57 protein-coding genes (1 of these 57 only partly in view) are annotated in these 54,843 nt (G+C 73.1%); 38 read left to right on the forward strand and 19 right to left on the reverse strand.

The window, feature by feature from the left end; translation table 11 throughout:
- On the reverse strand, positions 1-94 hold the start of the coding sequence (locus QWJ41_RS05390) for an ion channel (RefSeq protein ID WP_302706246.1). The gene continues 608 nt to the left of window position 1, outside the view; only the first 94 of its 702 coding nucleotides appear in the window; it begins with the start codon at positions 92-94; its stop codon lies off the left edge, out of view.
- A gap of 56 nt (positions 95-150) precedes the next feature.
- Here QWJ41_RS05390 and QWJ41_RS05395 point away from each other — a divergent pair, with 56 nt between their 5' ends.
- From QWJ41_RS05395 to QWJ41_RS05435, 9 genes are read left to right on the forward strand one after another with little or no spacing between them, the layout of a single operon-like run.
- The gene (locus tag QWJ41_RS05395; protein WP_302706248.1) at positions 151-1,440 is read left to right on the forward strand and encodes an MFS transporter; all 1,290 of its coding nucleotides are present in this window, start codon (positions 151-153) and stop codon (positions 1,438-1,440) included.
- Positions 1,437-1,751 (forward strand): hypothetical protein, encoded by a 315-nt coding sequence (locus QWJ41_RS05400; RefSeq protein WP_302706249.1) that lies wholly within the window; start codon positions 1,437-1,439, stop codon positions 1,749-1,751. The genes QWJ41_RS05395 and QWJ41_RS05400 overlap by 4 nt, the downstream gene beginning before the upstream one ends.
- A gap of 53 nt (positions 1,752-1,804) precedes the next feature.
- Positions 1,805-2,509, forward strand: coding sequence for a response regulator transcription factor (locus tag QWJ41_RS05405; RefSeq protein WP_302706250.1), 705 nt, complete (start codon positions 1,805-1,807; stop codon positions 2,507-2,509).
- Positions 2,506-3,543: a PIG-L deacetylase family protein gene (locus QWJ41_RS05410; protein ID WP_302706252.1), complete on the forward strand. Its 1,038-nt coding sequence runs from the start codon at positions 2,506-2,508 to the stop codon at positions 3,541-3,543. Before QWJ41_RS05405 ends, QWJ41_RS05410 begins: the two co-directional genes overlap by 4 nt.
- A gap of 40 nt (positions 3,544-3,583) precedes the next feature.
- Positions 3,584-4,582 carry an NAD(P)/FAD-dependent oxidoreductase gene (locus tag QWJ41_RS05415; RefSeq protein WP_302706254.1) on the forward strand — a complete coding sequence of 333 codons (999 nt, stop codon included), beginning with the start codon at positions 3,584-3,586 and terminating at the stop codon, positions 4,580-4,582.
- Positions 4,583-4,585: 3 nt separating this feature from the next.
- A complete protein-coding gene (locus tag QWJ41_RS05420; protein WP_302706256.1) occupies positions 4,586-4,780 on the forward strand; it encodes a ferredoxin in 195 nt (64 codons plus the stop codon).
- Entirely contained in the window at positions 4,781-5,677 is an 897-nt protein-coding gene (locus tag QWJ41_RS05425; RefSeq protein WP_302706257.1) for a 3-oxoacyl-ACP reductase, read from the forward strand. It begins immediately after the preceding gene.
- On the forward strand, positions 5,674-6,465 hold the full coding sequence (locus tag QWJ41_RS05430; protein WP_302706258.1) for an SDR family NAD(P)-dependent oxidoreductase: 792 nt from the start codon (positions 5,674-5,676) through the stop codon (positions 6,463-6,465). The genes QWJ41_RS05425 and QWJ41_RS05430 overlap by 4 nt, the downstream gene beginning before the upstream one ends.
- 7 nt (positions 6,466-6,472) lie before the next feature.
- Positions 6,473-6,970 carry a pyridoxamine 5'-phosphate oxidase family protein gene (locus QWJ41_RS05435; protein ID WP_302706259.1) on the forward strand — a complete coding sequence of 166 codons (498 nt, stop codon included), beginning with the start codon at positions 6,473-6,475 and terminating at the stop codon, positions 6,968-6,970.
- On the opposite strand, the gene QWJ41_RS05440 is transcribed toward QWJ41_RS05435, so the two are convergent.
- Complete coding sequence (locus QWJ41_RS05440) at positions 6,967-7,581, reverse strand: TetR family transcriptional regulator (RefSeq protein WP_302706260.1); 615 nt, start codon at positions 7,579-7,581, stop codon at positions 6,967-6,969. The genes QWJ41_RS05435 and QWJ41_RS05440 overlap by 4 nt on opposite strands.
- Before the next feature lie 166 nt (positions 7,582-7,747).
- Here QWJ41_RS05440 and QWJ41_RS05445 point away from each other — a divergent pair, with 166 nt between their 5' ends.
- The 3 genes from QWJ41_RS05445 to QWJ41_RS05455 are packed head-to-tail and all read left to right on the forward strand — an operon-like array spanning position 7,748 to position 10,905.
- Positions 7,748-9,046: a glycosyltransferase family 4 protein gene (locus QWJ41_RS05445; RefSeq protein WP_302706261.1), complete on the forward strand. Its 1,299-nt coding sequence runs from the start codon at positions 7,748-7,750 to the stop codon at positions 9,044-9,046.
- On the forward strand, positions 9,033-9,764 hold the full coding sequence (locus tag QWJ41_RS05450) for a class I SAM-dependent methyltransferase (RefSeq protein WP_302706263.1): 732 nt from the start codon (positions 9,033-9,035) through the stop codon (positions 9,762-9,764). Before QWJ41_RS05445 ends, QWJ41_RS05450 begins: the two co-directional genes overlap by 14 nt.
- Positions 9,754-10,905 (forward strand): prenyltransferase/squalene oxidase repeat-containing protein, encoded by a 1,152-nt coding sequence (locus tag QWJ41_RS05455; protein WP_302706265.1) that lies wholly within the window; start codon positions 9,754-9,756, stop codon positions 10,903-10,905. Before QWJ41_RS05450 ends, QWJ41_RS05455 begins: the two co-directional genes overlap by 11 nt.
- Here the strand turns inward: QWJ41_RS05455 and QWJ41_RS05460 are convergent.
- Entirely contained in the window at positions 10,876-11,529 is a 654-nt protein-coding gene (locus tag QWJ41_RS05460; protein WP_302706267.1) for a class I SAM-dependent methyltransferase, read from the reverse strand. The two genes, QWJ41_RS05455 and QWJ41_RS05460, sit on opposite strands and share 30 nt — an antisense overlap.
- A gap of 50 nt (positions 11,530-11,579) precedes the next feature.
- On the opposite strand from QWJ41_RS05460, the gene QWJ41_RS05465 reads away from it, so the two are divergent.
- On the forward strand, positions 11,580-13,664 hold the full coding sequence (locus QWJ41_RS05465) for an acyl-CoA dehydrogenase family protein (RefSeq protein WP_302706268.1): 2,085 nt from the start codon (positions 11,580-11,582) through the stop codon (positions 13,662-13,664).
- A gap of 52 nt (positions 13,665-13,716) precedes the next feature.
- Positions 13,717-14,088 carry a response regulator transcription factor gene (locus QWJ41_RS05470; protein WP_302706269.1) on the forward strand — a complete coding sequence of 124 codons (372 nt, stop codon included), beginning with the start codon at positions 13,717-13,719 and terminating at the stop codon, positions 14,086-14,088.
- Between the two features lie 9 nt (positions 14,089-14,097).
- Here the strand turns inward: QWJ41_RS05470 and QWJ41_RS05475 are convergent, their stop codons facing one another.
- A complete protein-coding gene (locus tag QWJ41_RS05475; protein WP_302706271.1) occupies positions 14,098-16,155 on the reverse strand; it encodes a sensor histidine kinase in 2,058 nt (685 codons plus the stop codon).
- Positions 16,156-16,232: 77 nt separating this feature from the next.
- Positions 16,233-16,691 carry a response regulator gene (locus QWJ41_RS05480; protein ID WP_302706272.1) on the reverse strand — a complete coding sequence of 153 codons (459 nt, stop codon included), beginning with the start codon at positions 16,689-16,691 and terminating at the stop codon, positions 16,233-16,235.
- 101 nt (positions 16,692-16,792) lie between these two features.
- On the opposite strand from QWJ41_RS05480, the gene QWJ41_RS05485 reads away from it, so the two are divergent.
- A complete protein-coding gene (locus QWJ41_RS05485) occupies positions 16,793-17,749 on the forward strand; it encodes a response regulator transcription factor (protein ID WP_302706274.1) in 957 nt (318 codons plus the stop codon).
- Here the strand turns inward: QWJ41_RS05485 and QWJ41_RS05490 are convergent.
- On the reverse strand, positions 17,746-18,984 hold the full coding sequence (locus QWJ41_RS05490; protein WP_302706275.1) for an alpha/beta hydrolase: 1,239 nt from the start codon (positions 18,982-18,984) through the stop codon (positions 17,746-17,748). The genes QWJ41_RS05485 and QWJ41_RS05490 overlap by 4 nt on opposite strands.
- A gap of 100 nt (positions 18,985-19,084) precedes the next feature.
- Between QWJ41_RS05490 and QWJ41_RS05495 the strand changes: the two genes are divergently transcribed.
- A complete protein-coding gene (locus tag QWJ41_RS05495) occupies positions 19,085-20,485 on the forward strand; it encodes a WS/DGAT/MGAT family O-acyltransferase (protein WP_302706277.1) in 1,401 nt (466 codons plus the stop codon).
- Here QWJ41_RS05495 and QWJ41_RS05500 read toward each other — a convergent pair.
- The gene (locus QWJ41_RS05500) at positions 20,466-21,323 is read right to left on the reverse strand and encodes an alpha/beta fold hydrolase (protein WP_302706279.1); all 858 of its coding nucleotides are present in this window, start codon (positions 21,321-21,323) and stop codon (positions 20,466-20,468) included. The two genes, QWJ41_RS05495 and QWJ41_RS05500, sit on opposite strands and share 20 nt — an antisense overlap.
- 114 nt (positions 21,324-21,437) lie before the next feature.
- Between QWJ41_RS05500 and QWJ41_RS05505 the strand changes: the two genes are divergently transcribed.
- The 7 genes from QWJ41_RS05505 (at position 21,438) to QWJ41_RS05535 (ending at position 27,605) form a co-directional block, all read left to right on the forward strand.
- Entirely contained in the window at positions 21,438-23,627 is a 2,190-nt protein-coding gene (locus QWJ41_RS05505) for an acyl-CoA dehydrogenase family protein (protein WP_302706281.1), read from the forward strand.
- Positions 23,624-24,169: an FAS1-like dehydratase domain-containing protein gene (locus QWJ41_RS05510; protein ID WP_302706283.1), complete on the forward strand. Its 546-nt coding sequence runs from the start codon at positions 23,624-23,626 to the stop codon at positions 24,167-24,169. Before QWJ41_RS05505 ends, QWJ41_RS05510 begins: the two co-directional genes overlap by 4 nt.
- A complete protein-coding gene (locus QWJ41_RS05515; protein WP_302706284.1) occupies positions 24,166-24,573 on the forward strand; it encodes a Zn-ribbon domain-containing OB-fold protein in 408 nt (135 codons plus the stop codon). Before QWJ41_RS05510 ends, QWJ41_RS05515 begins: the two co-directional genes overlap by 4 nt.
- Positions 24,570-24,989, forward strand: coding sequence for a MaoC/PaaZ C-terminal domain-containing protein (locus tag QWJ41_RS05520; protein WP_302706286.1), 420 nt, complete (start codon positions 24,570-24,572; stop codon positions 24,987-24,989). Before QWJ41_RS05515 ends, QWJ41_RS05520 begins: the two co-directional genes overlap by 4 nt.
- Positions 24,986-26,161, forward strand: a complete 1,176-nt coding sequence (locus QWJ41_RS05525; RefSeq protein WP_302706288.1) for a lipid-transfer protein — start codon at positions 24,986-24,988, stop codon at positions 26,159-26,161. Before QWJ41_RS05520 ends, QWJ41_RS05525 begins: the two co-directional genes overlap by 4 nt.
- A gap of 9 nt (positions 26,162-26,170) precedes the next feature.
- Entirely contained in the window at positions 26,171-26,647 is a 477-nt protein-coding gene (locus QWJ41_RS05530; protein ID WP_302706290.1) for an MOSC domain-containing protein, read from the forward strand.
- 79 nt (positions 26,648-26,726) lie between these two features.
- Positions 26,727-27,605, forward strand: coding sequence for a phosphotransferase family protein (locus QWJ41_RS05535; protein WP_302706291.1), 879 nt, complete (start codon positions 26,727-26,729; stop codon positions 27,603-27,605).
- Here QWJ41_RS05535 and QWJ41_RS05540 read toward each other — a convergent pair.
- Together QWJ41_RS05540 and QWJ41_RS05545 are read right to left on the reverse strand one after the other, a co-directional pair.
- A complete protein-coding gene (locus QWJ41_RS05540; protein WP_302706292.1) occupies positions 27,595-28,326 on the reverse strand; it encodes a dienelactone hydrolase family protein in 732 nt (243 codons plus the stop codon). The genes QWJ41_RS05535 and QWJ41_RS05540 overlap by 11 nt on opposite strands.
- A gap of 9 nt (positions 28,327-28,335) precedes the next feature.
- The gene (locus tag QWJ41_RS05545; protein ID WP_302706293.1) at positions 28,336-29,166 is read right to left on the reverse strand and encodes an MBL fold metallo-hydrolase; all 831 of its coding nucleotides are present in this window, start codon (positions 29,164-29,166) and stop codon (positions 28,336-28,338) included.
- Positions 29,167-29,300: 134 nt separating this feature from the next.
- On the opposite strand from QWJ41_RS05545, the gene QWJ41_RS05550 reads away from it, so the two are divergent.
- Entirely contained in the window at positions 29,301-29,717 is a 417-nt protein-coding gene (locus tag QWJ41_RS05550; protein WP_302706295.1) for a hypothetical protein, read from the forward strand.
- A gap of 47 nt (positions 29,718-29,764) precedes the next feature.
- The gene (locus tag QWJ41_RS05555; protein WP_302706297.1) at positions 29,765-31,273 is read left to right on the forward strand and encodes a cryptochrome/photolyase family protein; all 1,509 of its coding nucleotides are present in this window, start codon (positions 29,765-29,767) and stop codon (positions 31,271-31,273) included.
- Here the strand turns inward: QWJ41_RS05555 and QWJ41_RS05560 are convergent.
- Positions 31,266-31,580, reverse strand: a complete 315-nt coding sequence (locus QWJ41_RS05560) for a DMT family transporter (RefSeq protein ID WP_302706299.1) — start codon at positions 31,578-31,580, stop codon at positions 31,266-31,268. The two genes, QWJ41_RS05555 and QWJ41_RS05560, sit on opposite strands and share 8 nt — an antisense overlap.
- A 46-nt stretch (positions 31,581-31,626) precedes the next feature.
- Here QWJ41_RS05560 and QWJ41_RS05565 point away from each other — a divergent pair, with 46 nt between their 5' ends.
- The 3 genes from QWJ41_RS05565 to QWJ41_RS05575 are packed head-to-tail and all read left to right on the forward strand — an operon-like array spanning position 31,627 to position 33,836.
- Positions 31,627-32,142: a 2'-5' RNA ligase family protein gene (locus QWJ41_RS05565; protein WP_302706301.1), complete on the forward strand. Its 516-nt coding sequence runs from the start codon at positions 31,627-31,629 to the stop codon at positions 32,140-32,142.
- Between the two features lie 45 nt (positions 32,143-32,187).
- Complete coding sequence (locus tag QWJ41_RS05570) at positions 32,188-33,408, forward strand: DUF480 domain-containing protein (protein ID WP_302706303.1); 1,221 nt, start codon at positions 32,188-32,190, stop codon at positions 33,406-33,408.
- Complete coding sequence (locus QWJ41_RS05575) at positions 33,408-33,836, forward strand: glutaredoxin domain-containing protein (RefSeq protein ID WP_302706305.1); 429 nt, start codon at positions 33,408-33,410, stop codon at positions 33,834-33,836. Before QWJ41_RS05570 ends, QWJ41_RS05575 begins: the two co-directional genes overlap by 1 nt.
- Before the next feature lie 16 nt (positions 33,837-33,852).
- Here the strand turns inward: QWJ41_RS05575 and chsH3 are convergent, their stop codons facing one another.
- Both chsH3 and kstD read right to left on the reverse strand, forming a co-directional pair.
- Positions 33,853-34,731, reverse strand: a complete 879-nt coding sequence (chsH3, locus tag QWJ41_RS05580; protein WP_302706307.1) for an enoyl-CoA hydratase ChsH3 — start codon at positions 34,729-34,731, stop codon at positions 33,853-33,855.
- Positions 34,731-36,488 (reverse strand): 3-oxosteroid 1-dehydrogenase, encoded by a 1,758-nt coding sequence (gene kstD / locus QWJ41_RS05585; RefSeq protein ID WP_302706309.1) that lies wholly within the window; start codon positions 36,486-36,488, stop codon positions 34,731-34,733. The genes chsH3 and kstD overlap by 1 nt, the downstream gene beginning before the upstream one ends.
- Positions 36,489-36,514: 26 nt before the next feature.
- Here kstD and QWJ41_RS05590 point away from each other — a divergent pair, with 26 nt between their 5' ends.
- The 6 genes from QWJ41_RS05590 (at position 36,515) to QWJ41_RS05615 (ending at position 42,268) form a co-directional block, all read left to right on the forward strand.
- The gene (locus tag QWJ41_RS05590) at positions 36,515-37,468 is read left to right on the forward strand and encodes an acetaldehyde dehydrogenase (acetylating) (protein ID WP_439117307.1); all 954 of its coding nucleotides are present in this window, start codon (positions 36,515-36,517) and stop codon (positions 37,466-37,468) included.
- Entirely contained in the window at positions 37,465-38,547 is a 1,083-nt protein-coding gene (gene dmpG, locus QWJ41_RS05595; RefSeq protein ID WP_302706312.1) for a 4-hydroxy-2-oxovalerate aldolase, read from the forward strand. The genes QWJ41_RS05590 and dmpG overlap by 4 nt, the downstream gene beginning before the upstream one ends.
- A gap of 73 nt (positions 38,548-38,620) precedes the next feature.
- Entirely contained in the window at positions 38,621-39,787 is a 1,167-nt protein-coding gene (gene hsaA / locus QWJ41_RS05600) for a 3-hydroxy-9,10-secoandrosta-1,3,5(10)-triene-9,17-dione monooxygenase oxygenase subunit (RefSeq protein WP_302706314.1), read from the forward strand.
- A gap of 11 nt (positions 39,788-39,798) precedes the next feature.
- Positions 39,799-40,713, forward strand: coding sequence for a 4,5:9,10-diseco-3-hydroxy-5,9,17-trioxoandrosta-1(10),2-diene-4-oate hydrolase (gene hsaD / locus QWJ41_RS05605; RefSeq protein WP_302706363.1), 915 nt, complete (start codon positions 39,799-39,801; stop codon positions 40,711-40,713).
- Positions 40,710-41,609, forward strand: a complete 900-nt coding sequence (gene hsaC / locus QWJ41_RS05610) for an iron-dependent extradiol dioxygenase HsaC (RefSeq protein ID WP_302706315.1) — start codon at positions 40,710-40,712, stop codon at positions 41,607-41,609. Before hsaD ends, hsaC begins: the two co-directional genes overlap by 4 nt.
- Positions 41,610-41,626: 17 nt before the next feature.
- On the forward strand, positions 41,627-42,268 hold the full coding sequence (locus tag QWJ41_RS05615) for a flavin reductase family protein (protein WP_302706316.1): 642 nt from the start codon (positions 41,627-41,629) through the stop codon (positions 42,266-42,268).
- 19 nt (positions 42,269-42,287) lie between these two features.
- Here QWJ41_RS05615 and QWJ41_RS05620 read toward each other — a convergent pair whose 3' ends face one another.
- Entirely contained in the window at positions 42,288-43,661 is a 1,374-nt protein-coding gene (locus tag QWJ41_RS05620; protein ID WP_302706317.1) for a CehA/McbA family metallohydrolase, read from the reverse strand.
- Between the two features lie 65 nt (positions 43,662-43,726).
- On the opposite strand from QWJ41_RS05620, the gene QWJ41_RS05625 reads away from it, so the two are divergent.
- Positions 43,727-44,377: a hypothetical protein gene (locus QWJ41_RS05625; protein WP_302706319.1), complete on the forward strand. Its 651-nt coding sequence runs from the start codon at positions 43,727-43,729 to the stop codon at positions 44,375-44,377.
- 107 nt (positions 44,378-44,484) lie between these two features.
- Here the strand turns inward: QWJ41_RS05625 and QWJ41_RS05630 are convergent, their stop codons facing one another.
- Complete coding sequence (locus tag QWJ41_RS05630) at positions 44,485-45,423, reverse strand: type IV toxin-antitoxin system AbiEi family antitoxin domain-containing protein (protein WP_302706321.1); 939 nt, start codon at positions 45,421-45,423, stop codon at positions 44,485-44,487.
- A gap of 174 nt (positions 45,424-45,597) precedes the next feature.
- Complete coding sequence (locus QWJ41_RS05635) at positions 45,598-46,761, reverse strand: steroid 3-ketoacyl-CoA thiolase (protein ID WP_302706323.1); 1,164 nt, start codon at positions 46,759-46,761, stop codon at positions 45,598-45,600.
- A 130-nt stretch (positions 46,762-46,891) separates the two neighbouring features.
- On the opposite strand from QWJ41_RS05635, the gene QWJ41_RS05640 reads away from it, so the two are divergent.
- Both QWJ41_RS05640 and QWJ41_RS05645 read left to right on the forward strand, forming a co-directional pair.
- On the forward strand, positions 46,892-48,127 hold the full coding sequence (locus QWJ41_RS05640) for a cytochrome P450 (RefSeq protein ID WP_302706325.1): 1,236 nt from the start codon (positions 46,892-46,894) through the stop codon (positions 48,125-48,127).
- Positions 48,124-49,365, forward strand: a complete 1,242-nt coding sequence (locus QWJ41_RS05645; protein WP_302706327.1) for a cytochrome P450 — start codon at positions 48,124-48,126, stop codon at positions 49,363-49,365. Before QWJ41_RS05640 ends, QWJ41_RS05645 begins: the two co-directional genes overlap by 4 nt.
- A 30-nt stretch (positions 49,366-49,395) precedes the next feature.
- Here the strand turns inward: QWJ41_RS05645 and map are convergent, their stop codons facing one another.
- Genes map through QWJ41_RS05665 form a run of 4 tightly spaced genes read right to left on the reverse strand, consistent with a single transcriptional unit; the run spans position 49,396 to position 53,431 of the window.
- Positions 49,396-50,202 carry a type I methionyl aminopeptidase gene (map, locus tag QWJ41_RS05650; protein WP_302706328.1) on the reverse strand — a complete coding sequence of 269 codons (807 nt, stop codon included), beginning with the start codon at positions 50,200-50,202 and terminating at the stop codon, positions 49,396-49,398.
- An 18-nt stretch (positions 50,203-50,220) separates the two neighbouring features.
- Entirely contained in the window at positions 50,221-51,384 is a 1,164-nt protein-coding gene (locus tag QWJ41_RS05655; protein ID WP_302706330.1) for a thiolase family protein, read from the reverse strand.
- The gene (locus tag QWJ41_RS05660; protein ID WP_302706331.1) at positions 51,381-52,457 is read right to left on the reverse strand and encodes a thiolase family protein; all 1,077 of its coding nucleotides are present in this window, start codon (positions 52,455-52,457) and stop codon (positions 51,381-51,383) included. Before QWJ41_RS05660 ends, QWJ41_RS05655 begins: the two co-directional genes overlap by 4 nt.
- Before the next feature lie 17 nt (positions 52,458-52,474).
- Positions 52,475-53,431, reverse strand: coding sequence for a Zn-ribbon domain-containing OB-fold protein (locus QWJ41_RS05665; protein ID WP_302706332.1), 957 nt, complete (start codon positions 53,429-53,431; stop codon positions 52,475-52,477).
- Positions 53,432-53,490: 59 nt separating this feature from the next.
- On the opposite strand from QWJ41_RS05665, the gene QWJ41_RS05670 reads away from it, so the two are divergent.
- Positions 53,491-54,534: an LLM class F420-dependent oxidoreductase gene (locus QWJ41_RS05670; RefSeq protein ID WP_302706333.1), complete on the forward strand. Its 1,044-nt coding sequence runs from the start codon at positions 53,491-53,493 to the stop codon at positions 54,532-54,534.
- Positions 54,535-54,843 lie beyond the last annotated feature (309 nt).

The following is a 54,843-nucleotide window of genomic DNA, read 5'->3' on the forward strand; positions in this document are numbered from 1 at the left end:
TCACCGCGAGCACCTGGGTGGCCAGGAGCACCGCGGAGGGTTGTGGCCCGAGGAATCCGTCGGGTCGGGGATCGCGCGAGAACCGGCTCCTCATGACGGCCACCCTAGGGGTGGACACCCGGGCGCACCGCCGGGGCGGACAATGGTGCGGTGAGCAGGCACAGCGGACGGCCGTCGTCGCGGGCCGTGCTGGTCTGGGCGGTCGCCCTGTCGCTCTACCTGCTGGCCGTCTTCCACCGCTCCTCGCTCGCCGTGGCGGGTCTGGTGGCCACCGAGCGCTTCGACATCTCGGCCTCCCAGCTGGCCAGCTTCACGATGCTGCAGCTGCTGGTCTACGCCGCGATGCAGGTGCCGGTCGGGCTGCTCGTCGACCGGTACGGGCCCCGCAGCGTGCTGCTCAGCGGTGCCGTCCTGCTCGCCGCGGCGCAGACGGCCTTCGCGTTCGCCGACACCTACGCCCTCGCGCTGCTCGCCCGGTTCTTCGTGGGCATGGGCGACGCGATGACCTTCATCTGCGTGCTGCGGCTGCTGGCCACCTGGTTCCCGGTGCGGCGGGTGCCCTTCTTCTCCCAGCTGACCGGCACCATCGGCCAGACCGGCGCGATCGCGGCGGCGATCCCGATGACCTGGGCGCTGGGCCGGTGGGGCTGGACGACCGCCTACCTCGTCACGGCCGTGGTCGGGGCCGTGCTGACGCTGGTGGCCCTGGCCGTGGTCGCCGACGCGCCGGGGCGCCGGCACACGCGCGGGGAGCTGATGTCGCCGGCACGGGTGGTCGCCAGCCTGCGGGCCTCCTGGTCGCACCCCGGCACCCGGCTGGGGTTCTGGATGCACTTCTCGACGCAGTTCAGCTCGACCACGCTGACGCTGCTCTGGGGCTACCCGTTCTTCGTGCGGGGCGAGGGCCGCACGCCCGGTGAGGCGGGGCTGCTGCTCACGCTGATCGTGGTCGCGGTGATCGTCAGCGGGCCGGTGCTGGGCTGGCTCATCGGGCTGCACCCGTGGCACCGCTCGTCGATGGTGCTGGGCATCGTCGCGACCATCGTCGCGACCTGGACGCTGGTGCTGGTCTGGCCGGGTCCCGCGCCGCTGGCGCTGCTGGTCGTGCTGGCCCTGGTGGTGGGCGTCGGTGGCCCGGCCTCGATGATCGGCTTCGACGTGGGACGCACCGCCAACCCACCGGAGCGGCTGGCCAGCTCGACCGGCATCATCAACGTCGGCGGCTTCTCCGCGAGCCTCGTGCTGGTCGTGGCGATCGGGCTCGTGCTCGACTGGCGCACGCCGGGTGGCGGCACCGACTACACGCCCGAGGCCTTCCAGTGGGCGATGAGCACGCAGTACGTGATCTGGACGATCGGCCTGGTCCAGGTCTACCGCTACCGGCTGCGGGCCCGGCGCACCTTCGACCGTGCCGCCCTCGAGGCGGGGAGCGCGCCGTGAGCGGTCGCAGGGACGTCGAGCACACCCCCGACGGCCGGTACGTCGTCATCGACGGCCGTCGCTGGCGGGCCACCGACCCCGCGATCCCCGCCGAGCGCCGCGACGAGCTGCAGAAGGCCCTGATGGCCTGGCGCCGCGACGTACGACGCACCCGCGGCACCGACGAGGAGCAGCGCTCGCGTGCCGGCGTGCAGGCCGCGAAGGAGGCGCTGGGGGAGCGCGGCGAGCCCTGGTGGGAGCAGAGCGACGACGAGCGCCGCGCGCGCTGGGAACGCCGGGTGCCGGTGCCCGGCGAAGGGGGACGCGACTAGGGTTGGCGCAGGCGCCCCCAGCGCCGTCCCCGCCCCCCGACGAGAGGACCCGCGTGAGCGAGCACCGCGCGCTCGTGGTCGACGACGACCCCGACATCCGCGACCTCCTCGTGCTGGTGCTGGAGGGGCTGGGCCTGGAGGTGCAGGCCGTCGGCACCGGGGCGGCGGCCATCAGCACCGCCCGCAGCTGGGCACCCGACCTGGTCACCCTCGACCTCACGCTCCCCGACGCCGACGGCACCGACGTGTGCCGCGAGCTGCGCACCTTCACCGACGCCTACGTCGTCATGGTCACCGGCCGGGACACGGAGGTGGAGCGGCTCGTGGGGCTCGAGGTGGGCGCCGACGAGTACCTCGTCAAGCCGTTCTCCCCTCGAGAGCTCAAGGCCCGCGCCGCCGCGCTGCTGCGCCGTCCGCGGGTCGGTTCGCTGCCCCAGCCACCGGCGCGCTCGGTGCCCCAGCAGCTGCCGGGAGGGCTGGTCGTCTCGCGGGAGCAGAAGTGGGCCACGCTCGAGGGCGCGCCGCTGCCGCTGACCCCTCCCGAGCTCGACCTCCTGGCCACCCTGGCCTCGCGCCCCGACCAGCCCTGGTCGCGCGAGGAGCTGGCCGCCGAGGTGTGGTCGGGCGAGCTGATCGAGTCCGACTTCGTGGTCGACGTGCAGGTGGCGGGGCTGCGGCGCAAGCTGCGCAACGCCTCCGGGCGCGACTGGATCCGCACCGTCGACGGGAGCTCCTACCTCCTCGACACCGACGCATGAACGCACCGCTCCCCGACCCGCCCGCCGGGCTGGTGCGCGAGGCGGTCGCGCCCGAGCGTCTCGTCGTCGTGTGGACGCGTGCCCGGGTCGACGCACTGCTCGCCGCGCTCGGGGACGCCGGGCACCTGCCGCTGGTGCTGGAGCCGGTCGAGACGCTGGAGCTCATCGACGTCTCCGGACCGCCGGCGGTGCTGCTGGTCGACCCCGCCCTGCTCGACGACGCCACGTTGGACCTCGTCGACCGGATCCGGCGGGACTGGCCGCAGACGCGGGTCGTGGTGCTCGCCGGAGCCGGTGCCGACGGCGCCGGCCTGCTGCGCGCGATGCGCGCCGGCCTGGGTGAGGTCGTCGACCCGGCCGACCCCGCGTCGGCGCTCGACCTCGTCGGGCAGCACCCACCGGGTGCCCAGGAGCGGGTGCTCGCCGTCGGGGCGCACCCCGACGACATCGAGATCGGCTGCGGTGCGACGCTGCTGCGGCACCGGCGGCTGGGGCACGCGATCACGGTGCTGACGCTGAGCCGGGGGGCGGTCGGCGGCGAGATCGAGCTGCGCCGGCGCGAGGCCGCGGGCGCGTCGATGGCGCTCTCGGCCGAGCTGTTGATGGCCGACCTGCCCGACACCCGCATCGGTGACTCCCACGATGCCGTCGAGCTGGTGGAGGCGGCCATCGCGCACGCCCGCCCGACCACGGTCTACGTGCACTCCAAGGCCGACGACCACCAGGACCACCGCGCTGTCCACGAGGCGACGGTCATCGCGGCCCGCCGGGTCCCGCAGCTCTACTGCTACCAGTCGCCCTCGTCGCGCAACGAGTTCGCGCCGACGAAGTTCGTGCCGGTGGGGGAGACGATCGAGGAGAAGGTCGAGCTGCTGGCCCACTACCGCTCGCAGGCGCAGCGGCACTACCTGGCACCCGACCTCGTGGTGGCCACGGCCCGCTACTGGGCGCGCCAGCTGCCGCACGCCCGCTACGCGGAGCCCTTCGAGGTGCTCCGGGCCAGCGAGCACGAGAGCTTCCCGACCAGTCCCTGACACACGTGACGCCGAAACTAGAACACGTTATGATTTCGGTGTGACCCAGACCGCCGAGCACGTGGAGTGCGACCTCTTGGTCGTGGGCGCCGGCCCGACCGGGCTGTTCGCCGCCTACTACGCGGGCTTCCGGGGCCACCGGGTGGCGGTCGTCGACTCGCTGCCCGAGCTGGGCGGGCAGATCACCGCGATGTACCCCGAGAAGCTGATCCTCGACGTGGCGGGCTTCCCCGCCGTCAAGGGTCGCGACCTGGTGGCGGGCCTGGTCGAGCAGGCCGCCAGCGCCGACCCGACGTACCTGCTCGGGCGCACCGCGCTGAGCCTGGAGCACCACGACGACGGTGTCGTGGTGGGGCTCGACGACGGCACCAGCGTGCGGGCCGGCGCCGTGCTGGTGACCGCGGGCATCGGCAAGTTCAGCCCGCGGCCGCTGCCGGCGGGGGAGGGCTGGCTGGGTCGCGGGCTGGAGTTCTTCGTGCCGCGCTTCGAGCCGTACGCCGACAAGGACGTGGTGATCGTCGGCGGTGGCGACTCGGCCTTCGACTGGGCGGTGCACCTCGAGCCGGTCGCGCGGTCGGTGACCCTCGTGCACCGGCGGGCGCAGTTCCGCGCCCACGAGCGGACCGTCGCGCAGGTGCGCGCCTCCTCGGTGCGCCTCGTCACCGAGGCCGAGGTGCTGGCGCTGCGCGCCGCTCCCGGCGACCCCGACGGGCCGCTCGGCGAGATCGAGCTCAGGCAGGGCGAGGAGACGACGGTGCTGGCCTGCCAGGCCGTGGTGGCCGCCCTCGGCTTCGTCGCCGACCTCGGCCCGATCCAGCAGTGGGGCATCGAGGTCGACAAGCGCCACGTGGTGGTGGACCCCTCGATGCGCACCAACCTGCCCCGTGTCTTCGCCGCCGGCGACATCACCGAGCACCCCGGCAAGGTGCGGCTGATCGCCGTCGGCTTCGGCGAGGCGGCCACGGCCGTCAACAACGCCACCGTCGCCATCGACCCCGGGGCCAAGGTGTTCCCGGGCCACTCCAGTGAAGGGAGCTGATCCATGAGCACGATCAAGGTCGACTTCGACCTGTGCGAGTCGAACGCGCTGTGCGAGGCGATGGCCCCGCAGGTCTTCGAGCTCGACGACGACGACTACCTGCAGCTCAAGACCGAGCAGACCACCGACGACAACCGCGCCGACGTCGAGCGCGCCGTCGCGGCGTGCCCGCGCGCCGCGATCCGGCTGGAGGACTGAGTGAGCACGTCGCTGGAGGGCCGCGTCGCCGTCGTGACGGGTGCGGGGGCCGGCCTGGGCCGCGCCGAGGCGCTGGCCATGGCCGGTGCGGGCGCCGACCTGGTGGTCAACGACCTGCTGGGCGCCGCCGACCAGGTGGTCGACGAGGTCAAGGCGCTGGGGCGCCGGGTGCTGGTCGTGGAGGGCGACGTCGCGGAGCGCAGCACCGCCGACGCGATGCTAGCGGCCGCCGTCGACGACCTGGGGCGCCTCGACGTCGTGGTCAACAACGCGGGCATGACCCGGGACCGGATGCTCTTCAACATGAGCGACGAGGAGTTCGACTCGGTCGTGCGGGTGCACCTGCGGGGGCACTTCCTGCTCTCGCGCAACGCCGCCGCGCACTGGCGTGCGCAGGCCAAGCAGGCGGGCGGCCCGGTCTACGGCAGCGTCGTCAACACGGCCTCCGAGGCGTTCCTGTCGGGCCCGCCCGGGCAGGCCAACTACGGCGCCGCCAAGGCCGGCATCGCCGCCCTCACCGTCGCCACCGCCCGCGCACTGGGCTCCTCGGGCGTGCGTGCCAACGCGATCTGCCCGCGGGCCCGCACCGCGATGACCGCCGAGGTCTTCGGCGAGGACACCTCGGGCGAGGGCGTCGACCCCTACTCGCCCGAGCACGTCGCACCCGTGGTGGCCTACCTCGCCTCGCCCGCCGCCGAGCGGATCACCGGCCAGGTGCTGGTGGTGTACGGCGGCATGGTGGCCGTGGTCGCCGCGCCCGTCGTCGAGCAGCGCTTCGACACCACGGGCACCACCTGGACCGCCGACGAGCTCGACCAGCAGCTGGGCGGCTTCTTCGCCGAGCGCGACCCCGCCGTCGGCTTCGCCGCCGACTCGATCATGAGGATGACCCTGTGACCAGCAGCAACGGGACCGGCCCCGGCCGGCTGGCCGGGAAGGTCGCGATCGTGACCGGAGGGGCGATGGGCCAGGGGGCCGGCATCTGCCGCGCGTTCGTGGCCGAGGGCGCACGCACCGTGATCGCCGACGTCGCCGACGAGCAGGGCGAGGCGCTGGCCGCCGAGCTCGAGGCCTCGCACCCGGGGATGGCCCGCTTCGCCCACCACGACGTCAGCGACGAGGAGTCCTGGACCTCGCTGGTCGCGGACACCAGCGAGCAGTGGGGGCCGGTCTCGGTGCTGGCCAACAACGCGGGGGTGCTGCGCTTCGGCCAGGTCGAGCGCCAGGACGTCGCCGACCTCGAGCTGATGTTCCGGGTCAACCAGCTCGGCTGCTTCCTGGGCATGAAGGCGGTGGCCCGCACGATGCGCAAGAACGGCGGCGGCTCCATCATCAACGCCAGCTCGACCGAGGGCCTGGGCGGCATGTCGGGCGTGGTGGCCTACGGCGCGACCAAGTTCGCGATCCGCGGCATGACCAAGGGCGCCTCGCACGAGCTCGGACCGCACGGCATCCGGGTCAACTCGGTGCATCCCGGCATGATCGACACCCCGATGACGCGCGAGCACGGCGGGGACGCGGCGATGGAGTACGGCGCGGCGAAGGTGCCGATGCGACGGGTCGGGCACCCCCACGACGTCGCCCCGCTCTACGTGTACCTCGCCAGCGACGAGTCGACGTACGTCAACGGCGCGGAGATCGCCGTCGACGGCGGCGTCAGCGCCACCCACGCCTTCGGAGGATGAGCAGCAGATGGCCAACCAGCGCGGGCAGGTCCAGATGGACGACGCCGAGGTCGACGCGTTCCTGACCGAGCAGCGCAGCTCGACGGTCGCCACGATCGGCAAGGACGGCGCCGTGCACCTGGTCGCCATGTGGTACGCCTGGCTCGACGGCCACGTCTACCTCGAGACGAAGGCCAAGTCGCAGAAGGTCGTCAACCTGCGCCGCGACCCGCGGATGAGCTTCCTCGTGGAGAACGGCCACACCTACGACCAGCTGCGCGGGGTCGCGCTCGAGGGCACCGGGGTGGTCCTCGAGGACGAGCAGCTGGTCTGGGACGTGTGCGTCAACGTGTTCGAGCGCTACAACGCGCCGTACACCGAGGAGATGCGCCCCTTCGTCGACGTGATGGCCAGGAACCGCGTCGTGGTGCGGCTCGACGCCGACCGGGTGCGCAGCTGGGACCACCGCAAGCTGGGGCTGCCGGCGATGGACCTGGGCGGCTCGACGGCCGCCGCTGTGCGCTAGTCGCGCAGCAGCAGCCCGACCGCGACCTCGATCTTCTGGCTGGTCTCGGCCACCGTCGCGCGACCGGTCACCCAGCCCACCAGCGCGGAGAGCCACACGTCGCCGATCACCTGGGCGATGGCGATGTCGGCCTCGCTCAGCTCGTCGCCGGCCGCGTCGCGGGTGGGGTCCATGGCGCGGGTGACCATCCGCGTCATCAGCATGCCGACGTGGTCGATCTCGGTGCGCACCGAGGCGTCGGCGAACATGAAGGCGCGGGTCAGGGCCTCGGTGAGGTGGGCGTCGCCGCGCACCCCGCGGCTGGTCGTCTTGAGCACGTTGACCACCCGCTCGGCGGCGGTGTCGCCGGGGATCTCGCGCTGGGCGAACTGCGCCTCGGCGCGCTCGAACTCGCGGCCCAGCGCCGAGACCAGCAGGTGGATCTTGGAGGGGAAGTAGCGGTACAGCGTGCCCAGCGCCACCTCGGCCTGGTCGGCGACCGAGCGCATCTGCACGGCGTCGAAGCCTCCCTCGGAGGCCAGCGCGATGGTGGCGTCGAGGATGCGCTTGCGACGCTCGCGCTGGGCGGCCGAGCCGAGCTCGTCGCTGCTGAGGGAGTTGCTGACGGTCACGCTGGACCCTTTCGTGTGGTCGATGGATCGCCGACTAGGCTACCGACGAGTCGTGACATGATAGAACACGTTCCACTCCGCACCACGGCCCCGAGGGGTGAGGCGGGCGGCGGTGGCTCGAGACCCCCGACCGGCCCGATGGCCGTACCGACCAGAGGAGCCCGGCATGCGGATCGCGATGCTGTCCTACCGATCGAAGCCGCACTGCGGCGGCCAGGGCATCTACATCCGCCACCTCAGCCGCGAGCTCGTCGCGCTGGGCCACGAGGTGGAGGTGTTCTCGGGCCAGCCCTACCCCGAGCTCGACGAGGGCGTGCGCCTGACCAAGGTGCCCAGCCTCGACCTCTACCGCGAGCCCGACCCGTTCCGGGTGCCCAAGCTGCGCGAGTTCCGTGACCGGGTCGACGTCGAGGAGTTCGCGACGATGTGCGCGGCCGGCTTCCCCGAGCCGAAGACCTTCAGCACCCGGGTGGCCCGGCTGCTGCGCGAACGGGCCGACGAGTTCGACATCGCCCACGACAACCAGGTGCTCGGCTACGGCATGCTCGACGTCGAGCGGACGATGCCGCTGATCACCACGCTGCACCACCCGATCACCTTCGACCGGCGCATCGACCTGGCCCAGACCCGCAACCCCTACCGCAAGCTCACGCTGCGCCGGTGGTACGGCTTCCTGCGGATGCAGGGACGCGTGGCCCGCTCGGCCCGGGCGCTGATGACGCCCTCGGAGACCTCCAAGCGCGACATCGCCCGCGACTTCGGTGTCGACCCGGCGCGCATGCAGGTCATCCTGCTCGGCGTCGACGACGGGTTCGTGCCCCCGACGAAGCCCCGGGTGCCCGGACGGATCCTGGCGATGGCCAGCGCGGACGCGCCGATGAAGGGCATCTCCACGCTGCTGGAGGCCTTCGCCAAGCTGCGCACCGAGCGCGACGTCGAGCTGCTGCTGGTCACCAAGCCGCAGCCCGGCGGCCGCACCGAGAAGCTCATCGACAAGCTCTCCATCGGCGATGCCGTGCGGTTCGTGCACGGGGTCAGCGAGGCCGAGCTCGTCGAGCTGATGGGCTCCGCGGAGGTGGCCTGCGTGCCGTCGCTCTACGAGGGCTTCTCGCTGCCGACCGCGGAGCTGATGGCCTGCGCCACGCCGTTGATCGTCTCGCGCGCCGGCGCGATCCCCGAGGTCGTCGGCCCCGACGGGCTGTGCGCCGACCTGGTCACCCCGGGTGACGTCGGCGAGCTGACCGCGGCCCTGGCCGCGCTGCTCGACGACCCCGAGCGCCGCGCGGAGATGGGACGCGCGGGCCGCCGCCGCGTCGAGGAGATGTTCAGCTGGCGCGCGGTGGCGGCCACCGTCGCCGCCGCCTACGAGGACGTGATCGCCTCGTGGCAGACCACAGGACCGATGACCGGCACCGGCCGCAAGGGCCGGGCGAGCAGAAAGTGGGGCACCAGTGCTCACCGTTGACTTCGACCGCCTGGGCCTGCGCCCGGGTGACCGCGTGCTCGACATGGGCGCCGGCGGCGGCCGGCACGCCTTCGAGGCCTACCGCCGCGGCGGTGACGTGATCGCCTTCGACATGGACGCCGACGAGCTGGCCGGCGTGCGCGAGCTGTTCGTGGCCATGCGCGAGGCCGGTGAGGTGCCCGAGGGGGCCGAGGCCGACGTCAAGGAGGGCGACGCCCTGTCGCTGCCGTTCGCCGACGGCGAGTTCGACCGTGTCGTGGCCGCCGAGGTCCTCGAGCACATCCCCGCCGACATCCAGGCCATCGCCGAGCTGGCCCGGGTGCTGCGACCGGGCGGGACGATGGCGGTCTCGGTGCCGCGCTGGTTCCCCGAGATCGTCAACTGGAAGCTCAGCGACGACTACCACAACGTGCCCTACGGCCACATCCGGATCTACTCCGACAAGGAGCTGATCGGCAAGCTGCAGAACGCCGGGCTGACCTACGACGGCAAGGACTACGCCCACGGCCTGCACGCGCCGTACTGGTGGATCAAGTGCGCCGTCGGCGTCACCAACGACGAGCACCCGGCCGTCAAGGCCTACCACCGTCTCCTGGTGTGGGAGATCATGAAGCAGCCGCGCGCCCTGCGGCTGGCCGGCAAGGTGCTCGACCCGCTGATCGGCAAGAGCATGGTGCTCTACTTCACCAAGCCCGTGAGCGACCCGCGTGCGGCCTGAGGACCGGGTGGCCGACGCCGAGCTGGCCCGGCTGCCGTACGTCGACGGGGTGCTCTCGGCCCAGCAGGTCGCCGACACCGCCCGCTCGATCGCCGACATGCAGGAGCCCTGCGGCTCGGTGCCGTGGACGACCGGCGAGCACACCGACATCTGGAACCACGTCGAGGCCGCGATGGCGCTGCTCGTGGGCGGCGAGGTCGAGGCCGCCGAGCGCGCCTACGCGTGGGTGCCCACGATGCAGCGCGCCGACGGGTCGTGGCCGATGAAGATCGTGGGCGGCGAGGTCGAGGACCCGCGCGGCGAGGTCAACATGTCGGCCTACCTGGCCGTCGGGATCTGGCACCACTGGCTGGTGCGTCGCGACCTGGCCTTCGTGCAGCGGTTCTGGCCCTCGGTGCGGGCCGGCCTCGACTGGGTGGTGGGCCAGCAGCTCGCCTTCGGCGGCATCAACTGGACCCCCGAGGAGGACGGCGCGCTGCTCGCCGGCTCCTCGAGCATCTACCAGTCCCTGCGCGCCGGCGTCGCGCTGGCCGACCTGCTCGACGAGCCGCAGCCCGAGTGGGAGCTGGCCGGGGGTCGGCTGGGCCACGCGGTGCGGCGCCACCGCGACCTGTTCCTCGACAAGGCCACCTACTCGATGGACTGGTACTACCCGGTCCTGGGCGGCGCCGTGCGCGGCGACGACGGGCTGGCGCTCATCGACAGCCGCTGGGACGACTTCGTGCGCCCCGGCCTGGGCATCCTGTGCGTCGACACCAACCCCTGGGTGACCGGCGCCGAGACCTGCGAGCTCGTGATGGCGCTCGACTCCCTCGGGGAGGGGCGGCGCGCGCTGGGCCTGCTGGCCGACATGCAGCACCTGCGCACCGACGACGGCAGGTACTGGACCGGCTGGGTCTACGGCGACGAGGCCACCGCCACCGAGCCGGTCAACGTCAACTGGCCGCCGGAGTGGACCACCTACACCGCCGCCGCGGTGCTGCTGGCGGTCGACGCGCTGGGGGAGACCCACGGCCACGCCACGCCCGGCTCGGGGATCATGCGCGGCACCTCGCTGGCCCCGCACTTCGCCGAGATCGGCCTGGAGTGCGGCTGCGCCGACGAGCCGGTCTCAGCCGACGGGTTCTCCCGGCGCGCCTGAGACCCGCCGCAGCACCCGCATCGAGCCCAGCGCCTCGTCCTCCTCGAACGCGCCGGAGGCCAGCGCCCGCTGGTGCACGTGGTACGGCGCCTGGCCCCCGTCGGCGGGGTCGGCGAAGACGTCGTGGATCACCAGCAGGCCGCCGGCCAGCAGGTGGTGCGCCCAGCCGGTGTAGTCGGCCTGGGCGTGCTCCTCGGCGTGCCCGCCGTCGATGAAGAGCAGCGACAGCGGCGTGGCCCAGTGCCGGCTCACCGTGGTGGAGCGGCCCACCACGAGAACTACGTGGTCGCTCAGCCCGGCGTCGTGCAGGGTGCGGCGGGCGAAGGGCAGGGTCTCCATCAGCCCGACGTCGCCGTCGACGACCTCGGGGTCGTGGTGCTCCCAGCCGGCCTGGTTCTCCTCCGAGCCGCGGTGGTGGTCGACGCTGAAGACGACCGCCTGGTCGCCGCCGACCTGGCGGGCCGCGGCACCGAGGTAGACCGCCGACTTGCCGCAGTAGGTGCCGACCTCGAGCACCGGCCCGTGCGGCAGCCGCTCCAGGGCGCGCCGGTGCAGCAGGTCGCCCTCGTCCTCGGGCATGAAGCCCTTCGCGGCCAGGGCATGGGACAACCAGTCGTCGCTCACGCGGTGCAGCCTATAGAGTTGGAACACGTTCTAGTTCTGGAGGGCACAGCATGTCGATCGGGATCTCCGAGGAGCACACCGAGCTGGCGGCCAGCCTGCGCTCCTGGGCGGGCGCGCTGGACGGCCCCGGGCTGGCCCGGGCCGCCGAGGGCGACGAGTCCGCCGGCTTCGCCGACGCCTGGAAGGCGCTGGTCGAGATGGGGGTGCCCGCCATCGCGGTCGCCGAGGAGCACGGCGGCGGGGGCGGGGGGCCGCTCGACGTGGCGGTGGCCCTCGAGGCCTGTGCCCACGAGCTGGTGCCCGGTCCGCTGCTGGGCCCGGTCGTGGCGGCCCACCTGGCTCCCGGCCAGACGGCCGGAGACGGCGTGGACGGCGTGGTCTCGCTGGTGCTGGACGACCTGGCGTGGGACGCGCCCAGCGCCGACCGGCTGCTCGTGGCCGACGGGGCCGGGCTGCTGCTCGTCGAGGGCAGCGCCGTCGCCACCGAGCCGCTCACCGGGCTCGACCTCAGTCGTCGCTTCGGCCGGGTCACCGCGGTCGACAGGTCGGCGGGCGTCCGGGTGGAGGGTGCCGGCGCCGCCGACCTGCGCCGGGCCGCGGTCACGTACGCCGCCGCCGAGGCCGCCGGCCTGGCCCGCTGGTGCCTGGCCACGGCGGTCTCCTACGCGGGGGTCCGCGAGCAGTTCGGTCGCCCGATCGGCAGCTTCCAGGCCGTCAAGCACCTGTGCGCGGAGATGCTCGAGAGCGCCGAGGCGGTCACCGCGGCCGCCTGGGACGTCGCCTCGGCCGCGGCCGACGGGGACCGCGAGCAGTGGGACTTCGCCGCCGACGTCGCCGCCGTGACCTGCTTCGACGGCGCCGTCGACGTGGCCAAGTCCTGCATCCAGGTGCTGGGCGGGATCGGGTTCACCTTCGAGCACGACGCCCACCTCTACCTGCGGCGTGCCCTGGCCCTGCGTGGCCTGCTCGGGCGTCGCGACGAGGCGGCCGAACGTCTCGTGACGGCCACGGTGTCGGGTCGGCGGCGGCGCGTGCGGCTGGACCTGCAGGGACGCGACGACGCGGTGCGGCCCGCCGTGCGCGACGACGTCGCCGCCGTGGCCGCGCTGCCGGTCGAGCAGCGCCGCGACGCGCTGGTGCGCGCGGGTCTGCTGACGCCGCACTGGCCCGCGCCCTACGGCCGCGGGGCCGGCGCCGTCGAGCAGGTCGTCATCGACGAGGAGCTCGCCGCCGCCGGGGTCGAGCGGCCCGACATCGTGATCGCCGGCTGGGCCCTGCCCACGATCGTCCAGCACGGCAGCGACGAGCAGCGCGAGCGGTTCGTGCTGCCCTCGCTGCGCGGCGAGATCGTGTGGTGCCAGCTGTTCTCCGAGCCCGGGGCCGGCTCCGACCTGGCCTCGCTGCGCACCCGTGCCGTCCGGGTCGAGGGCGGGTGGCGCCTGAGCGGGCAGAAGGTGTGGACCTCGCTGGCCGACCGCGCCGACTGGGCCATCTGCCTGGCCCGCACCGACCCCGACGTGCCCCAGCACCGGGGCATCACCTACTTCCTGGTCGACATGCGCGCCTCGGAGGGCATCGACGTGCGACCCCTGCGCGAGATCACCGGCGAGGCCCTCTTCAACGAGGTCTTCCTCGACGACGTCTTCGTGCCCGACGACTGCGTGGTCGCCGAGCCGGGGGACGGCTGGCGCCTGGCGCGCACCACCCTGGCCAACGAGAGGGTCGCGATGGCGGGCAGTCGGCTGGCCACCTCCACCGAGCGGGCGATCGAGCTGGCCGCCGCCGGCGGGCTCGAGACCGGCGAGCGGGCGGCGGTGGGGCGCACCGTGGCGCTGTCCACCGTGTGCATGCTGCTGGGGGTGCGCTCCACGCTGCGCTCGCTGGCCGGGCAGGGACCAGGTCCCGAGTCGAGCGTCGCCAAGCTGCTCGGCGTGCGCAACCGCCAGGACGCCGCCGAGCTGGTGGTGGACCTGCAGCACGCCGCGGTGGCGGCGTACCGGCCCGACGCCTCGCGCGAGCAGCTGGCCGAGGACGTGCGGGAGATGCTGAACACCCGGTGCCTCTCGATCGCCGGCGGCACCACCCAGGTGCTGCGCAACGTCGCGGGCGAACGGATCCTGGGACTGCCGCGGTGACGAGACCCTGACGGGTAAAGTCGCCGGCAGGTCGAGGGGCCAAGGAGGCTCGGTGTCGCGGATCCTGGTGGTTGAGGACGATGCCGACGTGCACGCCCTGCTGCAGATGCTGCTCGAGGACGCCGGGCACACCGTCTGGTCGTGCACCGACGGGCAGGCCGCCCTCACGCTGGCGACCGGGACCGGGCAGTCTCCCGACCTGGTGCTGCTCGACGGCGCGCTGCCCGGCGACCTCGACGGGCTCGACGTGGCGAGGGCGCTGCGGGCCCACCCGCTCACCGCGGAGGTCCCGGTCGTGATGCTGACCGCCCGTTCCCGGCCCCAGGACGAGGCGCAAGGTCTCGAGGCGGGCGCCACGGAGTACGTGCTCAAGCCCTTCGACACCGACGCGCTGCTCGACCGGGTCGCCGCGCTCCTGGGGTGAGCAGCCCGGTCACCCCAGCGGCAGCCGGACCTCGAAGGTCGTCCCGGCGCCCTCGGCGGACCTCACCGCGATAGTGCCGCCGTGGCGCTCGACGATCGAGCGGACGATCGTCAGGCCCAGGCCGGTGCCCTGCACGCCGGCGCTCAGTGCCGTGCTGGCCCGGAAGAAGGACTCGAAGAGGCGCTTCTGCTCGGCCTCGGGGATGCCGACCCCGGTGTCGCTGACGCGCAGCACAGCCTCGTCCCCCGAGACCGTCAGGTCGAGGCCGACCCGACCGCCGTCGGGAGTGAACTTCACCGCGTTGGAGACGAGGTTGATCACGACGCGCTCCAGCTGGTCGCGCTCGCAGCGCACCACCGCCGGCTCATCGGGCAGGGCGGTGCGCAGGGTGAGGTCGCGCGGTCGCACCAGCTCCTCGGTCTCCTCCAGCGCGGCGCCGACGACCTCTCGCAGGTCGCAGGGTGCGACCGCGGCCTCGGTCTCGCGCTGCGACTCGACGCGCGAGAGCGAGAGGATGTTCTCGATCAGCCCCAGCAGCCGGTGGCCGCTGCGCTCGATGCGCCCGACCATGTCTCGCTGGCGCTCGGTCAGGCTCCCGCCGGCGCCGCTGCCCAGCAGCTGGGTGAAGCCGAGCACGCTGGTCATCGGCGTGCGCAGCTCGTGGCTGACCGACGACACGAACTCCGACTTCTCGCGGTCCAGCTCCTCGAGGCGCTCGACCGCCTGCTGCTCCCGGTCGAGCGCGGCGCGCAGCACCCGCTCGGCGGCGCGGCGCTCGGAGACGTCGTGGGCGACGACCAGGTAGCCGGCCGGGCGGGCCTCGTCGTCGAGGAGCGCGGTGGTGGCCACGTTGACCGTGACCTGGGTGCCGTCGCCGCGCAGCCAGCACCAGTCCTGGCGCACGGGGTCGCCGTCGGCGACCGAGCGGGTCACGGTGGCGAGGTCGCCGACGCCGGGCGTGCGGCGCGCGCGCAGCGCCTCGGGGGCGTAGATCGAGGTCAACGGCGTGCCGACGAGACCGCTCGAGGGCCGGGCGAGCAGGGACTCGGCGCCGGGGTTGGCGTAGGTGATGACGCCGTCGGGGTCGGCGCCGATGATCGCGGTGTCGGTGGCGGAGTTGAGCACCGCGGAGGTCAGCTCGCGCTCGCGGCGCAGCGCCGCCGCAGCGCTGCGGGCCTGGTCGAGCGCGCTGCGCCGCTGCTGCACGGCGATGGCGAGGGGGAGCGCGACGACGACCAGGGTGACGATGAAGAGCTGCACCATCGCGCCGCGCATCTGGGCGTCGATGCTGTCCGGGGCGCCGAAGGGACCGCCCGCCTCCGAGGTCATCAGGGTCACCCCGGTGCTCACGGCCAGGATCTGCCAGGTCAACCAGCGCACCGGGAGCACGGCGGCGCCCCAGACGACGAGCGGCACCACCAGGAAGGTCAGCGGCAGGACCTGGCCGGGGGCGAAGACCACCGAGGAGACGATCGCGGTCAGCAGGAGCTGCGCCACCACCGCCCTGCGCCGGTGGTCGAGGAGGTCGGGTGCCGGGATGGACCTGAGGAACACCGGCACCACGGCCAGCAGGGCTGCGGAGTGGGAGGCGGCGACGCTGCGGGCGGTGCTCCAGGGGTCGCCGTCGGTCATCACCGCGACCACCAGGCCGGCGACCACGCCGATGCCCAGCCCCGTGGCCAGCCCGGTGACCAGCAGGCGGCGGAAGTCCTCGCCGGTGACCAGCGAGGGACGTGCGCGCAGGCCGCCCAATGCCACGCAGAACAGCACCACCTCGGCGGCGTTGACCACGCCGTAGACGAGCGACAGCGGCACGGGGCGTCCGCCGACGATGTTGGCCGCCGCAGCGATCGGCACCAGCAGCGCGACCAGAAGCGGCCAGTAGCGCCGGTCGTGCAGCAGGAGCAGGCCGGCGCCGACGCCCGACGCGGGCCACCAGGCGGCGACCTCGGTGCCGGGCACGGCGAAGCGCACGGAGAGGACGCCCAGGGCGAAGACCAGGCCGAGCAGGCCGGCGGCCGCGAGCGCCGGCACCCGGCGCGCATGATCGTCGGGGGAGGCGTGCACCTGCCCATCATGGGTTCCACGTGGCCCGGGGGCCAGAACCGTCGCCGGTGAGTCGTGGAGCCGGGCGGGGCGTGACGTCACCGGCTGCGCCAGGCCCCGCAGAGGTCCTCGACGGCCTCCCCGTCGTCGGCGTCGTCGCCGGCCCTGGCGCGCTCGCGCCGTGCCAGGTGCACCCGCACCACGCGCAGCAGGTCGGCGATGCGGAAGGGCTTGGGGAGGTAGCCGTCGGCCCCGGCGGCCAGCCCGGCGTCGATGTCGTCGGGCGAGGTCAGGGCCGACAGGAGCACCACGCTGGTGCGGGGTCGGCGGCCGTAGGAGCGACGCTCCAGGCTGCGCAGCGCGGCGGTGAACCCGATGCCGCCAAGCACGGGCATCGTCACGTCGACGACCGCCAGGTCGACCTGGTGCTCGTCGAGGTGCTCCAGGGCCGCGGCACCGTCACGGGCGGTGGCGACGAGGTGGCCCTCGCTGGAGAGCGCCAGCTCGACCAGCTCTCGGATGTCGGCGTCGTCGTCCACGACCAGGATGGTTGCCATGCCTCCACGCTGCCCCCGTGGCCGTGGGGGCCGTGTGTCGACGGGAACAGGCGGTGTGAGGAAAACGTGAGGATCGCGGAGACCGGCACTAGGCTCGCGCCATGGCGAAGGTGCTCGTGGTCGACGACGACCCCGCGCTCCGCCAGGCGCTGCGCGGGGCGCTGGGCCGGGTCGGCTTCGACGTCGTGGTGGCCCCCGACGCACGAGGCGGCATCGACCTGCTCAGCACCGCCGAGCCCGACGTCGTGGTGCTCGACCTGGGCCTGCCCGACGCGCACGGACTCGACGTGGTGCGCCGCTTCCGCTCGCTCTCGAGCGTGCCGGTGCTGATCCTGTCGGGCTCGACCGACGAGTCGCGCAAGGTGCAGGCGCTCGAGGCGGGGGCCGACGACTACCTCGACAAGCCCTTCGGCATCGACGAGCTCGGCGCCCGGCTGCGGGCGCTGCTGCGCCGCAGCGGGGCCGGTGCCTCCGAGGCCGCTCCGGCCCGGCCCGTGCGACACGAGCTGGGCCGGCTGGTGCTCGACCTCGGAGCACGCACGGTGGCGGTCGACGGCCATCCCGTGCACCTGACGCCCACCGAGTGGCGGCTGCTCGAGGAGCTGGTGGGCCACCCGGGCCGGCTGCTCACGCACGGCTGGCTGCTGTCCCGCGTGTGGGAGGAGGGCCGCGGGGAGGAGTCGCGGGCCGCGCTGCGGACCCACGTCCGCTCGCTGCGCGCGAAGCTGCAGGACCCCGCCGACCACCCGGCGTACGTCGCCACCGAGAGCGGGGCGGGCTACCGCTGGATCGCGGAGATGCCCGCGGAGCCCGAGCGCGCGGAGCCCGACCCCGGTCCGGGCGACGACACCCGCGCCCTGGTGCACGACCTCAACAACGCCCTGACCGCGCTGCAGCTCGGGGTGCACCTGGCCCAGGGGAGGCTCGAGCGCTCGTCGTTGAGCGAGGAGGAGCGTGCCTCGGTCGGAGCGCCGCTGGGCCACCTCGACGCGACGCTGGCGCGGGCGGCCAGGCTGGCCGTGGCCCTCGAGCACCGGGCCGTGGCCGGACCCGCCTAGACCTTCGCGCCCGTGCGGGCGCGGTGCTGGTGCCAGTGCCAGTGCAGGTAGCGGTCGATGGCGCGCACCACGTGCTGGCTGCGGATCGAGGGGAAGACGTCGAAGGCGTGCTGGGCGCCCGGCAGCTCGGCGTACACGACCGAGCGGCGTGAGGTGCCCCGCAGCCGCTCGACGAAGAGGCGGGCCTGCTCGACCGGGGCCAGCGAGTCGTGGCGGCCGTGCAGCACGAACATGTCGGGGGCGTCCTCGGTGACCTGCAGGATGGGCGAGGCGTCCTCGAAGACGTCGGGGTCCTCCTCCCAGCGCCGACCCAGCACCCGGGGGCCCAGGAACCCGTCGCGCATCAGCTCGGTGGCCCGCACCCCGGTCGATCCGGCGAAGTCGTAGACGCCGTAGTGCGGCACCGCCACCTCGACGCTGGTGTCGGCGTCCTCGAAGCCCGGCTGCCACTCGCGCCGGTGCGGCGTGAGCGCGGCCAGCGCCGCCAGGTGGCCACCGGCCGAGCCACCGGTGATCGCGAGGTAGCCGGGGTCGCCGCCGTAGGCGCCGATGTGCTCGCGCACCCAGGCGATCGCCCTCTTGACGTCCTCGACCTGGGCGGGCCAGCGGTCGCGAGGGGCCAGGCGGTAGTTCACCGCGACGCACACCCAGCCCTTGGCGGCCAGGTGCTGCATCAGCGGGATCCCCTGCTGGTCCTTGCGTCCGATGCTCCACCCGCCGCCGTGGACCTGGAGCAGCACGGGGGCTCCCTCGAGCGGGACCTCGGCGGGGCGGTAGACGTCGAGCATGCCGCGACGCCCTGCGGACTCGTGGTAGACGATGTCGCGCTCGACGTGGACCCGGGGTTCGCGCATCCGGAACGGGTAGACCAGGCGTCGCCACGGCACGGCCAGGTCGGCCGGGGTCGGGCGGGTCTCGAGGCCCTCCTCGAAGTCGGCACCCAGCGCCTCGACCAGGGAGTCCTCGGCGTCCTGGCGCACCCTTCGGCTCTGGCCGACGAGGAAGACCAGGCCCAGCGTGCTGGCTGCCGCGAGGACCAGTCCCCGGACGTCCCGGCGGGGCCCGTGGGCGTGGGCGGCCGCGTCGGCCACGGTCACCGCCAGCACGTGCGGCGCGAGCTCGCCGACGAGCCAGCTGGGGAAGAACGTCGCCAGCCCGGCGCGGTAGCCGGGCAGCGGGCGCACGGCGTTGGCGGTGAGGGCGGCGGTCACGACCTGGCGTCGGAGGAAGGCCATGGCGCGCACTCTAGGACCCGGCCCCGGGCCTCGTGGCAGGAGTGCGCGAAGTCCCGCCATGTGCAAAACTAGAACACGTTGCAGTCAACGGAAGGTGCTCATGGACCGGCTCTCAGGCCTCGACGCCAGCTTCTTGTACCTCGAGACGCCGGCCCAGCTGATGCACGTGTGCGGCCTGCTGGTGCTGGACGTGTCGACGATGCCGGGCGGGTACGGCTTCGAGCGGCTGCGCTCGCAGATCGACTCCCACGTGCGCGAGGTGCCGGCCTTCACCCGTCGGTTGCGGCGGGTGCCGCTCGGCCTGGACCACCCGGTGTGGGTGCACGACCGCTCCTTCGACATCGAGCGGCACGTGCACCGGCTCGCGCTGCCCACGCCCGGCGGCTACCGGGAGCTGACCGAGCTGGCGGGGCACCTGGCCGGGCTGCCGCTCGACCGCTCCCGCCCGCTGTGGGAGATGTGGGTCATCGAGGGCTACGAGGACGGCCGCGTGGTGGTGCTGAGCAAGATGCACCACGCCACGGTCGACGGGGTCTCCGGCGCGAACCTGATCTCCCACCTGTGCGCCCTCTCCGCGACCGACGCCCCGCTGGCGCCCGCGCCGGAGGCGACCCACCGGCGCGAGCCGGGGCCGGCCGAGCTGCTGGGGCGCGGGGTGCTCAGCACCGTCGGCCGTCCGCTGCACCTGGCCCGGCTGGTGAGCCCGTCGGCCACGCTGGTGACCAGGACCGTGGGCCGGGCCCGCGCCGGCACCGCCATGGCCGCGCCGCTGACCGCGCCGCGCACGTCGTTCAACGGCACCATCACCGGGCACCGCACGATCGGCCTGGCCGACATGGACCTCGACGACGTGCGGACGGTGAAGAAGGCCAGTGGCACCACCGTCAACGACGTGGTGCTGGCCGTGGCCGGGGGTGCGCTGCGCTCCTACCTGCAGGAGCGCGGTGAGCTGCCGGACGAGTCGCTGCTGGCCACGGTGCCGGTCTCGGTGCGCAGCTCGTCGCGCCGCTCCGACGGCGCCAACAAGGTCTCCGCGCTCTTCACCCGGCTCGGCACCGACATCGAGGACCCGCTGGAGCGGGTGCGCGACCTGGCCGTGCGCAACCGGCACGCCAAGGACCACCACAACGCCATCAGCGCCGACTCGCTGCAGGACTGGGCCGAGTTCGCCGCCCCGCGCACCTTCGGGCTGGCGGTGCGTGCCTACGCCGGACTGCGCCTGGCCGAGCGGCACCCGGTGGTGCACAACCTGGTGATCTCCAACGTGCCCGGGCCGCCGGTGCCGCTGTACTTCGTGGGGGCCCGCATCGAGGCGCTCTACCCGCTGGGCCCGGTCTTCCACGGCGCCGGGCTGAACATCACCGTGATGTCGAACGCCGGCGAGCTGCACGTCGGCGTGATCGCCTGCCGCGAGTCGGTGCCCGACGTCGACGACCTGGTGCAGCGCTTCCCCGCGGCCCTGGCCGAGCTGAGGGACGCGGTCACCGCACCCGGGCGGTGACGGTGGCGACCGCCTGCGCGAGCGCGGGGACGAACACGTCGGCCTCGAGCACGCAGGCGGCGTGACCGGCGTCGATGTCGTGCACGGTGGCTCCCGGGATCGAGCGGGCCAGCGCGAGCTGCCGGCGCGCCGGGACCACGCGGTCGCGGTTCGTCACCACGACGGCGGTCGGCACGTCGACGCGGCCCAGCCAGGGGCGGGAGTGGTGCCGCCCCAGGGCGGTCAGCGCCTCGCCCACCGACCACGGGCTGGTGCTGCGGAGCTCGCGCAGCGCCCAGGCCCGGGTGTCCGTGGGGTCGGCGTCGAGGGCCTCCGCCGTCGCGCGCGCCGCACCGGTCGCCACCCGGGAGCGCGCGATCCCGCGGGCGCCCAGCATCGAGGCCCCCATGCCGGCGAAGAACGCGCGCTCGGCGACGGTGAGCCGGAAGCGGTCGCTGGTGGCGGCGAGCACCAGCCCGGCGACCCGCTGGGGGTGCTGGCGCCACACGCGCTGGGCGACCACCCCGCCCATCGAGTAGCCCACCACCACGGCCCGCTCCAGCCCGAGGGCGTCGAGGAGCGCGGCGACGTCGTCGGCGCAGTCGCGCAGCGAGAACTGCGCACTGGCGATGCCCCGGCCGTGGCCGCGCTGGTCGAGGGTGATCACCCGGTGCCGCCGGGACAGGTGGGCGATCGAGGGGAACCAGGTGAGCAGGCCGGTGCACCCGAGGGCGTGCAGCAGCACGAGGGGCATCGCCTCGGGTGCGGGTCCCGGGGTGTCGGTGATCCAGGTGCTGCCGCGACCGGGCAGGTCGAGGAGCCTGCCCACCGGCAGCTCGTGGGGGAGGGGGAGCGGCAACGGGCGGTTCCTGTCCGGGTGGGGGTCCGACTGGGCGGGACGACGCCTGACGGCTGATGTAGAACACGTTACAGTTCTGCCGAGGACCACAACGCAGAGAAGCGGAGGACGGCCGTGCCTGACGGATACGACGCCGAGGAGCACCGGGAGTCGGTGGAGGCGGTGCGCACGGTGGTGCGCGAGGCGCTCGAGCGCGACGCGACCTGGGCCGACCTGGCCGCGGCCGGCCTGCTGGGCCTGCCGGTGCCCGAGGACCTCGGCGGCGAGGGCATGGGGCTCGCGGAGGTCGCCGTGCTGCTGCACGAGACCGGTGCCCGCGCCGTCCACCTGCCGGTCTGGGAGACGTTGGCGTGCGCGGTGCCGACGCTGGTCCGCCACGGCACCGACACCCAGCGCAAGGAGTGGCTGCCGGGGGTCGCGTCGGGCGAGGTCGTGCTGAGCCCGGCCCTGCGCGAGGTCGGCAGCCGACCGGGCGCCCGTGGCCTGCCGCGCACGACGTACACCGACGGGAGCGTGAGCGGGCGCAAGATCGCGGTCACCCACGCCGGTTCCGCGGCCCGCCTGCTGGTCACGGCACGCGACGGGGAGCGCAGTGTCGTGGCGCTCGTCGACCCCGCCGGGCCCGGTGTGCGCCTCGAGGAGTCGTCCTCGTCGAGCCGGCTGGCCCGCCACACGGTGGTGCTCGACGGGGCCCCGGCCGAGCTCTTGGAGGACGGCGCGGCCACCACGCTCGAGGCGCACGCCACCGCAGGGCTGTGCCTCACCGCCGCCGGCATCCTGGCTGGCGCCCGCGACCTGACGGCCGGCTACGTCAAGGACCGGCACCAGTTCGGCCGCGCGCTGGCCCAGTTCCAGGCCGTCGCGATGCAGGTCGCCGACGTCTACATCGCCTCGCGCACCACCGACCTGGCCGCGCGCAACGCCGCCTGGCGGGTCGACGCGGGCCTCGACGCCGCCGACGACCTCGCCGTGGCGGCGTACTGGGTCTGCTCGCAGGGGCCGGCCGCGCTGCGCACCTGCCACCACCTGCACGGCGGCACCGGCGTCGACGAGACCTACCCGCTGCACCGCTACTTCTCGTGGATCACCGACATCGCCCACGACCTGGGGGCCCTGGCCTCGGACGTGCCGATCGAGTCGGCGGAGGCCAAGAACCTCGAGCTGAGCGCTGCGCAGCGCGAGCTGAAGGCCGAGGTGCGCGCGTACTTCTCGGGGCTCGCCGGCGACGACGACCACCGCGACATGGGTGTCGACCGGCACGGCGAGACCTACCAGCGCACCGTTCGCCGGATGGGCGAGGACGGCTGGATGGGTGTCGGCTGGCCCACCGAGTACGGCGGTCGCGGGCTCGGCGAGCTGGAGCAGACGATCTTCGCCAACGAGGCGCAGTGGGCCGACGTGCACCTGCCCGCCGTCACGCTGCAGACCGTCGGGCCGACGTTGATCCGCTACGGCACCGACAAGCAGAAGGAGATGTTCCTCGAGCGGATCCTGCGCGGCGACGTGCACTTCGCGATCGGCTACTCCGAGCCCGACGCCGGCACCGACCTGGCGTCGCTGCGCACCACGGCGCGCCGCGAGGGCGACCACTACGTGGTCAACGGCCAGAAGCTGTGGACCACCGGCGGCCACCAGGCCGACTACCTGTGGCTGGCCGTGCGCACCGACCCCGACGCGCCCAAGCACCGGGGCATCTCGATCCTCATCGTCGACACCTCCGACCCGGGCTACTCCTGGACCCCGATCATCACCGCCGACGGCTCCCACCACGTCAACGCGACGTACTTCAACGACGTGCGGGTGCCGGTCGACATGCTGGTCGGCGAGGAGAACCAGGGCTGGCGCCTGATCACCACCCAGCTCAACCACGAGCGGGTCATGCTCGGGCCCGCCGGCCGCATCGAGGGGCTGCGCGACCGGGTCGCCCGCTGGGCGGCCGCGCACGACGTGCTCGAGGAGCCCGACGTGGCCGAGGTGATGGGCCGGGTGACCGCGGCCTTCCGGGTCAACGAGCTGCTCAACTGGGAGGTCGCCCGCGCCGGCGAGCACGGAGAGGTCTCGGTCGGCGACGCGTCGTCGTCGAAGGTCTTCGCCGCCGACCAGGTGCAGCACCTGGCCGCCGACCTGGTGGCCGTCGTGCACCGGCACGGCGACCCGGCCGAGCCCGCGACCCGGGCGCTGCTGGAATACCTCGACGCCCAGGCCAAGCGCAACCTGGTGCTCACCTTCGGCGGTGGCGTGCAGGAGGTGCAGCGCGAGCTGATCGCGATGTTCGGGCTCGGGCTGCCGCGGGTGCCGCGATGAGCACGGAGGTGCAGGAGCTGCACGGGGTGGCCCCCGACGTGCACCAGCAGGTGATGGCCGAGGCCGAGCGGATCCGCGGCTGGGGGGAGGCCGCGGAGCGCTGGGCGCGCGACCCCGTCAACCAGCCGACGATCAGCAACTGGGTCGAGGCGATGGGCAACGACAACCCGCGCTGGCGCGAGGGCGAGGCGCCGCCGTCGATGGCGCAGGTGTGGACGATGTACGGCCAGGGTGGCCGGGCCCCCGACGACGACCCGTTGCACGCGATGATGGGGGTGCTCACCGACGCGGGCTTCACCGCGGTGCTGGGCACGAACTCCGACCAGACCTACCACCGCACCCTGCTGGTGGGGGAGCGGGTGCGGGTCACCACCGCGCTCGACTCGGTGGTCGGTCCCAAGCGCACCGGCATGGGCGTCGGCTACTTCGTCACCTCGCGCTCGACCTGGTACGTCGACCACGGTGACGACCGGGGGGAGCCCGAGGCGGTGGCCTCGATGCTCTTCCGGGTGCTGAAGTTCGTGCCGAGGAGCGCGTCGTGAGCACCCCGGAGAGCCCCGTGCTGCGACCCCAGCAGAACCGCGACACCGCCTTCTTCTGGGAGGGCACGGCGCTCGGCGAGCTGCGGGTGCAGACCTGCAACGCCTGCGGCGCGCTGCGGCACCCGCCCGGGCCGTCGTGCCCCGAGTGCCTGGCCCTCGACCGCGGCCACGTCGTCGTCTCGGGCCGCGGCACCGTCTTCTCCTACGTCGTGCACCGCCACCCGCCCGTGCCCGGCAAGGAGCTGCCGATCCTGATTGCCCTCGTCGACCTCGAGGAGGGTCCGCGCATGCTCGGTGAGCTCGTCGGGGTCGCCGACGACGAGGTCGAGATCGGGATGGACGTGCGGGTGGACCTCCACCGCGTCGACGACGACCTGACCCTGCCGACCTGGAGGCGCGCATGAGCACCGCCCACCCCACGACCACCCTCGCTCCGGGCCACACGCTGCCGGCCTGGAGCCTGCCGATCACGCCGACGCTGGTGGTGAGCACGGCCCTGGCGACCCGCGACTTCCAGGACGTCCACCACGACCGCGACGTCGCGCAGGCCGCCGGGTCCAAGGACATCTTCCTCAACATCCTCACCTCGACGGCGCTGGTGGAGCGCTACGTGACCGACCACCTCGGCCACGACGTCGACGTGCGCGGCATCTCGATCAGGCTCGGGGCCCCGGCGTACCCCTACGACACGCTGCACTTCACCGGCGAGGTCGTCGCGGTCGCGGGCGGCGTGGTGGAGCTGCGGGTGACCGGAGCCGTGTCGCTGGGCGACCACGTCGTCGGCACCGTGCGGGTCGCGGTCGGGGAGGTCTCCGCATGAGCCGCACGCTCTCGGGGAAGGCCGCGATCGCCGGCATCGGCGCCACCGAGTTCTCCAAGGAGTCCGGACGCTCGGAGCTGCAGCTGGCCGTCGAGGCGGTGCGCGCGGCGGTCGAGGACGCCGGGCTGACGATGGGCGACGTCGACGGCCTGACCACCTTCACCATGGACGCCAACAGCGAGATCGCCGTCGCTCGCGAGCTCGGCATCGGCGAGCTGCGCTTCTTCAGCCGCATCAACTACGGCGGCGGCGCGGCGTGCGCCACCGTGCAGCAGGCGGCGATGGCGGTCGCCACCGGCGTCGCCGACGTCGTGGTCTGCTACCGCGCGTTCAACGAGCGCTCCGGTGACCGCTTCGGGCAGGTCTCGGTGGCCGCCAACACCCAGGTGAACACCAACGGCCTCGACAACGCCTGGTCCTACCCGATGGGGCTGGGCACGCCCGCCGCGACAGTGGCGATGCAGGCGCGCCGCTACATGCACGAGTACGGCGCCACCTCCGAGGACTTCGGCCGTGTCGCCGTCGCCGACCGCAGGCACGCCGCCACCAACCCGCACGCGTTCTTCCACGGCCGCCCGATCACGCTCGAGGACCACCAGGCCTCACGGATGATCGTCGACCCGCTGCACCTGCTCGACTGCTGCCAGGAGTCCGACGGGGCGCAGGCGATCGTGGTCGTCTCGGCCGAGCGGGCGCGCGACCTGGCCCAGAAGCCGGCGTACGTCACGGCGGCCGCGCAGGGCAGCGGCCGCGACCAGTTCGTGATGACGTCGTACTACCGCGACGACATCGGGATCCCCGAGATGGGCGTCGTGGGCCGCGAGCTGTGGCGGCAGTCGGGGCTGGCACCGGCCGACATGCCGATGGCGATCCTCTACGACCACTTCACGCCGTACGTGCTGATGCAGCTGGAGGAGCTCGGCTTCTGCGGGCGCGGCGAGGCACCCGGCTTCATCGCCGACGGAGCGATCGAGATCGGTGGCCGGCTGCCGCTCAACACCCACGGCGGCCAGCTCGGCGAGGCCTACATCCACGGGATGAACGGCATCGCCGAGGCCGTGCGCCAGGTGCGCGGCACCGCGGTCAACCAGGTGCAGGCGGCCGCGTCGTCGCACGTGCTGGTGACCGCGGGCACCGGCGTGCCGACGAGCGGGCTGGTGCTGTCTGCCTAGGCTCACGGGGTGCCGACCGTCTCGCAGCTCCACACCGCCAAGGGGCGACGGCTCCCGATGCGGTCCTTCGAGCAGGTCGAGGTCGAGACCGCCAAGGGGATCGTGGGCGACCGCTACCACGGCGCCCGGCACCGGCAGGTGACGATCCAGAGCCAGTCCTCCCTCGACGAGGCGAGCGACGTCTTCGGCTCCCTGGTGCCGGCCGCGCTGACCCGGCGCAACATCACCGTCTCCGACGGGGTCGTGCCGCAGGCCCCCGGCAGCATCATCCGCGTCGGGCCCGTGGTGCTCGAGGTCGTCCGGGTCGCCGCGCCCTGCAAGCTCCTCGACGACACCATCGGCGACGGCGCCCAGGCCGCCCTGCGCCGTCGGGGCGGGTCGGTGTGCCGGGTGCTCGAGGGTGGCGTCGTCCGTCTCGGCGACCTGGTCGCCCTCGACGGCGTCGACGAGTCCCAGACGCTGTTCGGCGCCGCCCTCCGGGACTGAGTGGTCACAGACGACATCTCGAAGGCGGGTCTCGCTGTCGTCTGTGACCACTGCGCGCCAGCCGTGGTGTGATGCCGTCGTGGTCTCGGACGGCGTCGACGTTGCCGCAGCACTGCGTTGGGCCGAGGCGCAGACCTCGCCCGTCGTCGGGGTGGAGGAGCTGCGGGGCGGTTGGACCTCGACCATGCTGGGGCTGGCGACGCGGGCGCACGGCGACCTGGTGCTCAGGCTGATGACGCGCGAGCCGTGGCGCACGCACGGTCCTTCGCTGACCACCCGGGAGCACGAGGTGCAGCACGCGCTCGCAGCGACCGCGGTCCCCGCTCCCCGGTCCGTGGCGCTCGACGCCGAGGGCGAGGCGTGCGGGGTGTCGGCGCACCTGATGACGCGGGTGCCGGGGGCAGTCGACGTCGGACGGGTCGATCCGGCCTCCCTCGCCCGGCTCGCCGACGTGCTGGCCGACATCCACGACGTGCAGCCCACCGTCGACGTCCGGAGCTACCAGTCCTGGGCGTGGGAGGCGAAGTACGTCGTCCCGGGGTGGGCCTCGGACACCGGCCTGTGGGAGAGCGCCTTCGACCTGTTGCGCACCGACCCGCCCGGCTACGAGCCGACGTTGATCCACCGGGACTTACAGCACCGCAACGTGCTGTGGTCGGACGACGCCGTCACCGGTGTCGTCGACTGGGTCGAGACCTCCATCGGCCCGGCGTGGCTCGATGTCGCGCACTGCTGCACCAACATCGCGATCAAGCACGGCAGCGAGCGGGCCGACGCCTTCGCCGCGGCGTACGTCGACAGGACCGGTGCTCGACCGCAGCCCTACTTCGACGTCATGGACGTCGTCGGCTTCCTCCCGCCTCCGGGGAAGGCCTCGTTCATCACGGCGCACGACGAGCGCGAGCGTCTCGAGGGACACCTGCTGCGCGCCATGCAGCGGGTCGCCTCTAGCCGCTGAGCAGGTCGTCGAAGAAGCCGAGCACGCGGTCCACGGCCTCCTGGCGGCGGTGGACGGTGACGGTGGAGTGGCCGCGACCGGGGAGGTCGACGCGGATGAAGGCGTCGCCGAGCTCGCGGTCGAGGGTGTCGAAGCGGGTGCCGGTGGTGGGGTCCTTCTCGAACTGCAGGCCCAGCACGCTGCAGCCGCGCTGCTTGACGACGTCGAGGTCGGCGGGGGAGAGACCCAGGTCGGCGGCGCGTCGGCGACCGACCGGGAACGGCAGCGAGGGCTGGCACAGCACGGGCGCGGCCACCGAGGTGTCCACGGCCATGGCGAGCGCGAACCCGCCGGTCAGGCACATCCCGAGGGCGCCGACGCCGGGCCCGCCGAGCTCGTCGTGCAGGGTGCGGGCGAGGTCGCGCAGCCAGCCGACGACCGGGGAGGGCTCCCCGGCGGCCATGACGGTGAACTCGCGGCTGATGCACACCTTCGGGAGAACCTTCGCGACCTGCCCCGCGCTCATCGGGAGCCCGGTCTCGCCGAAGAGGTGCGGCAGCACCACGGTGTAGCCGGCCTCGACGAGCTCGTCGGCGAAGCCGATCACCTCGGCGGTCAGTCCGGGGATCTCGTGGACCACGACCACGCCGGGTCCTGTTCCGCGGCGGTACGTCGGATGGGTGACCCCGTCGGCCGTGTGTGATCCGGGGGTCCATGAGCCAGGCCAGTCGGGCATCGTCATGCCCGGACTCTAGGGCGCCGGGTTGCTCCGCGCGGGGTTCCCCAGGTCGACGGTCGCGCCGCGCTCCACCAGCCGCAGCGTGCCGGCCAGGTCCGCCTCGACGTGCCTGGACACGAAGTCGGACAGCGGCGAGCGGAAGACCCCGTAGTCGTCGTGGTGCACGGGCACCGTCACGCCCGGAGTGAGCAGCCGGACCAGGTCGACGCCCTGCCGGTCGTCCATCGTCGCCGTCAGGCCCAGCACCCGGGTGCCTCCCAGGTGCACCACGGCCGCGTCGAGGGGGCCGCACCGCTCGACGACCTCGCGCAGCCAGGGCCGGTAGAGCGTGTCGCCGCTGACGTAGAGCCGGAAGGGCCGCGGGGCGTCGGGGCGGGACAGCTCGAGGACGGAGCCCATCACCGACGGCAGGAGGAACCGTGCGGGCCCGGGCCCGTGGACGCCGGGCACCGAGGTGATCCGCAGGCGCCAGCCGTCGCGCTCGAGCTCGACGCTCTCCCAGGTGCTCATCCCGGCGGACTCGCGGAAGCCCCACTTCCCGAGGCGCCGCGCGGCGGCTGGGGTCGTCCAGACCGGCAGCGACCGGTCGAGCTCCCGGCGCGCCACCCGGTCGAAGTGGTCGCCGTGCAGGTGGGAGAGCAGCACCCCGTCGAGCCGGGGCAGGTCCTCGGGCTGCAGCGCCGGCTCGGTCAGCCGTCGGGAGAACAGCCCCTTGCCCAGGTAGGCGCGCTCTCCGCGGTGCAGGAAGTTCGGGTCGGTGAGCACCGTGAACGGTCCGAGGTCGAGCAGCGTCGTCGCGGTGCCGACGAACCGCAGGGTGGTCTCCGAGGCCTCGTGCTCCATGTCGCCTCCCAGGCGCTGACGGCAGGTCTGTCGGCCCTCCGAGTACCCCCGCCAGCGGCGCCGCACACACGCCCGCCGGGGTGAGCGCCGCACGGCGGGCCGGGTCCGGCGCCTGGCGCGACTAGGCTCGACGCATGTCGTCCCGGGTGCAGCACGACCGCCGCTTCCCGCGCGAGGACGGCGAGGAGCCCGGTGGGCTCGAGCAGGAGCAGGACGGCCAGCGGCGCGTCCTCGTGGTCGCGGCCTGGGTCCTGGTGGGCTTCGTGGTCCTCGTGCAGCTGCCGTGGGTCGTCGCGGCCTTCGCAGAGGACCCGCATATGGGCGCGTGGTGGGTGCTGACGGTCGTGCCTTGGATGACGGCCGTCCTCGTGGTCCCGGTGGCCACGCTGATCGGTCTCGCCTGGGTGGGTGCGGGCTTCGGTCGCCCGGGCCCCGCCCCCGCGCGCGGGCCGTCCACGTGTGCCAGCACCCTGGCCAGCGTCGCACTGTTGCTCCTGGTCCTGGAGATCCTCCTGGTCGGCACGCTCGTGGCGCTGACGTGGGCCAGCTGACCCCGCGGGTGAGGAGCCATGGCGACCTGCCTGCCTAGGGTCGCGGCATGTCGGCGACCGCGCACGTGCGGCTGGTGCTGCCCCACCAGCTCTTCGTGGAGCACCTGGACGCCCGGGCCGGCACCGTCTTCGTCCTGGTCGAGCACGACCTGCTCTTCCGGCAGTACCGCTTCCACACCCACAAGCTGGTCCTGCACCGCGCGAGCATGCGGCGCTTCGCCGACCGCCTGCGCGAGGCCGGCTTCGCGGTCGAGCAGCTCGACACCGGCGGGCGCACCACCAGCCGCCGGGCGCTGGCCGCGGTCGTCGAGCGGCTCGCGCCGCAGCAGGTGACGGCGTACGACGTCGTCGACGACTGGCTCAGCCGCGACCTGACCGCGGCGCTGGCCGACGGGGGCTACGAGCTGCGCGCCGAGGACGTCCTCGACTCCCCGTGCTTCCTCACCACCCGGGCCCAGCTGGCCGAGCACTTCGACGGCGTCTCGGGCCCGCGCGGGCGCAGTGCCCGGATGCAGCACTTCTACTCCTGGCAGCGCAGGCGCCTCGACGTGCTCGTCACCGAGACCGGCGACCCGGTGGGCGGGCGCTGGTCCTTCGACGAGGACAACCGCAAGAAGCTGCCGAAGGCGCATCCCGTGCCCCGGGTCTCGTGGCCCGGGCGCGAGGAGCGGCACCCGCACGTCGAGGAGGCGGTCGCCTGGGTGCGCCGGGCCTTCCCCGACAACCCCGGCGACCCCGGTGGCTTCGGCTGGCCCACCGACCACGCGGAGGCGGCGGCGTCGTACGACGAGTTCCTCACCGAGCGGTTCGACCAGTTCGGGCCCTTCGAGGACGCGATCTCGGCCAACCACCCCTACGTCTTCCACGCGCTGATGACGCCCGGGCTCAACATCGGGCTGCTCGACCCCCGTCACGTCCTCGACCGCGCGCTCGACCACGCCGAGGCCCACGACGTGCCGCTGCCCAGCCTCGAGGGGTTCGTGCGGCAGGTGATCGGCTGGCGGGAGTACATGCGCGCCTGCTACGCGCTGTGGGGCCGCGGGCTGCGCAGCCGCAACCACCTCGAGCACGCCCGCGCGCTGGACGAGGGCTGGTGGACCGCGCAGACCGGGCTGGAGCCGGTCGACCTGGTGCTGCGCCGGGTGCTGGAGACCGGCTACGCCCACCACATCGAGCGGCTGATGGTGCTCGGCAACGCCATGTGCCTGCTGCGCACCGACCCCGACAGCGTCTACGAGTGGTTCATGGAGATGTTCGTCGACGCCTACGACTGGGTGATGGTGCCCAACGTCTACGCCATGAGCCAGTTCGCCTCGGGCGAGGCGGTCACCACCAAGCCCTACGTCTCGGGGTCCAACTACCTGCGCAAGATGAGCGACCTGCCCCGCGGCGACTGGGAGGCCGACTGGGACGCGCTCTACTGGACCTTCGTGCGCGACCACCACGACGCCTTCGCCGCCAACCCGCGCTCGCGGATGATCGCCAACCTGCACGACCGGATGGAGCCCGCCACCAGGGCGGCACACACCCGGCGAGCCGCACGCTGGCTCAGCTGACGAGCTTGAGACCCACGATGCAGCCCACCAGGCCGACGAGCAGCGCGACCCGCGCGAGGTCGGCCGGCTCGTCGCCGGTGACCATCGCGTAGGCCACCGTCAGCGACGCGCCGATGCCCACCCACACGGCGTACGCCGTGCCGACCGGCAGGGTGCGCATCGCCTGGGCCAGGCCGATCATGCTCAGCACCACCGCCACGCCGAAGACCACCGACGGCACCAGGCGGCTCAGGCCGTCGGAGCGGCCCAGAGCCGTGGCCCAGACGGCCTCGAGGACACCGGAGACGACGAGCACGAACCAGGCCATGAGGTGGATCGTGGCACAGGACCGCTCACGGGGCAGGATGGGGCCCATGCCGCGCCTGCACTCCCTCGAGCTGCTCCCCGACGACGAGGGCCAGGAGGCGGTCCGCGCCCAGTGGCAGGCCCTGGCCGACGCGGGGCTGCCCTCCCAGCTCGACCACCGGGGCGCCACCAACGCGCCGCACGTCAGCGTCGTCGAGGCCGAGGCGCTGCCCGACGCCGCCCTCGACGTCGCCCGGGCCCGCCTCGGCGGCCTGCTGCCGGTCACCGCGCTGGTCGGCGGGGTGCTGCTGCTGGGCGAGGGCCGGGTCACCCTGGCCCGTCCGGTCCAGCTCGCCGACGACGTCGTACGCCGCGTGCTCGCGGTGCGCGTGCAGGTGCCGGAGCGCCGTCACCTGGGGTGGGTGCCGCACCTGACCCTGGCGCGGCGGCTCGAGCGCGCCGACGTGCCGCGCGCCCTGGAGGTGCTGGCCGGTCTCGACGCCGACCGCGACGCCAGCCTCGAGCTGCGCCTGACCGCGCTGCGGCGCTGGGACCCCGACGCCGGCGAGGTCCACGACCTGTGAGTCCTGCCTCGGCCCGGGCCGGGGGCGCCCACTAGGTTGGGGGGCATGCTCGACCAGCCCCTCGACGCGACCCAGCAGCGTGTGCTCGGCGCGCTGATGGAGAAGCAGGTGACCGTGCCGGCGTCCTACCCGATGACGCTGGGCGGCCTGCGCACCGCCTGCAACCAGTCCAGCAGCCGTGACCCGGTCACCGACCTCGACGAGGAGCAGGTGAAGCAGACCGCGCACGCGCTCAAGGAGCGAGGCCTGCTGCGGATCGTGTGGTCCGACACCGGGCGGCGCACCCTGAAGCACCACCAGGTGCTCGACGAGGTGCTCGGCCTCGACGACGAGGAGCGCGCGCTGCTCACCGTGCTGCTGCTGCGCGGACCGCAGTCGCCGGGCGAGCTGCGCACCCGCACCGAGCGGTTGCACGCCTTCGCCGACCGCGACGAGGTGGCCGCGTGCCTGGCCCGGCTCGCCGCTCGGGACCAGCCGCTGGTCCAGCAGCTCGAGCGACGCCCGCGCGAGCAGGACCACCGCTGGGCGCACCTGCTGGGGCCGGCCGAGCCCGACCCGGCGTCCGTGCCGGGCGCGGCGGTCGCCCCGGTCGACCGCGAGGTCCCGCTGGCCGAGGGTCCCGAGCGCCGCGACGAGCGGGTGCGCGCGGCGTACGACGCCGTGGCCGCGACCTACGCCGACCACTTCGCGGACGAGCTGGACGACCTGCCGTTCGAGCGGTGGCTGCTGGAGCGGGCGGCGCAGGCCGCGGGCGGGCTGCCGGTGGTCGACGCTGGCTGCGGGCCGGGCCACGTCACCGCGCACCTCGCCGGGCTGGGCGCCGACGCCCGGGGCCTCGACGTCTCGCCCGAGATGGTGACGCAGGCCCGTGAGCGGCACCCGGGCGTGCGCTTCGACATCGGCGACCTGCGCCGGCTGATCCGCCCCGAGAGCGCCGAGGGGTGGGGCGCGGTGCTCGGCTGGTACTCGCTGATCCACCTCGCCGGCTCCGAGCTGGCCGACGCCGTCGCCGCCCTCGCGCGCCCGCTGGCCACCGACGGGGTGCTGCTGCTGGGCCTGCAGGCGGGCCACGAGGTGCGCCGGGTCGAGAGCTGGCTCGACGTCGACCTCGGTGAGGGTGGCCTCACGCTCGTGCACCACGACCCGGCCGACGTCGTCGCGGCAGTCGAGGCGGCCGGGCTCGAGGCCGAGTGGTTCGTGCGCGGGCCCCGGACGGCGCTGGGGGAGACCAGCCAGCGCCTCTACGTGCTGGGCAGGAGGGCCTGATGGGCAGGTGGGGTGGTTCCGCGGCACTGCTGGTCGCCGCCGGCGTGATGCTCGGCAGCGACCCCGGTGTGGGGTCGATTTTGGCGGCGGTCCTGATGGTGGTGTTGGCGTTCCTGCTCTCGCCGCTGCTCTTCCCGAGCTCGCCCGGCGACGCCGCCGGCCGCAAGCGCGGCCGCGAGCAGGGCGTGCCGGTCGTCTACTGGCGCCCCGGCTGCCACCACTGCCTCAAGCTGCGCCTGGGGCTGCTGGCCACCCGCGGTCGCGCGGTGTGGGTCGACATCTCCAGCGACCCCGACGCGCTGGCGCGGGTGCGCAGCGTCAACGGCGGCGATGCGACGGTGCCGACGGTGTTCTCGCGCGGCACCGTGCGCACCGCCCCGTCGCTGCGCTGGGTGCGCGAGCAGCTGGCCGGCCCCGGCCGCCGGTAGCCGGTCCCGGCCAGGCTCAGGCCAGGTCGACCACGCAGTCGGCGAGGACCGGCGAGCCGTCGCGCTCGCCGCCGGCGATCGTCGCCGAGGCCACCACGCGTGCGTCCTCGCGCCAGCCGCGCACCCCGATCGTCTCGCCGGGGAAGACCACCCCCGCGAAGCGCGCGGAGAAGCCCCCGACCCGGGTGGCGTCACCGCCGAGCAGCTGCTCGGTCAGCTCGCGCAGCACGATGCCGTAGGAGCACAGCCCGTGCAGGATGGGGGCGGGGAAGCCGGCGGCCTTCGCGAAGTCGGGGTCGGCGTGCAGCGGGTTGCGGTCGCCGCAGAGCCGGTAGAGCAGCGCCTGCTGCGGCGTGACGGCGTACGACGTCTCGGTGTCGGGGGCCCGGTCGGGCAGCTCGACCGACTGCGACGAGCCGCGCTCGCCGCCCCAGCCGCCCTCGCCGCGCACGAAGATCGACGAGCGCGTGGTCCACAGCGCCTCGCCGTCCGCGGCCGACGCGGTGGCCTCCTGCCAGACGACCGCGGCCTTGCCCTTGTCCCACACGTCGCTGATGCGGGTGCTGACGCTGGCCGAGCCGGCCGTGGGCAGCGGGGCGTGCACGGTGATCGACTGCGAGCCGTGCACCACCTGGGCCAGGTCGATGTCGCAGCCGGGCAGGTCGAGCGGCGGCGGGTCGGTCTCGTGGAAGGTCGGGGCCACGACGCCGAAGGACGGCAGCACCTGCAGCCCGGGGCCGTCGAGGGTCCAGCGCAACGCGCCGGGGTCGACCTGGTCGCCCGGGTGCGAGCCGGCGCCGATGCCGAGGTGGTAGAGCAGCACGTCGCTGGCGTCCCAGCTGAAGGTGCGGGTGCCGAGGTCGGCGCCGATGGCGACGGCGGGGTCGATGGGCATCAGGAAGCCTCCTCGGCCGGTCCGGGGGTGCTGGTCGCGGCCTCCTGCGAGGCCAGGTGCTCGACGGCCAGGTAGCCGAAGGTCAGCGCGGGGCCGATGGTCGCCCCGGGGCCGGCGTAGGTGCGGCCCATCACGGCCGACGACACGTTGCCGGCGGCGTAGAGGCCGGCGATCACCGAGCCGTCCTCGCGCAGCACCCTCGCCTGCTCATCGGTGACCAGCCCGCCCTTGGTGCCCAGGTCGCCGGGCACGATCTTGACCGCGTAGAAGGGGCCCTGGTCGATGCGGTGCAGCGAGGGGTTCGGCTTGACCGTCGGGTCGGAGTAGTACTTGTCGTAGGCCGAGTCGCCGCGGTGGAAGTCCTCGTCGACACCGCTGGCGGCGAAGGCGTTGAAGCGCTCGACGGTCGTGGCCAGGCCCTCGACCGGCACCTCGATCTGCTCCGCGAGCGCCTCGAGGGAGTCGGCCCTCTTGACGACGCCCTCCTTGTACCAGCGCCCGGGGAAGGGCTGGCGCGGCCCGAGGCCGGCGAAGAGGTAGCGGTTGCGGTAGCGCTGGTCGAAGACCATCCAGGCCGGCACGTGCTGCACGCCGGTGGCCTCGCCGGCGTAGATCTCGTGCACCGCCTCGACGTAGGGCAGCGCCTCGTTCATGAAGCGGCGCCCCGCGCCGTTGACGATGATCGAGCCCGGCAGGTTGCGCTCGGCCAGGCAGAACCACGGCCGGCCGGGCAGCGGGATGGTTGGGCCCCACCACGCGTCGTCGAGCAGGTCGGTCCGCGCGCCGGCAGCGATGCCGGCCAGCAGCCCGGCGCCGGTGTTGAACTCCGAGCCGGTGGTCCACTCGACCGAGGTCGGGCGCGGCTGGTGCTGCTCGCGCAGCTGCAGGTTGCGCTCGAAGCCACCGCTGCCCAGCACCACGCCGCGCCGGGCGCGGACCTCGTGGCGCTGCCCGCCACGGGTCACGCGCACGCCGACCACCCGGCCGTGCTCGAGCAGCAGCTCGTCGAGCGCGGTGTCGTAGGCCAGCGGCACGCCCGCGTCGACGAGCCCCTGGCGCAGCCCGATGACGATGGCGTTGCCCATCGCGTACATCCGCTGCCGGCGCAGCCCGGCCACGATCCGCCGCACCAGCACCCGCAGCATCGTCGCCGGGCCGCGCCAGGTGCGCATGCCCAGGCTGATCTTCCGGAAGTCGGCCTGGGTGACGATCATGTTGGCCGGCGCCTTGCTGTACGCCGGGTGCAGCCGCTCGAGCTCGGCGCCCAGGAACGAGGCGTCCATCGGCACCGGCTCGCAGCTGCGGCCCGCGGCGCGCCCGCCCGGCTGCTCGGGCAGGTAGTCGCTGTAGCCGGGCACCCAGGCGAAGCGCAGGGGAGTGCGCTCGCGCAGGAAGTCCATCACCTCGGGACCGCGGCGCAGGTAGGTCTCGCGACGCACCCGGGGCACGACGTCGCCGACGATGGCCTCGAGGTAGGCCATCGCCTGCTCGTGGTCGCCGTCGTCGACCTGGCCGGCCTCGCGCAGCGCGTAGTTGCCGGGGATCCACACGCCGCCGCCCGAGCGGGCGGTGGAGCCGCCGAAGTAGCCGCTCTTCTCGACCAGCAGGGTCTCGAGGCCGGCGGTGCCGGCGGCCAGCGCCGCGGTCATCCCGGCGCCGCCGGCGCCCACGACGACGACGTCGACCTCGGTGGGCAGGGGATCGGTCGCGGTGATGGTGCTGGTGGCGGCTCGAGGAGCGCGCGGCGTACCCGTCATGGCGCAAAACTGTAACAGGTTCTAGCATGACCGCCGTGAGCAACCAGAAGCTGACCGCCGCCATCGTCGGGCCCGGCAACATCGGCACCGACCTGATGTTCAAGCTGCTGCGCAGCGAGCACGTCGAGCCCCGCTGGATGATCGGGGTCGACCCGGCCTCCGAGGGTCTGCGGCTCGCTGCCGAGCAGGGCCTGCAGGCCTCCCACCAGGGGGTCGACTGGTTGCTGGAGCAGGACGAGCTGCCCGACCTCGTCTTCGAGGCGACCTCGGCCTACGTGCACCGTGAGTACGCGCCGCGCTACGAGGAGCGGGGCATCCGCGCGGTCGACCTGACCCCCGCCGCGGTCGGGCCGGCGGTGATCCCGCCGGTCAACGGCGACGACCACGTCGAGGCGATGAACGTCAACATGATCACCTGCGGCGGCCAGGCCACCATCCCGATGGTCGCGGCGGTCTCGCGGGCCGTGGCCGACGTCGGCGGGGTGTCCTACGCCGAGATCGTGGCCTCGGTGTCCTCGATGTCGGCGGGCCCCGGCACCCGCGCCAACATCGACGAGTTCACCCGCACCACGGCCGCGGGGGTCGAGAGCATCGGTGGCGCGGCCCGCGGCAAGGCGATCATCATCCTCAACCCGGCCGAGCCGCCGATGATCATGCGCGACACCATCTACTGCGCCGTCCCGCCGGAGGCCGACCGCGACGCGATCCTCGCCTCGGTGACCGCCATGGAGAAGGCCGTCCAGGAGTACGTGCCGGGCTACCGACTGCTCCAGGAGCCCCAGCTCGACGAGCCCTCGCCAGCCACGCAGGGCCAGCTCAAGGTCTCGGTCTTCGTCGAGGTCGAGGGCGCCGGCGACTACCTGCCGCCGTACGCCGGCAACCTCGACATCATGACCGCCGCGGCCGCCCGCGTCGGCGACACCATCGCCCGATCCACCCGGAACCTCACCCAGGACCTGACCCAGGGGGCCACCCGATGAGCACCGCACGCGACGACCTGGCCCGCACGTGGAGCGGACGCCACGGCGGCGACCTCGACCTGCGCCTGACCGACACCTGCCTGCGGGACGGCTCGCACCACAAGCGCCACCAGTTCACCACCACCGAGGTGCGTGACATCGTGGCCGCCCTCGACGCCTCGGGCATCCCGGTGATCGAGGTGACCCACGGCGACGGGCTGGGTGGCTCGTCGTTCAACTACGGCTTCTCGCGCACCCCCGAGCAGGAGCTGATCCGCACCGCGGCCGAGACCGCGACCCGGGCGCGGATCGCCTTCCTGATGCTGCCCGGCGTGGGCACCAAGGACGACATCCGCGCCGCGCAGGACAACGGCGGCCAGATCTGCCGGATCGCCACGCACTGCACCGAGGCCGACACCTCGATCCAGCACTTCGGCCTGGCCCGCGAGCTGGGCCTCGAGACGGTCGGCTTCCTGATGATGAGCCACACCCAGCCGCCGGAGGTGCTGGCGAGGCAGGCGCGGATCATGGTCGAGGCGGGCTGCCAGTGCGTGTACGTCGTCGACTCGGCCGGGGCGCTGGTGATGGAGCAGACCGCCGACCGGGTCGCCGCGGTCGTCGCCGAGATCGGCGACGTCGCCGACGTGGGCTTCCACGGCCACGAGAACCTCGGGCTCGGCGTCGCCAACACCGTGATCGCGGCGCGGGCCGGAGCCACCCAGATCGACGGCTCGGTGCGCCGCTTCGGCGCCGGGGCCGGGAACACGCCGCTGGAGGCGTTCATCGGGGTCTGCGACAAGGTCGGCTGGCGCACCGGCGTCGACTTCCTGCAGATCGTCGACGCCTCCGAGGACGTCATCCGGCCGGCCATGCCCGAGGAGTGCCGGCTCGACCGGATGACGCTGATGATGGGCTACGCCGGGGTCTACTCGAGCTTCCTCAAGCACGCCGGCAACGCCGCCGAGCGCTACGACGTCTCCGGGGCCAAGATCCTGCTCGAGGCGGGCCGGCGCAAGCTGATCGGCGGCCAGGAGGACCAGCTCGTCGACATCGCGCTGATGCTGCGTGCCGAGCAGGACAAGGCCGCGGCCAACGGGTGAGGGCCTGCTCCTTGTCCCAGACTAGAACGTGTTCTAATCTTGGTGGAACACGTTCCACCGACAGGAGATTGTGATGACCCAGGCTGTTCTCGACGGCGTGCGCGACCTGCTCCCGGGCCTCCGGGAGCGCGCGGACGAGGCCGAGCGTCTCCGCGTGGTCCCCGACGCCAACATCAAGGAGCTCGAGGAGACCGGCTTCTTCAAGCTCCTGCAGCCGCGCCGCTTCGACGGCTTCGAGGCCGACCCCGTCGACTTCTACACCGCAGTGCGCGACATCGCCTCGGCCTGCGGGTCGACCGGGTGGGTCAGCAGCGTCGTGGGCGTGCACCCCTGGCAGGTCGCGCTCTTCGCCGACGAGGCGCAGCAGGCGGTCTGGGGCGAGGACACCGCCACGCGGCTCTCCTCCTCCTACGCCCCGACCGGCAAGGCCGTCGTCACCGACGGCGGCTACCGGCTCTCGGGCAAGTGGAGCTTCTCCTCCGGCGCCGACCACTGCAGCTGGGTGCTGCTCGGCGGCCTGGTCTTCGACGCCGACGGCAACGTGGTGGACTTCAAGACCTTCATGGTCCCGCGCTCTGACTACACGATCAACGACGTGTGGCACATGGTCGGGCTCTCGGGCACCGGCTCCAACGACATCGTCGTCGACGACGTCTTCGTGCCCCAGGCGTTCACGCTGTCGATGGGCGAGACCGGCTCGTGCCGCGGCCCGGGCCAGGAGCAGAACACCAGCGACCTCTACAAGCTGCCCTTCCACTCGATCTTCACCGGCACCATCACCACCCCGATCATCGGGATGGCGATGGGGGCCTACGCCGAGCACGTCGAGATGCAGCAGCAGCGCAGCCGCGCGGCGTACCTGGGGGAGAAGGCGTCCAAGGACCCCTTCGCGATGGTCCGCATCGCCCGCGCCTCCAGCGAGATCGACGCCGCCTGGGCACTGCTGGTCGGCAACATCCGCGAGGAGCAGGCCCACGTGGCCCGCGGCGAGCAGATCCCGCTGCGCCTGCGCCTGAAGGTGCGCCGCGACCAGGTCATCGGCTCGCAGCGCGCCATCGACGCCATCGACGAGCTGTTCGAGGCCTCCGGCGGCCGGGCGCTGGCCCAGGGCACCTACCTCCAGCGGGCCTGGCGCGACGCGCACGCCGGTCGCGTGCACGCCGCCAACGACCCCGAGCGCGCCCTGCAGATGTTCGGTGCCCACGAGTTCGGCCACAAGGTCGACCCGGGGATGTACTGAGCGTGGCGAGCATGGTGGGCGAGGTGACCCAGGAGTCCGCACGTCGTACCGCGACGGTGCGCACCGAGGCGGCCGGCGAGATCGCCCTGAGCTACTACGAGGCGGGGGAGGCCGGCGGGGAGGGTGACGTGGGCGCCGGGCTGCCGCTGGTGATGCTGCACGGCGGCGGGCCCGGCGCCTCGTCGTGGTCGAACTTCGGCCCCGCCCTGCCCGGGTTCGCACAGTCGTTCCGCACGATCCTGGTCGACCAGCCCGGCTTCGGCGGCTCCGACAAGCCGGCCGTGGTCGGCAACTACTACCGCTTCGCCGCCGACGCCGTGGTCGCCCTGCTCGACGAGCTCGGCATCGAGCGGGTGCACCTGCTCGGCAACAGCCTCGGTGGCGGCACGGCGATGCGGCTGGCGCTGTCCTACCCCGACCGGGTCGGCCGGCTCGTGCTGATGGGCCCCGGCGGGCTGTCGCTCAACCTCTTCCACGCCGACCCGACCGAGGGGGTGCAGCGGCTGATGGAGTTCGGCGCCGACCCGACCCCCGAGCGGCTGCGCGCCTTCATCTCGACCATGGTCGTGGACCAGTCGCTGGTCACCGACGAGCTCGTCGCCGCGCGGTACGCCGACGCCACCGCGCCCGGCGCGCAGGAGGCGATGCGCTCGATGGGGATGTCCTTCTGGAACCCCGAGACCGCCGAGGACGGCATGCTGTGGCGCGAGGCGCACCGGCTGCGCAAGCACACCCTGCTGACCTGGGGCCGTGAGGACCGGGTCAACCCGCTCGACGGGGCGATGGCCGCGCTCAAGCTGATCCCGCGCGCCAGCCTGCACGTCTTCCCGAACTGCGGCCACTGGGCCCAGATCGAGGCCGCCGAGGAGTTCCGCGAGGTGGCCACCGCCTTCCTCGCCCGCCACCAGGAGAGAGCCCGCTCGTGAGCATCGACATCCGGTCCATGGGCTACGTGCGCGTGGCCAGCACCGACCTCGACCAGTGGCGCCACTTCGCCACCAAGGTGCTGGGCCTCGCCGAGGGGCGCGGGCCGCACCCCGACCACCTCTACTTCCGCATCGACGCCGTCTCCGCGCGCCTGGTCGTGGTGCCCGCCGACGTCGACCAGCTCGCCTGCACCGGCTGGGAGGTCGCCGACCACCAGGCCCTGCAGGCTGGCAGGGAGCACCTCAAGGAGGCCGGCGTCGCCTACGAGGAGGGCAGCGCGGAGGAGCTCGACGAGCGCCGGGTCCAGGAGCTGGTGCGCTTCGAGGACCCCTTCGGCAACGTCTTCGAGCTCTTCCACGGCATCACCTACGAGTCGCGGCCCGTCGTGACGCCGTACGGCGCCCGCTTCGTGACGGGCGACCAGGGGATGGGCCACATCGTGGTGCCGGTCGACGACGACGTCGAGGCGCTGCGCTTCTACTCCGAGGTGCTCGGCTTCCGGCTGCGCGACTCGATGAGCATGCCCGGCGAGTTCGTCGGCAGGGAGCCCGGCTCGAAGGTGTGGCTGCGCTTCCTCGGGGTCAACCCGCGCCACCACTCGCTGGCGTTCCTGCCGATGCCCAACCCGGCGCGCTGCGTGCACATCATGCTCGAGGTCGAGGAGCTCGACGACGTCGGTCGCGCGCTGGAGCGGGTGCGCAAGCACGGTGCGCCGCTCTCGGCGACCCTGGGCCGGCACATGAACGACGAGATGGTCTCCTTCTACGTCCGCTCGCCCGGCGGCTTCGACATCGAGTACGGCACCGACGGCCTCCAGGTCGACGACGCGCGCTGGGTGGCGCGCGAGTCGACGGCCGTCTCCTACTGGGGGCACGACTTCTCGGGTGGGCAGTGATGTCTAAGGTCGAGACCATGTCGCAGCAGCCCCAGATCCCCGAGGGGATGAACCCCGACGCGCGGGAGACCTGGCCCAGCCCCGAGCTGATCGAGTCCTGGCTCGGCGACTCGGTCTACGACCTGCACCTGGGCCCCGGCGACGACGTCGCCGTGCCCGGCGACGACCCCGCCGCGGCCGCGGCGGCCCGCCGCTTCCGCGACGTGCTGAGCCAGTTCGGCTCCGGCGTCACCGTGGTCACCACCATGAGCGGCGACGAGCCGGTCGGGATGACCTGCCAGTCGTTCTCCAGCGTCTCGCTCGACCCGCCGCTGGTGATGTTCGTGCCGGCCAAGACCTCCCGCGCCTGGCCGATGATCCAGCGCGCCGGGCGCTTCTGCGTCAACGTCCTCTCCGCCGAGCAGGCCGGGCTGTCGAACCAGATGGCCAGCCGCGGCGTCGACAAGTTCGCCGGCGTCGACTGGACGCCCTCGCGGCACACCGGGTCGCCGGTGCTCACCGGCACCCTGGCGCACATCGACTGCACCGTGCACGCCGTGCACGAGGCCGGCGACCACTACGTGGTGATCGGGCGTGCCCTCGACCTGCAGGTCGGCGCCGAGGGGTCCGACCCGCTGCTGTTCTTCCGCGGCCAGTACCGCACCACCGCGCCCGACTGAGCGTTCCCCCTGCGGCGTCTCAGCGGGTCTCCAGCCACCACGGGCTGGTGTAGGCGATCCCCAGGTCGTTGCACGGGTGCCCCTCGGGGCCCGGGGTCGCGTTGGGCTGGTCCGGGTCGGAGACGCGCACCAGCAGCCAGTCGCCGTCGGCCAGGTCGACCGGCACCCGCAGCTCCAGCAGCGGGCCGACCTCGAAGTCGACCACGTCGGCCACCAGAGGGGCGTCGGTGCCGGGGCGCAGCACCTGCGCGGCCAGGCGACGCCCGCGCCACGACCGGTCCCGCGCCAGGTCCAGGCGCAGCGTCAGCGTCGTACGACCGCGGCGGGGGAGGGTGACGACCGAGCCCATCCGCACCGGGGCGCCCTGACGCGTGGCAGCGGTGGCGTCGAGGCGCAGCCCGGAGGTGCGGGTGGCGAAGAACCGGCGCTGGCGCATCGCCCGCTTCACGCCCTGGCGGCTGTGGTCGCGCACCCACAGCCCGGTGCGGCCCTTGCCCTCGGGGAAGCCCCAGTCGGTGCCGTGCTCGTCGGTGACGCCGGTGATGCCGGTGCGCCAGCCGTTGTTGAGGCACACGCACAGCGGCGACTCGCGGCCGTCGGCGAAGCCCTCGAAGAGGTAGTCGTCGCGGCGGTTGAACATCTCCAGGCCCACGACCTGGTCGCGCACGCGGGCGTCGTACACGAACTCCTGGAAGCGTCCGGGCTCGCGGCCGGGGTGGTTGAAGCCGGCCAGCGCGCCCGCGCCGCCGTCGAGCACCAGCCCGGGCTCGCGGCGCAGCCACTCGAGCAGCGGCTGCATCAGGCCCGCCCGCAGCACGTCGGTGTAGTGCTCGCTGAACCAGACGTTGACGTGGCCGACCAGCGGCTCGGACCACTCGAAACCGCGGATCGCGGTGAACGCACCGTCGACGTCGGCGGCGTCGGCGTACGCACCGGTGGCGCGCCAGCCGCGCGGAGTGAGCCCGGCGGCCTGGGTGTACTCCGGGGGCAGGAGGTCGGTGAGCACGTCGCCGAGCAGGTTGTCGGAGAGCGTGGCGTGGTCGGTCAGGGCCGCCACGTCGAGGCCGGCCTCGCGCATCGAGTCGAACGCCGCCGCCGGGTCGCCGTCGCCGTCGCTGAGCAGCGTGTGGTTGTGCAGGTCGGCGTGCACGAGGTGGGTGCCGCGGGTCAGCCGCGAGGTGCGGGAGGCGCCCGCCCGGGCGGCCGGGCTGCCCGGGGCGGCGGCCGCGCCGGTGCGGGTCCCGGCCGCGCCGGCCACCAGCAGCCCGGCCCCTGCGGCGGCCAGCGTGCTGCGGCGGGTCAGGCGGGCGCGGGTGGCGTGGTCCGGGGTGGTGAGCTCACGGTGGGGCGCGTGGTGGGGCGCGTGGTGGGGCGCGTGGTGGTCGTCGCACATGGTCGTATCAACGCATGCGGGGGCGTCCGGTTCCGGTCGGGCGGGTGAACGGTAGGTTCGGGCACGTGATCGCTCTGCCTGCCCACGGGTTCGTGATGCTGTCGATGCCCAAGTGCGCCTCGACGACGCTGGTCACCACGCTCAAGGGCCACGCCGAGATCCTGATGCGGGTCAACCCGCGGCTCAAGCACATGAACTGCCGCACCTTCACCAACCGGATGGTGCCGGTGCTGCAGGGCGCGGGCTACGAGCGCAGCGACTACGAGCTGGTGACGCTCTTCCGCGAGCCGGTGTCGTGGCTGGAGTCGTGGTGGCGCTACCGCCAGCGCCCGGCCCTGCAGGACAAGGCCGACGGCAAGTGGACCGGCGAGACCAGCTTCGACGACTTCGTGGCCGCCCACATCGACGGCGCCCCGGGCGGGATCACCGGGCGCCAGGCCCGCTTCGTGGCCCTCGACGACGACCTGACCATCGGCGTCGACCGCATCTTCGCGCTCGAGGCCGCCGACGTGTGGCAGTCGTGGATCGCCCAGCAGCTGGGCCAGCAGGTCGACCTGGTCACCAAGAACTGGTCGACCTCGACCGCGACCGCCGCCCTCTCCGACACCACCCGCACCCGCCTCCTCGAGCACTACGCGCCCGAGTACGACATCTACGACCAGCTGCGCGCCGCCGGTGGGAGCTGGTCCGTCCCCTCCGGCTACCGCCCCTCCTGAGGCCGCCCGCGCGGGAGTTTTGTCGGCCGGCCGACAAAACTCCTGGGTGGCCGATGAAGCTTCATCGGCCAGCCACCAGTTTCGTCGACGGCCAATGCCGTACGACGTCAAGCGACGGGCGCCAGGTAGCGGGTCAGCCGCGCGAGCAGACGTCCAGGGTGGTGCAGGTCGGCCCAGGTGATGCGGATGACGGTCCAGCCCGTCGCCTCCCGCAGCCGGTCCTCGCGCGTCTTCTCGCGCAGCACCATCTCCTCGATGCTCTCGCCGTCGCGGCGCATGGAGTGGTACTTCTCCCGGCCGTCGAACTCGACGATCAACCGCTGCTCGGGCCATGCGAAGTCCACCCTGCCGATGAGCCAGCCCCGGTCGTCGCGGACCTCGTGCTGCAGCACGGGCTCCGGCAGCCCGGCATCGAGGAAGGCCAGTCGTGCCAGGGACTCACCGACGCTCTCGGACCCGACCCGGGCGTACCCGAGCTTGAGGGTCAGGTCGAGGTGGTCGCTCCACACGCTGCGGGTGCGCAGCTCACGACGCAGCTCCTCGGGGTCGGTCAGCTTCTGCTGGTAGAACCAGTCGAGGACGCACACGGCCGCGTCGCGCTCGACCAGTGCGGCCGTGTCGAGCGCCGTCCTCGCGGGCGCGGTGATCTTGTGACCATCACGCAGCACCACCTCGTCCTCTCGACAGCTGCCTCGGTGGTGGCGGACCTTCGCCTGCACACGCTCCCCGGCGCGGGAGAGCTCGGTGAGATGGACCTCGTCGAGAGGGAGACCGTGGTCGGGTGCGCCGTACGCCAGGGCGGCGCTCACGTGGGACAGTGCGACGTCATCGTCGTAGAGCCGCATGACACCGCGGCTCAGCATCCGGTGCCGGTCGACCTTCGAGGCGGCCGCCCACCGTCGTGCATCGGCGTACACGCCGTGCCGCAGGCGCACCAGAGTGCCCACGCGCACCAGTCGGGCGATGGCGTTGTCGTGGACCCCGGTCGCGACCAGGTCGCGGCGCAGCACCACGCCCAGGTCGTCGGTCGCAGGCTTGATCATCATGTGCCGAGCCTGTCCCGTGGACCGATCGCCCGCACCTGCCGATCGCGAGCCTGTGGACAACCAGCCCGGAGAGTTTCATCGGCCGGCCGATGAACCACGTGGGTGGCCGATGAAACTTCATCGTCCGCCCGCCAGATTCGTCGGCCGGCCGATAAAACTCCCGGGGGGCCGAGCTCAGATGAGCTCGAGGAGGGTGCCGGTGGCCATGGCGCCGCCGGCGCACATGGAGACGAGGGCGGTGGAGAGCTCGCGGCGCTCGAGCTCGTGCAGGGCGGTGGTGATCAGGCGGGTGCCGGTGGAGCCGACGGGGTGGCCCAGGGCGATGGCGCCGCCGTTGACGTTGACCTTGTCCATGTCGACGTGGTGCTGGCCGGCCCACGACAGCACGACCGAGGCGAAGGCCTCGTTGACCTCGAAGAGGTCGATGTCGGGGATCGTCATGCCGGTGCGGTCGAGCACCCGCTGGGTGGCCTCGATCGGCCCGTCGAGGTGGAAGTAGGGGTCGGAGCCGACCAGGCAGTGCGTGACGATCCGGGCGCGCGGGCGCAGCCCGAGGGCGCGCGCCTTCGCCTCGTCCATGATCAGCACCGCCGAGGCGCCGTCGGAGATCTGTGAGGAGGTGCCGGCGGTGTGCAGCCCGTCGGGCAGCACGGTGCGCAGCCCGGCGAGCCCCTCGAGCGTGGTCTCGCGCAGGCCCTGGTCGGTGTCGACCAGGCGGGTCTCGCCGGTGGGGGAGCCGTCCTCACCCAGCACCGGCGCGTCGTACGCCGCGATCTCGCGCTTGAAGCGCCCCTCGTCGACCGCGACGCGGGCCTTCTGCTGGCTGGCGAGCCCGAACGCCTCGAGGTCGGCGCGGCCCAGCCCTCGGTGCCGCGCGATCCGGTCGGCGGCCTCGAACTGGTTCGGCATGTCGATCGTCCAGTCGGCGGGGCGCGGGTCGCCCATCCCGGCCGGCACGTTGGCGCCGAGGGGGATGCGCGACATCGCCTCGACGCCGCAGGCGATCCCGACGTCGATGGTGCCGGCCGCGACCATGTCGGCGACCAGGTGGGCGGACTGCTGGCCCGAGCCGCACTGGGCGTCGATGGCGGTGCCACCGGTGTGCTGGGGCAGGCCGGCGTGCAGCCAGGCCCGGCGGACCATGTCGTTGGACTGCTCGCCGGCCTGGGTGACGCAGCCGCCGACGACCTGCTCGACGAGGTCGGCGTCGATGCCGGCACGCGCGATGACCTGGCGCTGCACGAAGCCGAGCAGCTGCGCGGGGTGCACGCCGGCGAGCCAGCCGTTGCGCTTGCCGAGGGGGGTGCGGACGGCGTCGATGATCACTGGGGTGCCCATGGGAGAAAACTAGAACACGTTCTCACTCTGCACAAACAAATCTCGCCGGACGGCTAGTGCGACGTACTGCCGGTATGTAGCCTCTCTCACTAGAACACGTTCCACCCGCCGCCACGATGGAGAAGTGCCAGTGACCCAGCTCGACACCCGCGACACGGTCTTCGACCCCACCGACCCCGACACCCTGGCGGCCGGGGTGCCGCACGAGGAGCTGCTGCGCCTGCGCCGCACCGCCCCGGTCTCCTTCGTCCCGCAGCGGGCGGAGGCCCGCGCCGGGTTCCCCGACCACGAGGGCTTCTGGGCGGTGAGCCGGCACGCCGACGTGGCAGCGGTCTCGAAGAACCAGACCGACTTCTCCACCCGCGAAAACGGCGTCATCATCCGCTTCGGCCCGGAGATGACCCGCGACGAGGTCGAGGGCTCGAGCTTCCTGCTGATCAACAACGACGCGCCCGACCACACCAAGCTGCGCCAGATCGTCTCGCGCGCGTTCACCCCGCGCGCCATCAACGCCCTGCACGACAGCCTCAAGGCGCGGGCCGAGAAGATCGTCGACGACGCGATCGCCAAGGGCGAGGGCAACTTTGTCGAGGACGTCGCCGCCGAGCTGCCGCTGCAGGCCATCGCCGACCTGCTCGGCGTGCCGCAGGAGGACCGTGGCCGGCTCTTCGAGTGGTCCAACCAGCTGATGTCGTACGACGACCCGGAGGTCGAGGGCGACCAGATGGTGGCCTTCGCCGAGATCCTCGCCTACTCCATGGCGCTGGCCGACGACCGGCGCCAGCACCCGCGCGAGGACATCGTCACCCGGCTGATCAGCGCCGACGTCGACGGGCGCGGCCTGACCGACGACGAGTTCGGCTTCTTCATGATCCTGCTCGCGGTGGCCGGCAACGAGACCACCCGCAACGCCATCACCTGGGGCCAGCACGCGTTCATGGCCGACCCCGCCCAGTGGGAGCTCTTCTGCCGGGAGCGCCCGCGCACCGCGACCGACGAGATCATCCGCTGGGCCACCCCGATCACCGCCTTCCAGCGCACCGCGCTGCGCGACGTCGAGATCGGCGGTGTCGTGGTGCCGAAGGGGGAGCGGGTCGGGCTGCTCTACGCCAGCGCGAACTTCGACGAGGACGTGTTCGAGGACCCCTTCACCTTCGACATCACCCGCGACCCCAACCCGCACCAGGCCTTCGGCGGGCACGGCGCCCACTACTGCATCGGCGCCAACCTGGCCCGCATGGAGGTCGACCTGATGTTCAACGCCATCGCCGACCGCGGCCTGCAGATCCGCCAGCTCGGGGAGCCCGACCGGCTGCGCAGCGGCTGGGTCAACGGCGTCAAGGACCTCCGGGTGTCCTACCGATGAGCGTCGACGGCCTGGTCCCGGCGACCTTCGACCCCACCGACCCCGACCTGGTCTGGGAGGGCGTGCCGCACGAGCAGTTCCGAGCGCTGCGCCGCCACGAGCCGGTGCACTGGGTCGAGCAGCCGCAGTCGTCGCGCGACGGCATGTCGGTCGAGTCCGGGACCGGCTACTGGGCGCTGTCGGCGTACGCCGACGTCGCGGCGGTCTCCAAGAACAGCAAGGACTTCTCGGCCTCCGAGAACGGCGCCATCATCCGCTTCACCGAGGGGATGCAGCGCGAGCAGGTGGAGATGCAGCGCGTCATCCTGATCAACCAGGACGCCCCCGAGCACACCTCCACCCGCCAGATCATCTCGCGCGGCTTCACGCCCCGCTCGATCGCACGGCTCGGGGAGATCATGGAGCAGCGCGCCGGGCAGATCGTCCGCGACGCCGTCGAGCGGGGCAGCGGCAACTTCGTCGAGGAGGTGGCGGCCGAGCTGCCGCTGCAGGCCATCGCCGACCTGATCGGCGTACCGCAGGAGGACCGGCGCAAGCTCTTCGACTGGTCCAACGAGATGCTGGCCTCCGACGACCCCGACTACCAGGGCGAGCCCGACGTGGCCGCCGCCGAGATCCTCGGCTACGCCATGGGCCTGGCCGCCGCCCGGCGTGCGGAGCCGCGCGACGACCTGATCACCAAGCTGCTCACCGCCGAGAAGGAGGGACGCGGGCTGACCGACGACGAGTTCGGCTACTTCGTCATCCTGCTCACCGTCGCCGGCAACGAGACCACCCGCAACGCCATCTCGCACGGCATGGCCGCCTTCCTGGACAACCCCGAGCAGTGGGAGCTGTGGAAGCGCGAGCGCCCGGAGACGATGGTCGACGAGGTGATCCGCTGGGCGACCCCGGTCAGCGTCTTCCAGCGCACCGCGCTGCGTGACGTGGAGGTCGGCGGCGTGCCGGTGCGCAAGGGCCAGCGGGTGGGGCTGTTCTATGCCAGTGCGAACTTCGACGAGGACGTGTTCGAGGACCCGTTCACCTTCGACATCACCCGCGACCCCAACCCGCACCTGTCCTTCGGCGGCCACGGGGCGCACTACTGCATCGGTGCCAACCTGGCCCGCCTCGAGGTGCGGGTGATCTTCGACGCGCTCGCCGAGCACGCTCCGCACATCCGGCGCACCGAGCAGGAGCGCCGGCTGCGGCACAGCTGGATCAACGGCATCAAGGAGCTGGGCGTGGCCTACGCCTGACGCCCCGGCCGACCAGCGCGAGCCGCCCGGTCAGGCGCCCGCGACCTGCTCCCCCCGGCGGTCGCGGGCGTCGTCGCGCGCGGTCAGCACCAGCGGGCCGTCCTCGGTGACCGCGACGGTGTGCTCCATGTGGGCGCCGCGGGCGCCGTCGGCGCTGCGGATGGTCCAGCCGTCGGCGTCGGTGTAGATCTCGTCGGTGGTGTGCACGAACCACGGCTCGATCGCGATGACCAGCCCCGGCTTGAGCTTGAAGCCGCGACCGGGCCGCCCGTCGTTGGGCACGTGCGGGTCGCCGTGCATCGTGCGCCCCACGCCGTGGCCGCCGAACTGCAGGTTGACCTTCAGCCCCCCGGCCCGGGCCACCTCGCCGATGGCGGCCGAGATGTCGCCGATCCGGTTGCCGACCGTGGTGGCGGCGATGCCGGCGGCCAGCGCCCGGTCGGTGACCTCGATCAGGTGCAGGTCCTCGGGGCGCGGCGTGCCGACCACCATGCTGAAGGCCGAGTCGGAGACCCAGCCGTCGACGCTGGCGGCGAAGTCGACGCTGAGCAGGTCACCGTCGGCGAGCACGTAGTCGTGCGGCAGGCCGTGCAGCACCGCGTCGTTGACCGAGGTGCACAGCACCTTGCCGAAGGGTGAGGCGCCGAAGGAGGGGTGGTAGTCGATGTAGCAGGACTCCGCACCGCGCTCCCGGATCATCCGGTGGGCGATCGCGTCGAGCTCGAGCAGGTTCATGCCGACGTCGGCGACCTCGGAGAGCCGGGTGATGACATCGGCCACGAAGCGTCCCGCGGGACGCATCTGCTCGATCTGGGTGGGCGTGCGCAGCTCGATCATGCAACCGAGCCTACGGCGTCAGTGCTGGGGCTTCTCCGCGCCCACGACCCACATCGAGAAGAACTGCGAGCCGCCGCCGTAGGCGTGGCCCAGGGCCCGCCGGGCCCCGTCGACCTGGTGCTCCCCGGCCGCCCCGCGCACCTGCAGCGCCGCCTCGCCGAAGCGCAGCATGCCGGAGGCGCCGATCGGGTTCGACGAGAGCACCCCGCCCGAGCAGTTCACCGGGAGCCGGCCGTCCATGGCGGTCTCGCCCGACTCGGTGAGCTTCCAGCCGGTGCCCTCCTCGGCGAAGCCGAGCGACTCCAGCCACATCGGCTCGAACCAGCTGAACGGCACGTAGATCTCGGCGACGTCGATCTCGTCGATGGGGGAGGTGATGCCGGCCTGCTTCCACAGCGAGGCGGCGGCGTCGCGGCTGGCCTGCGGGTTGACCTGGTCGCGCTCGGCCGCCGTGGTCGCCTCCGAGCGCATGGCGGTGCCGTGGATCCAGGCCGGGTTGGGCGAGGAGGCGGCGACGTCCTCGTCGACGATCACCAGCGCGCAGGCACCGTCGGAGGACGGGCAGGTCTCGTCGTAGCGGATCGGGTCCCACAGCATCTGCGAGGCCAGCACCGACTCCACGGTGGTGCCCTCGTTGTGCAGGTGGGCGTAGGGGTTGCGCAGCGCGTTGGTGCGGTCCTTGGCCGCCACGACCGCCCCGACGTGGGTGGGTGCGCCCGAGCGGCGGATGTAGGAGCGCACGTGCGGGGCGAAGTAGCCGCCCGCCCCGGCGTGCACGGGCATGTTGAAGGGCACCGGCACCGAGAGCGCCCACATCGCGTTTGACTCCGACTGCTTCTCGTAGGCGACCGTGAGCACCTTCTTGTGCACCCCGGCCTGCACCAGCGAGGCCGCCACGATCGCGGTGGACCCGCCGACCGAGCCGGCGGTGTGCACCCGCAGCAGCGGCTTGCCGGCCGCGCCCAGGGCCTCGGCCAGGAACAGCTCGGGCATCATCACGCCCTCGAAGAGGTCGGGGGCCTTGCCGACGACGATCGCGTCGATCTCGTCGAGCGTGAGGCCGGCGTCCTCGAGGGCCCGGTCCATCGCCTCGCGGCACAGCCCGGCCATCGACACGTCGTCCCGCTTGGCGCGGTGGTGGGTCTGGCCCACCCCGATCACGGCGGCTGGCTGCTTGCTCATCGGTCTCCTCCGTCGGTCGAGCCCGTCGAGGCATCCAGGGTGCACACGAGGTTCTGCTGCAGCGCCGGGCCGCTGGTGGCGTGGGCCACCGCCTTGTCGGACTCCCCGGCCCAGACCCGCCTGGCGGCCTCGCCGATCCGGATGCCACCGGCCGAGAACATCGGGTTGCTGGTCAGGGCACCGCCCGAGGGGTTGATCCGTACGTCGTCGCCCAGTCCCAGCTCGCGGCGCAGCACCAGCTCCTGGTGGCTGAACGGCGCGTGCAGCTCGGCGAGGTCGACCCCGTCGAGGTCGAGCGCAGCGCCCGAGCGCGCCGTCGAGGGCGAGCGGGTCAGGTCGCGGGTGCCCATGCTCATCGGGTCGACGTGGTGGGAGATGCCGCTCAGCCACGCGGGCCGGTCCCGCACCTCGCGGGCCCGGTCGCCGGCGGCCAGCACGATCGCGGCCGCCCCGTCGGTGACCGGCGCGCAGTCGTGCTTGCGCAACGGGTCGGCGTACATGGGGCGGGAGAGGAGGTCGGCGACCGAGGAGCCGCCCTTGCGCACGGCGTACTCGTTCTTCTCGGCGTCGGTGAGCGAGCGGTTGGCGACCTCGGCCATGGCCTGCTCGTCCCAGAGCCCGGCGTCGAGGCCGGCGCGGGCCTGCAGCCCGGCCAGCGACACGGTGTCGGGCCACAACGGCGTCATCGTGTAGGGCTCGAGCTGCAGGGCCAGGGTGCGCCGCAGCAGGCCGGCCGAGCTCTTGCCGAAGGCGTAGACCAGCGCGGTGTCGACCTCGCCGGTCTGGATCTTCAGCCACGCCTCGTAGACCGCCCAGGCCAGGTCCATCTCGACGTGCGACTCGTTGACCGGCGGGATCACCCCGATCGCGTCGACGGCCTGCACGAACGAGAACGAGCGGCCGGCCAGGTAGTCGGAGGAGCCGGAGCACCAGAAGCCGATGTCGCGCCGGCTCCAGCCGGTCTGCTCGTAGCACTCCGCGAAGAGCGGCACGAGCAGCTCCACGCACGTGGGGGACCCGTCGAACTCCTGCATCTGTCGCTGGGCGAACCCGACGACGGCGACGTCTCTCATGCGTCTCTCTTCCCGGCTCAGAGGTGCTGGCTGTAGGTGTCGTAGGCGGCGTCCGGTTCGCCGGTCGGCCTGAAGTGGCTGATGTTCTCGATCGTGGTGCCCCACTCCTCGCGGGGCTTCCAGACGGCCTCGACCCGCATCCCCATCCGCACCTGGTCGGCGGGGATGTCGAGGATCAGGTGCAGGAAGGCGATGTCGGCTCCGTCGAGCAGCACGTACGCCGACACGTACGGCGGTGTGATCCGCTGGCCCAGGAACGGCACGTTGACGATGCAGAAGGTCGTCACCGTGCCGGTCTGCGACAGCTCGACCTCGTCGGTGGTGGGGGTGCCGTCGGCCGGGCAGGCGCTGCGCGGCGGCACGTAGACCTTGGCGCAGGTGGGGCAGCGCTGCCCCAGGATGCGGCCCTCGGCCAGGCCTCGGTAGAACGCCGACTCCTCGGGGGAGGCGGCGTAGGTGTAGTCGAGGGCGACCGGGGTGACGACGCCGGTGACCGGGTCCAGCGTGCTGCGCGGGCCGGGCGCCGGGGGCGCCGGGTCGGTGACCGGCTCGAACCCCTCGATGTCGGTGATCGCGCCGGTGCGCTCGGCGCGCCAGCGGACCCGGACCCGCATGCCCGTGGACACCTCGTCCGGCGAGGCCACGTCGAGGGCGTGCAGGAAGGGCTTGGTGGCCCCGTCGAGCAGCACCAGCACGAAGGCGAAGGGCCGGTCGAAGGGCTGGGCGGCGACGGGCTCGGCCACCCACGACCAGCTCACCACGGTGCCGGTGGGGGAGACCTCGACGAAGTCGGTGGTCGCGGCGTGCGTCACCGGGTCGTACTCCGGGGGCGGGACGACGACCTCGCCGTCGCTGGTGCGCCCGGCGACCAGCACCCCATCGCGCAGGCCGGTCAGGAAGCGGCCCAGGACCGGGCCGGTCGACCGGGTGTAGTCGAAGGCGACGGTGACCGGGGCAGACAGGGTGCGCGACATGAGGACGAAAGTAGAACACGTTCTATCTTCCGTGCAAGGGGTCTGGCAGGCTGTCGCCCATGAAGTTGGGACTGCAGCTGGGGTACTGGGGCGCACAGCCGCCCACCCACCACGCCGAGATCGTCCGGGCCGCCGACGAGTCGGGCTTCGACGCGGTCTTCACCGCCGAGGCCTGGGGCTCCGACGCCTTCACGCCGCTCGCGTGGTGGGGTCGCGAGACCACGAACGTGCGGCTGGGCACCTCGATCGTGCAGATGTCGGGGCGCACCCCCACCTCGATCGCCATGCACGCGCTGACCCTCGACCACCTCAGCGGTGGCCGGATGGTGCTGGGCATGGGTGTGAGCGGGCCCCAGGTGGTGGAGGGCTGGTACGGCGAGCCCTTCGCCAAGCCGTTGGCGCGCACCCGCGAGGTCGTCGACATCATCCGCCAGGTGCTGCGCCGCGAGGGCCCCGTGGTCAACGACGGTCCGCACTACCCGCTGCCGTACGCCGGCGAGGGGTCGGTCGGCCTGGGCAAGCCGCTGAAGTCGATCACCCACCCGCTGCGGGCCGACATCCCCATCTGGCTGGGCGCCGAGGGGCCCAAGAACGTCGCCCAGACCGCCGAGATCGCCGACGGGTGGATCCCGATCTTCTACACCCCGAAGTCGGCCGGCATGTACCGGCCCTGGCTCGACGAGGGCTTCGCCCGCGAGGGCGCGCGGCGCACGCGCGAGAACTTCGAGATCGCCGCGACCTGCCACTTCCAGGTCGTCGCCGACGCCGACGAGAAGCAGCGCGTCGTGGACGGGATGAAGCCGGTCGTGGCGCTCTACATGGGCGGGATGGGCGCCAAGGAGGCGAACTTCCACAACCAGGTCTTCGTGCGGATGGGCTACGAGTCGCTCGCGGCCGAGGTGCAGGAGCTCTACCTGGCCGGCAAGAAGGACCAGGCCACCGCCCTGATCCCCGACGAGCTCGTCGACGACATGCACATCATCGGCACCACCGGCGAGGTCAAGGAGCGGGTTGCGCAGTGGGAGGAGACCGGCGTGACCACGCTGATGCTCTCCCTGAACACCGCCGAGGAGGTCCGCTCGGTCGCCGAGCTCCTCGCCTGACCCCGTCGTTGGTCGAGCAGTGACGAGCGCCAGCGAGGAGCTGGGTGGGTGGCGTGCTCGCCGTACGCCGTGTGGTTGCGAGGTCTCGGCGTCGCTCGAGCCTTCGGCCCTCGCTGCTCGACCAACGGCGGTGCGCTCCGTTGGTCGAGCAGTGACGAGCGCCAGCGAGGAGCTGGGTGGGTGGCGTGCTCGCCGTACGCCGTGTGGTTGCGAGGTCTCGGCGTCGCTCGAGCCTTCGGCCCTCGCTGCTCGACCAACGGCGGTTCTCGGCGTGCTCGCCGTACGCCGATCGGTTGCGGGGTCTCGGCG

Origin of the sequence: Nocardioides cremeus (genome assembly GCF_030518195.1) — a bacterium.
Lineage (GTDB): Bacteria > Actinomycetota > Actinomycetes > Propionibacteriales > Nocardioidaceae > Nocardioides > Nocardioides cremeus.

Excerpts from the sequence above, each read along its gene's own strand:
- QWJ41_RS05645 (WP_302706327.1), top strand. The coding sequence starts at position 48,124 with ATGAGCGTCGACGGCCTGGTCCCGGCGACCTTCGACCCCACCGACCCC.
- QWJ41_RS05490 (WP_302706275.1), bottom strand. The coding sequence starts at position 18,984 with ATGGCCTTCCTCCGACGCCAGGTCGTGACCGCCGCCCTCACCGCCAAC.
- QWJ41_RS05420 (WP_302706256.1), top strand. The coding sequence starts at position 4,586 with ATGAGCACGATCAAGGTCGACTTCGACCTGTGCGAGTCGAACGCGCTG.
- QWJ41_RS05560 (WP_302706299.1), bottom strand. The coding sequence starts at position 31,580 with ATGGCCTGGTTCGTGCTCGTCGTCTCCGGTGTCCTCGAGGCCGTCTGG.
- QWJ41_RS05550 (WP_302706295.1), top strand. The coding sequence starts at position 29,301 with ATGTCGTCCCGGGTGCAGCACGACCGCCGCTTCCCGCGCGAGGACGGC.
- QWJ41_RS05590 (WP_439117307.1), top strand. The coding sequence starts at position 36,515 with ATGACCGCCGTGAGCAACCAGAAGCTGACCGCCGCCATCGTCGGGCCC.
- QWJ41_RS05615 (WP_302706316.1), top strand. The coding sequence starts at position 41,627 with ATGTCGCAGCAGCCCCAGATCCCCGAGGGGATGAACCCCGACGCGCGG.
- QWJ41_RS05445 (WP_302706261.1), top strand. The coding sequence starts at position 7,748 with ATGCGGATCGCGATGCTGTCCTACCGATCGAAGCCGCACTGCGGCGGC.
- QWJ41_RS05510 (WP_302706283.1), top strand. The coding sequence starts at position 23,624 with ATGAGCACGGAGGTGCAGGAGCTGCACGGGGTGGCCCCCGACGTGCAC.
- QWJ41_RS05540 (WP_302706292.1), bottom strand. The coding sequence starts at position 28,326 with ATGACGATGCCCGACTGGCCTGGCTCATGGACCCCCGGATCACACACG.
- QWJ41_RS05565 (WP_302706301.1), top strand. The coding sequence starts at position 31,627 with ATGCCGCGCCTGCACTCCCTCGAGCTGCTCCCCGACGACGAGGGCCAG.
- QWJ41_RS05525 (WP_302706288.1), top strand. The coding sequence starts at position 24,986 with ATGAGCCGCACGCTCTCGGGGAAGGCCGCGATCGCCGGCATCGGCGCC.
- QWJ41_RS05655 (WP_302706330.1), bottom strand. The coding sequence starts at position 51,384 with ATGAGCAAGCAGCCAGCCGCCGTGATCGGGGTGGGCCAGACCCACCAC.
- QWJ41_RS05410 (WP_302706252.1), top strand. The coding sequence starts at position 2,506 with ATGAACGCACCGCTCCCCGACCCGCCCGCCGGGCTGGTGCGCGAGGCG.
- QWJ41_RS05635 (WP_302706323.1), bottom strand. The coding sequence starts at position 46,761 with ATGGGCACCCCAGTGATCATCGACGCCGTCCGCACCCCCCTCGGCAAG.
- QWJ41_RS05465 (WP_302706268.1), top strand. The coding sequence starts at position 11,580 with ATGTCGATCGGGATCTCCGAGGAGCACACCGAGCTGGCGGCCAGCCTG.
- QWJ41_RS05495 (WP_302706277.1), top strand. The coding sequence starts at position 19,085 with ATGGACCGGCTCTCAGGCCTCGACGCCAGCTTCTTGTACCTCGAGACG.
- hsaD (WP_302706363.1), top strand. The coding sequence starts at position 39,799 with ATGGTGGGCGAGGTGACCCAGGAGTCCGCACGTCGTACCGCGACGGTG.
- chsH3 (WP_302706307.1), bottom strand. The coding sequence starts at position 34,731 with ATGCCCATCGACCCCGCCGTCGCCATCGGCGCCGACCTCGGCACCCGC.
- QWJ41_RS05660 (WP_302706331.1), bottom strand. The coding sequence starts at position 52,457 with ATGAGAGACGTCGCCGTCGTCGGGTTCGCCCAGCGACAGATGCAGGAG.
- dmpG (WP_302706312.1), top strand. The coding sequence starts at position 37,465 with ATGAGCACCGCACGCGACGACCTGGCCCGCACGTGGAGCGGACGCCAC.
- kstD (WP_302706309.1), bottom strand. The coding sequence starts at position 36,488 with ATGACGGGTACGCCGCGCGCTCCTCGAGCCGCCACCAGCACCATCACC.
- QWJ41_RS05665 (WP_302706332.1), bottom strand. The coding sequence starts at position 53,431 with ATGTCGCGCACCCTGTCTGCCCCGGTCACCGTCGCCTTCGACTACACC.
- hsaA (WP_302706314.1), top strand. The coding sequence starts at position 38,621 with ATGACCCAGGCTGTTCTCGACGGCGTGCGCGACCTGCTCCCGGGCCTC.
- QWJ41_RS05630 (WP_302706321.1), bottom strand. The coding sequence starts at position 45,423 with ATGATGATCAAGCCTGCGACCGACGACCTGGGCGTGGTGCTGCGCCGC.
- QWJ41_RS05670 (WP_302706333.1), top strand. The coding sequence starts at position 53,491 with ATGAAGTTGGGACTGCAGCTGGGGTACTGGGGCGCACAGCCGCCCACC.
- QWJ41_RS05555 (WP_302706297.1), top strand. The coding sequence starts at position 29,765 with ATGTCGGCGACCGCGCACGTGCGGCTGGTGCTGCCCCACCAGCTCTTC.
- QWJ41_RS05620 (WP_302706317.1), bottom strand. The coding sequence starts at position 43,661 with ATGTGCGACGACCACCACGCGCCCCACCACGCGCCCCACCACGCGCCC.
- QWJ41_RS05545 (WP_302706293.1), bottom strand. The coding sequence starts at position 29,166 with ATGGAGCACGAGGCCTCGGAGACCACCCTGCGGTTCGTCGGCACCGCG.
- QWJ41_RS05435 (WP_302706259.1), top strand. The coding sequence starts at position 6,473 with ATGGCCAACCAGCGCGGGCAGGTCCAGATGGACGACGCCGAGGTCGAC.
- QWJ41_RS05485 (WP_302706274.1), top strand. The coding sequence starts at position 16,793 with ATGGCGAAGGTGCTCGTGGTCGACGACGACCCCGCGCTCCGCCAGGCG.
- QWJ41_RS05575 (WP_302706305.1), top strand. The coding sequence starts at position 33,408 with ATGGGCAGGTGGGGTGGTTCCGCGGCACTGCTGGTCGCCGCCGGCGTG.
- QWJ41_RS05570 (WP_302706303.1), top strand. The coding sequence starts at position 32,188 with ATGCTCGACCAGCCCCTCGACGCGACCCAGCAGCGTGTGCTCGGCGCG.
- map (WP_302706328.1), bottom strand. The coding sequence starts at position 50,202 with ATGATCGAGCTGCGCACGCCCACCCAGATCGAGCAGATGCGTCCCGCG.
- QWJ41_RS05520 (WP_302706286.1), top strand. The coding sequence starts at position 24,570 with ATGAGCACCGCCCACCCCACGACCACCCTCGCTCCGGGCCACACGCTG.
- QWJ41_RS05480 (WP_302706272.1), bottom strand. The coding sequence starts at position 16,691 with ATGGCAACCATCCTGGTCGTGGACGACGACGCCGACATCCGAGAGCTG.